Source organism: Pseudomonas laurylsulfativorans (assembly GCF_002906155.1).
In the GTDB taxonomy this organism is placed as follows: Bacteria; Pseudomonadota; Gammaproteobacteria; order Pseudomonadales; family Pseudomonadaceae; genus Aquipseudomonas; species Aquipseudomonas laurylsulfativorans.
Genome location: NZ_MUJK01000002.1, coordinates 629,914 through 685,787 on the forward strand (window position 1 = coordinate 629,914; position 55,874 = coordinate 685,787).

The following is a 55,874-nucleotide window of genomic DNA, read 5'->3' on the forward strand; positions in this document are numbered from 1 at the left end:
TGAAAAACGCCTGTTTAAGATTCCTAGTCATACCTTCTCAACCTCCGGACGGCCCAACAGGCCGGTTGGCCGGAACAACAGCACCAGAACCAGCAGACCGAACGCCACGACGTCCTTGTACTGGTCGCCGAAGATATCGGCACCAAAGGCTTCCGCCACACCCAGTACCAGCCCGCCGAGCATGGCGCCCGGAATACTGCCGATACCGCCCAGCACCGCTGCGGTGAAGGCCTTGAGGCCGACGAGGAAACCGGCGTTCGGGTTGATCACGCCGTACTGCATGCTCAGCAGGACGGCGGCAATGGCGGCCAGTGCGGCACCGATGACGAAGGTCAGGGCGATGATGTTGTTAGTGTTGATGCCCAGCAGGTTGGCCATCTTGATGTCTTCGGCACAGGCGCGGCAGGCGCGACCCAAGCGAGAGCGGGAGATGAACAGGGTCAGGCCGAGCATGGCGACCAGGGTCACCACGAACACCACGATTTGCATGTAGGAAATCAGCACTTCATGTGCGCCACCTGGGCCGAAGGCAAAGTTGCCCGGAATCAGGTTGGGAATGGATTTGTCCTTGGAGTCTTGCGCCAGCAGAACCGTGTTCTGCAGGAAGATCGACATGCCGATGGCGGAAATCAGCGGGATCAGACGGTTGCTGCCGCGCAAGGGGCGGTAGGCGATCCGTTCGATGCTGTAGCCATAGGCACTGGTGACGACGATGGTTGCCAGGAAAGCGGCGGTCATCAACAGCGGAACGCTGTCGAGTCCCAGCATGGCCAGCCCGGCGATGGCGATGAACGCCACGTAGGAGCCGATCATGTACACCTCGCCATGGGCGAAGTTGATCATTCCAATGATGCCGTAAACCATCGTATAGCCGATGGCGATCAGGGCATACGTGCTGCCAATGGTCAGGCCATTAACCAGCTGTTGGAAAAAGTGATAGATGTCAGGCATTACAGCGCTCCTAAAAACCTGATACGCATTTCACTGGTGGAGTCATTTTCCCGCCCGGGCCCCGTGGATCTGCATCCACTTCGAATCCGGGGTTTGCCAGCGAACCGCTGATGACGGTTTTGAGATTTTCAGGTGGGGAGACTGGCGGATCACGCCAGCGCGGCCCAGATACGTTCGTAAAACAAAGCCCACGGCACGCCGTGGGCTTTGTTGGCAGTCAGTCAGGCAACGCCTTACTGAGGCTTGGCTTCAGTTTTTGGTTTGCCGAAGTGCCACTCGTAAACCACGAATTTGAAGTCTTTCAGGTCGCCTTTCTCGTCGAAGCTCAGGTCGCCGGTAGGCGTCTTGAAGGTGCCTTTGTGGATGGCTTCAGCCACTTTGGCGGAGTCTTCGGACTTGGCAGCCTTGATGCCTTCGGCGATCACTTCCACAGCCGAATAGGCCGGGAACACGAACGGACCGCTCGGGTCTTCTTTCTTGGCCTTGAATGCGTCAGCCAGGGCAATGTTGGCAGGATCCTGGTCGAAGGATTTCGGCAGGGTCACCAGCAGGCCTTCGGAAGCGTCCTTGGCGATCTGCGAAATGGAGTCGTTACCCACGCCTTCCGGACCCATGAACTTGGCTTTCAGGCCTTTTTCCTGGGATTGACGCAAGATCAGGCCCAGCTCCGGGTGGTAGCCGCCGTAGTAGACGAAGTCGACGTTGGCTTGCTTGAGCTTGGCGATCATCGACGAGAAGTCCTTGTCGCCGGCGTTGACGCCTTCGAACACGGCAACCTTGACGCCTTTACCTTCCAGGGTTTTCTTCACGGCGGTGGCGATGCCTTCACCGTATTGCTGTTTGTCGTGCAGGACGGCAACGATTTTCGGTTTTACGAAGTCGGCGATGTAGTTACCGGCGGCAGGGCCCTGGGCGCTGTCCAGACCGATGGTGCGGAACACCATTTTGTAACCACGATTGGTGATGTCCGGGCTGGTGGCAGCCGGGGTGATCATGATCACGCCTTCGTCTTCGTAGATGTCCGAAGCCGGTTGAGTGGAGCTGGAGCACAGGTGACCGACCACGAACTTGACGCCGTCGTTGACGACTTTGTTTGCGACCGCAACAGCTTGTTTTGGATCACAGGCGTCATCGTATTCAACGGCTTCGAGTTTCTTGCCGTCTACGCCACCCTTGGCGTTGATCTGTTCGATGGCCATTTTTGCGCCACTGAACTGCATGTCGCCGTATTGGGCTACAGGGCCGGTTTTAGGGCCGGCGATGCCGATCTTGATGGTGTCAGCTGCGAACGAATGGCTGGCAACCCCGGCCAGAACCATAGCGGCAAACAGTTTGGAAATCTGCTTAGTAGCCTTAGTCATAGTGCTCCACTCTTACTGTTGTAGTTTTTATAGTCCTGGCGCCGAAAGCAGCAGAACCGGGTCAGATATCTGCGACATTCCCCGGAAAAGTCCCTCGGCAACTGTACCGGTACAGTGTAGAGCGCCGATTGTCAGCCTGGGAAGGCAGCGCTGGGGGACAAAACCTGCAGGTGTCGCTTTATTGAAAGTAAAAGACAGAATTGCGGCGGGGCGTTGAGGGGCTTATAGCCGGATTCTCTGCATTCCCTGGCTTTCCTGCGCTTTTCATTTCGGTCACTCAATTGCATCCGGGTTTTTCTGCCAGACCACCGACGTTATCATTCACGTCGATTTCTTTTCCGGACAGTCCCATGAATCAAGAACCTAGCACCCTCTATGCCAAGCTGCTTGGTGAAACCGCATCTATTACCTGGAAAGAACTGGAGCCGTTCTTCGCCAAGGGTGCCCTATTGTGGGTCGATCCCGGTCTGGATTTGATCGCCGCCGCCGAGGCCGTGGCGACCGATGAGGGCGAGAAAGTGGCTGCCTGGCTGGCTGACGACAAGGTCGCCAAGCTGTCTGAAACGCGGGCGCTGGATCTTTTTGAGCGTGATCCTCAGTTGTGGGCGGTGGTTGTTTCGCCGTGGATTCTTGTCCAGGAAAGGGCGCAAGCTTAAAAGCGCGCACCTTTTTGGTGCGCTCCCTGCAGGGGGAAAAGTGTGTAGCCGAGTAGCGTGATGGCATGTTGCCGTAGAGAAAGGCCACAGCTTCACGGTGACGTAAACGTAACGGGAACAGTTGGGAGGGCAACTGAACGGCTGCTCAATTGTTTCTGGATGTTGATGTGCAGTGAATTCGAGGTCGCCATCGCGAGCAAGCTCGCGATGGGCGCGACGCGGTTTCGCGCCTTAGCCTTGGTAAGCCGTCTTGCCCGTATGGTTATTCAGCGAAATAACCTTGGTCTTGCCGATACGGTGACGGTAGATCTCGCGCAGGTACTTGATCGACTTCTTCACGCAATCCCGGGACAGGCGGATGTCGTTGATCGAGACAAATTTTTCCTTGTCGTTGATCAGCTCACGGTACTTCTTCTCGTACATCGGCTTGATCGCGTACCAGTTGGTATCGAGGATCTTCGCCGGGTTCTCGAATTCGTTGAGCAACTCGTCGATCCGGTCTTCATCGAACTGTTCGTTAATGATGAAGTCCAGGATTGAGTTGTCCAGGGTCTCGTCGAAGCGGTACGGGGTTTTCGCGAAGCAGCGCTTGATGAAGGCCACGATCAGCGTCAGGAAGTCGTCCGACAGGCACGGGCTCTTGGCGATCAGGGTGGTCAGCGACAGGTTGGCCGAGGCGCCGATCACCAGCGCGTAGCGCTTGAGCGTGGTGTTGGGGAACAGGCTGTTGAGGTGAGTCTTCAACCGGTTCAGGTCCATGTAGGACAGCTTGTAGTCCTTAGGCAAGGAAACGATCGACACCACCGACGAGCAATTCTTGAAGAAGTGCAGGTCATGCAGGGCCGCCGCGTCGTAACCCGAGTTCTTGTACTGCTCCAGCGACGCGCGATAGCGCTTGGACTCGATTGGCAACAGGCTGATGCCTTCGATAGCCTGGGTGACCTTGTTGAAGTGCGGCAGGTCGATCGAGCGGAAGAACAGGTCGTCGATGTTCAGGCGCTGCGGCTCTTTCTCGAACACCTTGAATTTGTCACTGCTCGGCGGCGGGGTTTCCGGCACCACGGACTCGGCATAGGCAATTGCCACCGGGCCTGCCAGGCTCATGAACAGGTCGTTGGCGTCCAGGCGGATGGTTTCGCCGATGTCGATACCAGCGCGACGGAAATAGTTCTGGTCGTAGTCGGTGGTCACCGCCTGGGCCGTCAGAATGTTGAAGATCTGCTGCGAGATGTATTGGTTGGCATGCTTTTCCATGGCATTGACATCAATGTTCTGGATATTGCCGTCATCGTTTTCTTCGGCGTAACGCATGATGTCGTTGGAGATCAGCATCATTGCGTTCCATGGACGGATGCGGCCCATGACGCTGGCTTCGCTGCTGTCTTCGTTGGCGAAGTTGTAGGAGAAGTCCCACTCTTCCGACAGGTATTTGCACAGCAGGCGGCCAGCGTTGATGTGCAGCGCCTCGGACATTTCACTGCGGTGGTCGGAAATGTTCGGCAGTACACAGATGCCGCTGGTGAAGATCGGTTCGAAGACGAAGGAGTGACCGCTCTTGCTGTCGTGCTCGTCCATCGGTTTGGTGTCGAACGTCTTGTTCATGTACGAGTGCTGCTGGGCCAGGCCGAACTCCGAGGCCATGCCCGAGCCGGTACCGCCGCCAGCACTGAAGATCGAGAAATACAGGCGCGACTGGTTGGCCTTGATGCCGCAGCTGTCGATCAGGTACGAGTGAATCATTTTCCAGTCAGGGCTGGAGAAACGCTGGGTATCCTTGTTCAGAATGATCTTGGCCAGGTACTGACCGAGGATCGGCGCGTTACCGGCGCCACCGGCGTGGACTTCCGACAAATCCATGATTTTCATCTTGCTGTAGTCGCGCAGGAAACCGCTTTTTTCGCCCTTGCGCGAGAAGCGGATGCGTCCGGCGATGTCCTTGTCCAAGTCACCGAGCATCACCAGCGGCTCGACCAGAAACACCGGTTTGGTGTTCTTGCTCTGACCCAGGCGCAGGTTGTTGCGGATCCACTGGGCCGGGCTGTAGCCCTTTTCGGCAAAACGCTTGTCCGGTGACAGGCGATCTTCGTTGTTGAATTCGTTGAGGTAGAACTTGCGGGCGTTGTACACCAGCTCCGCCACGTCCAGCGCAATGTTCGAGCCGCAGCGGCCCAGGCCGATCAGGCACACCGATGGGAATTCCTGATCATTGTGCTGTTCGCTGTCGCCTTCCAGATGCGGTGCGCGCGGGAACACCATGTCGCGCAGGCCGTCGAGGTTATCGAGGATGCGGTCGGTGTTGGTTTCGGTGAAGTAGAGGTATTGCTGGGTCGCCAACGGGCGGGATTGAATCAATGGCTTCGGTGATGACGGGCTGTTGGCCGCGGGGCTCAACGTCAAATCGGTTACCGCAGTGGCCGGGTTGTTTTTAGAAGTCATTGTTTGCCATCTACCTGGGCTGATTGGTTGGCCGACTCGCTGTCGTCAAACCGTCACGGAATACAATCGCGTCTTTTTTCAGCGCGTACTTGGACCATGCCTTGGTCTTTTGCCTGAGCATTACTCGGAGTGAGTCCTTTCCTAAGTCATGATGGATCGGCCAATATTTGGCGATCTTTAATCAAAAGGAGGCTAAATGATGTCAATGCTACCTTCGCTGGGGTTTGCCGGGATCGGCCTGATGGGGTTGCCGATGTGCCAGCGCCTGCTGGCCGCGGGTTATCCGCTGGCGGTATGGAATCGCAACCCGGAAAAGTGCAAGCCCTTGGTGGAGGCAGGCGCACGCCAGGTCGCCAGCCCGGCCGAACTGTGCCAGCACGCTGACGTGGTGATGTTGTGCCTGGCGGATACGTCGGTCGTACGCGAGGTAGTGTTTGGTCCGGCAGGCATTGTCGAGGGGGCAAAAACAGGCCAGTTACTGGTGGACTTTTCCAGCCTGGAGCCCAACGCCACGCGGGAAATGGCCGCCGAGCTCGTGGGCAAGGCCGGCATGGGCTGGCTCGACACGCCGGTGTCCGGTGGTGTGGTTGGGGCGCAAGCCGGGAGCCTGGCGATCATGGTCGGTGGTGATGTGCAGGATCTGGAGCGGGTCCGGCCTGTGCTGTTGAACCTGGGTCAACGTGTGACGCACATGGGTGGCGTCGGGGCAGGGCAGGTGACCAAGGCGTGCAACCAGATGATCGTTGCCTGCAATGCTCTGGTGATTGCCGAAGTGGTCGCGCTGGCGGAACGTTCCGGGGTTGATGCCAGCCTGATTGCCGAAGCGCTGGCGGGCGGCTTTGCCGATTCGAAACCCTTGCAGATCCTCGCCCCACAGATGGCTGAAAACCGTTTCGAGCCGATCAAGTGGCACGTGCGCACGTTGCTCAAGGATCTGGATACAGCGGTGAAGTTTTCCCGTGAGCAAGGCTCGGCGACACCGATAAGCGGTCTGGCCGCGCAGTTGATGCGCCTGCATGGGAGTCAGGGTTTCCTTGAAAAGGACCCCTCTACATTAGTGCAGATGTACCGTGAGCCAGACTCAGCGTCGTGACGGTATAGGCATGCTTGCGCTGGTTGATTTCATTCAGCACCGGAAGCAACTCGGCCAGCGGCACCGGCCGACTGAGCAAATAGCCCTGAACGAAGTCACAGCCATGGTTTTCCAGGAACTGGTATTGCTCGAAGGTTTCGACCCCTTCGGTGACCACTTGCAGTTGCAGGGTATGGGCCATGACGATAATCGCCTGGACAATCTCCATGTCCTGGGTGGCCTTGGGGATGTCCTGGATGAACGAGCGGTCGATTTTCAGCGTGTTGAGCGGCAAGCGCTTGAGATAGGCCAGGGATGAATAACCGGTCCCGAAGTCATCGATCGACAACGACACGCCGAGGGCGCGAATCTGTCGCAGCAACACCAGTGTGTTGGCGATATTGCCCATCAGGGCGTTTTCCGTGACTTCCAGTTCCAGCCGATGGGGCGCCACACCGGCGGCCCGCAATGCGTACTCGATTTCATCGGCCAGCTCTTCGCGCGCCAGGTTCAGGGGTGAGCAATTCACGGCGATCTTGAGGTCTTCACAGCCTTGGCGCGACAACTCGCCCAGATCCTCGCAGGCCTTGCGCAGTACCCAGTTGTCCAGTTCGGCGATCAGGCCGTTGGCCTCGGCGATAGCGATGAAACGATCCGGTACGAGGAAACCGTGGACCGGGTGTTGCCAGCGGATCAAGGCCTCGAGCTTGCTGACCTGACCGGTCTTGAGGTCATAGATCGGCTGGTAATAGAGCATCAGGCCGGTGTCCTCACGCAGGGCGTGGCGCAACTCTTCTTCCAGTTGCAGCTCAAGTGTGGCGCGGGTTTTCAGGTTGGCACTGAAAAAGTTCAGGCCGTTGCGGCCGCTGCCCTTGGACTGATATAGCGCCAGGTCAGCATTCTTCAACAATTCCTCACACGTCTTGCCGTCTTCCGGAAACAGGCTGATGCCGATGCTGGTGGTCATGACCATGCGCCGGCCGGCCAGTTCGATGGGCTCTTTCATTTTCAGCATGATGCGTTGGGCCAACTGCCGTGCTTCGTCACGATCATGCAGGTCGATGAGCAGGCAGAACTCGTCGCCGCCGAAGCGTGCTACCACATCCTCGTGACTGCGAATCGAACTCTTGATGTGCCCGGCAAGCACTTTGAGCAGTTCATCACCGGCATCGTGGCCAAGGCTGTCATTGATCCGCTTGAAGTGGTCGATGTCCAGGAACAGGACCGCCAGCATCCCGCCTTCGTTGGTTTTCTCGATGAGTTTTTCGGCGAAGATCTGGTTGAACCCGCGGCGGTTGATCAGGTTGGTCAGCGGGTCGTAGTGCGCCACCTGCTGCAGCGACATGCGCGCCTGGTCCAGCTGGCTGAGCAGGGAGTTGACCCGTTGCAGGTCGTGGTCCTTGTGTTGCAGTTTTTTGTCCGCCAGTGCCGCGCTGATGCTGCTGCCGATGATCAGCAAGGTCATGACCGTCACGGTCAGCGCCAGTTGCAGGTGGCTATGCTCGCCGGTCTGCGCTGGCAGGCTGTCACTGGGTAGCACCAGGTTGAAGGCGGCCATGGCAGTGAGGTGCATGCTCAGGATGCCCGCGCCGAGCAACAGGCTGGCGCAGTATTTGAAGAGCTGATGCAGCATGCCGGCACCGTCGCGCAGATACCATGCCAGCAACAAGGCCGCCAGCGCGGCACCCATCGCGATCACGATGGAAAGGGCAAACAGTCCCGGGTGGTAATAGACCGAGGCATTGGAGTGCATGGCCGTCATGCCCACGTAATGCATGGTCGCGATACCCAGGCCGATCCCGATCGATGCCTTGAGACACTGTTTCAGGCTCAAATCCGGGAGGCTGAGGGTATGCATTGCCAACCACGCGGCGAGCAGCGCGATGGTCAGCGAGAACACCGTGACAGGCAGTTGATAGTGAAGATCGATAGGCGCCTGGAATGCCAGCATCCCGACGAAGTGCATGGCCCAGATCCCGCCAGCCAGGCATGCGCTACCCACCCAGCGCCAGCGCGTCTGGGAAGCGGAATTTTCCGCGTGAGCAACACGTTCGGCCATGTCCAGTGTCGCGAAACAGCCTACGCAGACGACCAGATAAGCCAGCAGCACCAGAAACGGGTCATGTGTGCAATTGAGTATGACCTGCTCACTCTCTGGTAGCTCGGTAATGAAATGCAGACCAAGCCACTCCATAGCATGCCCCATCTTTATCCCTCAGGCCGACGCAAGGAGCGCCAGCGAATGTCTTGGAGTATAGAGGGCATGGATGGAGCGCAAGCGGTAGTGGCACATTGGTGCCAATCATTTTTACATTAGCCTAATAGCGATTAGTGCTATTTATCAGGCGATTTGCTTCTGAGGCGTCTCGAACGCAGGTTGCAGTGCCGGCAAGCCGAAAGCTGCACGGGCCGCGTCGCAATCGGGATTGGCCAGGCCATCGACATAGGAAGCCTCGAACTCCCGACAGGTACTGGAGCGTTTTTCATAAATCGAGCACTGCACCGTACTGCCGACGTCTCCCACCAGGCTGTTGCAGCGCACGGGTTTGCAACCGGTGCCGATCATCGCGACCCGACTGGGGCTGATCTGCTCGACAAGCTCATCGGGTACCGTCCCCCCGGACGAGGCGCATTCACCCCAGAAAAATGACACGCGAAAATGAGAACAGCAGGCACCGCAATTCAGACACGGACTGGCTTCGGACATGGGCGATTATCGTAAGGAAGAGTGGAGAAACAGGGGGGAGCAAGGCCGCTATTCTAGGCTTCGCCAACGGCTTGGGAAGGGGGGGCGAGAGGTATTTTTCATCAACCGGACGGGCTGCGAAATACCCTGTGGGTGTGCGCCATGGGCAGGTATCAGCCTGGCGAATAATGAAAGACAGTCGTGCCTGGCCTGTCTAGATTGCAAAGTCCGGGGGCAGTGACGCCCCAAAAACAATAAAAGAGACGGATCCATGCAGAACTCGACCCAAGCGGCCAATGCCTGGCGCATCCTGTTCCTGTTGTTCCTGGCCAACCTGTTCAATTTTTTCGACCGCACCATCCCGGCCATCATCATCGAGCCCATTCGCATGGAATGGCACCTCAGTGATTTCCAGTTGGGGATCATCGGTACGGCATTCACCATCGTCTACGCCATTGCCGGCTTGCCGCTGGGGCGCATGGCCGATACCGGTTCGCGCAGCAAGCTGATGGGTTGGGGGCTGGCGGTGTGGAGCGGGCTTACGGCCGTCAACGGCATGGTGGGCAGTTTCTGGGCCTTCCTTGTCGTGCGCATGGGCATCGGCATCGGCGAGGCCAGTTATGCACCGGCGGCCAATTCGCTGATCGGCGACCTGTTTCCGGCGCACCGTCGGGCGCGGGCCATGGGTATCTTCATGCTCGGCTTGCCATTGGGGCTGCTGCTGGCGTTCTTCACCATCGGCGCGATGGTCAAGGCCTTCGATAGCTGGCGCGCGCCGTTCTTTATCGCGGCGGTACCTGGGCTGATCCTCGCGATTTTCATGTTTTTCATCAAGGAACCGAAACGCGGCGCCGCCGAGAGCGTCCAGGTGTCACAGGAGAAGATCGATCGGCCGATCCGCCGGGTGTTGGCTGTACCGACCTTCCTGTGGCTGGTGATGGCCGGGCTGTGTTTCAACTTCGCCACCTATGCCTGCAACTCGTTTCTGGTGCCGATGCTGCAGCGTTATTTCCTGATGCCATTGCAGGAAGCGGCGGTCGCTACCGGGGTTATCGTCGGCGTGACCGGGTTGGTCGGCCTGACCCTGGGCGGCTGGATCGCGGACAAGATTCACCAGCGAGTCGCCAACGGTCGACTGTTGTTTGCGGCGTTCAGCCTGGTGATTTCGACGGTGTGCACCGCGTGGGCACTGCATTCCGGTCGCATCGAAATCGGCGTTTTTGTTGCGGTGTTCAGTCTGGGTTGGCTGTTCGCCTACAACTTCTACACCTGCGTGTACACGGCGATTCAGGATGTGGTCGAGCCGCGGTTGCGGGCAACGGCGATGGCGCTGTTCTTTGCCGGGTTGTATCTGTTGGGCGGTGGTCTTGGACCGGTAGTGGTCGGCGCGTTGTCCGATCACTTCGCCCACACGGCGATGCTCGCGGCGGGTGCCGAGCAGATGACCGAGGCTTTCAAGGCGGTCGGCCTGCATGACGCGATGTACCTGATTCCGGTGGCGCTGATGTTCACCGTGGTGTTTCTGTTCCTGGCTTCGCGGTGTTTCGTGCGCGATGCCAAGCGGATGAAGGAAGGGTTGGTGGCGGTGGTTGAGCCAGAAAATACTGCAGTGACTGCTTAACCGCTATCGCGAGAAAGCTTGTTCCCACAGTCTCTGTGGTGTTCACAGATTCTTTGTACGACGCGGACACTGTGGGAGCGAGCTTGCTCGCGATGAGGCCATCAGCAGCACTACTGAAATTGAAGTAAACAAAAAGGCCCGCATCGCTGCGGGCCTTTTTATTTGCGGGTCGGGGAGGGGATTAACCCGCCACCAACACCCGAATCGCTTCCAGTCGCAGCGCCGCCTTGTCGAGCATGGCCAGGCCTTGCTCGCGTTGTTTGCGCAGGGCTACCAGTTCGCTGTCGCGCACGGTCGGGTTGACCGCTTGCAAGGCAGTCAGGCGCGCCAGTTCTTCATCGGTATCGGCAGCCAGGCGACGCTGCGCCTCGGCGACACGTTCATTGTGGCGAGGCAGGATCTTCGCTTCGCCGGCGTTGATCCGCGGCGTCAACTGGTCACGCTGGGCCTGGATGAACTTGTTGGCGCTGGCACGCGGCACGCTTTCGAGTTGATCGTTCAAGGTTTCGAACGCCACGCGAGCCGACAGGTCGTTGCCGTTGGTATCGAGCAGGCAACGCAGGGCGGCCGGCGGCAGGTAGCGGCCCAGTTGCAGCGAGCGCGGGGCAACCACTTCGCTTACATACAGCAGTTCCAGCAACACGGTGCCAGGCTTGAGCGCCTTGTTCTTGATCAGCGCCACGGCGGTGTTGCCCATGGAGCCGGACAGCACCAGATCCATGCCGCCTTGCACCATCGGGTGCTCCCAGGTGATGAACTGCATGTCCTCGCGGGACAACGCCTGGTTGCGATCGTAGGTAATGGTCACGCCTTCGTCGTCGCCCAGCGGGAAGCTGGCGTCGAGCATTTTTTCGCTCGGCTTGAGGATCAGGGCGTTTTCCGAATGGTCTTCGCTGTCGATGCCGAAGGCGTCGAACAGGGTTTCCATGTAGATCGGCAGCGCGAACTGGTCGTCTTGCTCAAGGATATCTTCCACCAGCGCATCGCCTTCGCCCGCGCCACCAGAGTTCAGCTCGAGCAAGCGGTCACGGCCGGTGTGCAACTCGGCTTCCAGGCGTTCACGCTCGGTGCGAGCTTCGTCGATCAGCGCTTGCCACTCGCCGTCGTCGGCTTCTTCGAGCAGCGGCAGCAGGCGCGGGCCGAACTGGTGCTGCAACGCGTTGCCGGTCGGGCAGGTGTTGAGGAAAGCGTTCAGTGCTTCGTGGTACCACTGGAACAGACGCTCTTGCGGGCTGGTTTCCAGGTACGGCACGTGCAGTTCGATGATGTGCTTCTGGCCAATCCGGTCCAGTCGACCAATACGTTGTTCGAGCAGGTCCGGGTGGGACGGCAGGTCGAACAGTACCAAGTGGTGGGAGAACTGGAAGTTTCGGCCTTCACTGCCGATTTCCGAGCAGATCAGCACCTGCGCGCCAAACTCTTCGTCGGCGAAGTAGGCGGCGGCGCGGTCACGCTCGAGGATGTTCATGCCTTCATGGAACACCGTGGCCGGGATGCCGGAGCGCACGCGCAGGGCGTCTTCCAGGTCCATGGCCGTTTCGGCGTGGGCGCAGATCACCAGTACTTTAGTGCGCTTGAGCATCTTCAGTTGGTCGATCAGCCATTCGACGCGCGGGTCGAATTTCCACCACCGTTCTTCTTCGCTGGCGTCCGGTTGGGCCTGGAAGCTGACTTCCGGGTACAGCTCGGCGTGATCGCCCAACGGCAGTTCGAGGTATTCGTCCGGGCATGGCAGCGGATACGGGTGCAGCTTGCGCTCCGGGAAACCCTGCACGGCGGCGCGGGTGTTGCGGAACAGCACGCGGCCGGTGCCGTGGCGGTCGAGCAGTTCGCGCACCAGGCGCGCCCCGGCTTCGGTGTCGCCATCGTTGACGGCGGCTAGCAGGGCTTCGCCTTCGTTACCGAGGAAACCGTGGATGGTCTTGTGGGCTTGCGGCGACAGGCGACCCTGGTCCAGCAACTCCTGAACGGCTTCGGCCACCGGGCGATAGTTTTCGCTCTCGGCGCGGAAGGCTTGCAGGTCATGGAAGCGGTTCGGGTCGAGCAGGCGCAGACGGGCGAAATGGCTGTCCTGGCCCAGTTGTTCCGGGGTGGCGGTCAGCAGCAGTACGCCGGGAATGGTTTCGGCGAGTTGCTCGACCAGCGAGTATTCAGGGCTGACCTGATCTTCGTGCCACACCAGGTGGTGAGCCTCGTCGACCACCAGCAAATCCCAGCCCGCCGCGAACAGCGCATCCTGGGCCTTTTCGTCGTCCACCAGCCACTCGAGCGCGACCAGCGCGAGTTGGGTGTCTTCGAACGGGTTGCTGGCATCGCTTTCGATGAAGCGCTCTTCGTCGAACAGCGCGACCTGCAGGTTGAAGCGGCGGCGCATTTCAACCAGCCACTGGTGCTGCAGGTTCTCCGGAACCAGGATCAGCACGCGGTTGGCGCGGCCCGAGAGCAATTGGCGATGGATCACCAGGCCGGCTTCGATGGTTTTACCCAGGCCCACTTCGTCGGCCAGGAGAACCCGCGGTGCGATACGGTCGGCGACTTCGCGGGCAATGTGCAACTGGTGCGCGATCGGTTGCGCACGCACGCCACCCAGCCCCCACAACGCGGACTGCAACTGGCGACTGGTGTGTTCCAGTGTGTGATAGCGCAGGGAGAACCAGGCCAGCGGGTCGATCTGGCCGGCGAACAAACGGTCGCTGGCCAGGCGGAACTGGATGAAGTTCGACAGTTGGGTTTCCGGCAGGGTGACCACTTCGTTCTGTGCGTTGAGGCCGTGGTAAACCAGCAGGCCATCAATGTCGTCGACTTCGCGGACGGTCAGTTTCCAGCCTTCGAAATGAGTGATGGAGTCACCCGGCGAAAACCGCACGCGGGTAAGGGGCGCATTCCGTAGCGCGTACTGGCGAGTGTCGCCAGTGGCCGGGTAGAGCACGGTCAACAAGCGGCCGTCCTGTGCCAGAACGGTGCCTAAACCCAGCTCGGCTTCGCTGTCACTGATCCAGCGTTGCCCCGGTTGATACTGCTGCGCCATGCTGCCTGACTCCCACCTTGAAAAAGCGGGCTATCTTAACGGAATGAGGGCTTCAGGGCCAAAGGACTCTCAGAAAAACTCACAGTCTTACGTTAGCCCACCTATTCATGAAGTGCCGCTCGGTGCATTAATGAGTGCCAATTGGGTCACAGTTTGCGACCGATGGCTCAAGTCGCCATCCCCGCAGCCGACAGCCTGCTGACAGGAGACCGAAAACCATGCTGCCACCGATGCTCCCCTTGAGTGCCGTGCCGATCACTTCACAAACCGATCCGATCCGCCAGCGTCCGGATATTCCACCGGTGGTGCCGGTGCAGGAAAGCTCGAGTGAAAGCACCATTGACCTGCAAAAACGCAATCCTGAAGAGGACGGCTTAGTGCTGCGCGAGGAACAGCGCCGCAGGCAGGAGCAGGAACGCCGTCGCCACGAAGCAGACAATGATCCCGAGGCGCACCTGGCGATTCCCGGCGATGAGCTCAATGCCGACAACACCGTGCCAGTGGCGCCGCTGATGGAAGATCAGCCACGGCAGGGGCTGTGGGTCGATATCGAGATTTGAGCGCAGGCTGGTCAGCGCGGCCGTCAGGACGCATTATTGGCGCAGGGTCGCCGAACGCTACGGCGGCTGAATTTCATTTCAAGCGATGCACTGACCGCCATGAGCCAAGACGACAAACTGATTGACCTCAACGCTGAACGCGCCAAGCGTGTTCATGACCTCAATGACAAACGGCTCAATGAAGTTCGCCAGGCGTTCGAGCAGGCCATGCCACTGGGCAAACCAAAGAAAAAGCCGAAAAACAAACCGAAAAAGCGCTGAAGTCCCCCCGCATACATTGATGCGGGTCAAACTTTCCCCTTCCTCTTGCCCAGTCTCGGGCGACATTGATCCCGGTCAATATTCTCTCCTGCCCATTTGGTTAACTTAGCCCTATCGCAACAGGCCAAGTGCAGGAGACGCGTCATGTTTTTCGACAACGTGGTGATTGCCGGAGTGCTGACTGTCAGCCTCATGTTTGTGTTTTTTGCAGGGTTCGGACTTTTTATCTGGAAGGATTCGCAGAAGCGGAAATAACCGTAGTTCTTTCTGGATGTAATGAGCACGCAAGGCATTTTGGGCAACTTCGGTTGCCCTTTTTTTTGCCTGTAGAACTCTATCGATACACTTAAACCCTGTGGGAGCGAGCTTGCTCGCGATGAGGCCATAACATTCAGCATCTATATTGGCTGTAAGGCCGCTATCGCGAGCAAGCTCGCTCCCACAATGAGTTGTGGTGTGGCGAATATTTTGGCGATAAAAAAGGCGCGGTCCTTGCGGAACGCGCCTTTTTCGTTTGGCTGCTTATCAGCTGCCAAGCGCCTTCGAAGCGAGCCAGAACAACCCGGCCGACAGGGCCACCGTGGCTGGCAGGGTCAGTACCCAGGCCAGCAGGATGGTTTTGACGGTGCCACCTTGCAGGCCGCTCTTGTTGGCGACCATGGTGCCCGCCACGCCAGAGGACAGCACGTGGGTGGTGGAAACCGGCAGGCTGAAGATGTTCGCCATGCCGATCAGACTGGCTGTGGTGATCTGCGCCGACATGCCTTGGGAGTAAGTCATGCCTTGCTTGCCGATCTTCTCGCCAATGGTCAGGACCACGCGTTTCCAGCCGACCATGGTGCCCAGGCCCAAGGCCAGTGCAACCGCCAGGATCACCCAGAACGGGGCGTACTCAGTGGTGGTGGTCAGGTCTTTGCGCAGCTTGTCCAGGTCAGCCTTTTCACGGGCTCCGAGGGTTGGCAGCTTGCTGACTTTCTTCGCGGTGTCGTCCAGGCAGAGCAGGTAGCGACGGACTTCGATGCGGCTTTCCGCCGACAGCGAGTGGTAGTCTGCTACACCTTTGAGGGTGCCGAGCAGGGCGCTGATGGTCGGTTCGGTCTGTTGCGGGTTGCAACGGAACTTCTCCGGCAGATCGCCTTCCACACTCTTGCCCAGGGCCAGGAACTCACCCAGGGTTTCGGAGTTGCGCTGATAGAACTGGCTCAGGTGCAGCGTGGCGTCGCGGGTGCGCTCGATCTGATAGGTCGTGCTGTTCAGGTCGAGGACGAACTGCGCCGGCACGATACCGATCAGGACCAGCATGATCAGGCCGATACCTTTCTGGCCATCGTTGGAGCCGTGCACGAAACTCACGGCCATGGCCGAGATCACCAGTACCAGGCGATTCCAGAACGGCGGGTGTTTCTTGTCGTCGATCTTGCGGCGCTGTTCCGGCGTCTTGTGCATCTTCGACAGCGGACGCCACCATTTAAGACCGATCAGGATCAGCGCGGCGATCAGGAAACCGGCCATTGGCGAGAACACAAGCGACATGCCGATATCGATCGCCTTCTGCCAGTTCACGCCATCGGCCAACGGAATTTCGTTGATCAAGGCGTTTGCCAGGCCCACGCCGAGGATCGAACCGATCAGCGTATGGGAGCTGGAGGCGGGGATACCGAAGTACCAGGTGCCCAAGTTCCAGGTGATGGCTGCGGCGAGCAATGAGAACACCATCGCCAGACCATGGCCGGTGTTCACATTGATCAGCAGCTCTACCGGCAGCAGGTGGACAATGGCATAGGCCACGCCGACCCCGCCCAGCAGCACGCCGAGGAAGTTGAACACACCTGAGAAGAACACCGCCAGGTGAGGCGGCATGGCTTTGGTGTAGATAACGGTGGCCACCGCGTTAGCGGTGTCATGAAAGCCGTTGATGAACTCGAAGGCGAGGACAAAGGCCAGGGCGAGCAAGAGGCTCACAAGCACCCAAGCATCCAGTCCGCTGAATAAATCGATCATGAAGGTTTTCTGACCCGGTCATAAGGGGGCGCGATTATGCCAGAAAAGAGTGTCAATCAATGCACTAGCTGCTCGTCGGTAACATTCTTCAATGATTTTTTTGGCCGCAACGCCCAAAACCCAAGGGTTTTGCTGTGTTTTTTAAGTCATTGATTTTATTTGAAAAGATTGCCGTCGCAGGAGATTCGCGCCCCAGGGGGATGGGCTTGAAAGCTTGTGCGAAAAATCTGAGAAATAGGTCAGATATCGAAAATCTGCCTGATTCGATGACGTTGATGGCCGCTGCCCGCTGGTAGCGGGCGCGCAAGGCAAGATCGATACATCCCGCTTTTAACGGGTGCAGAGGCAGGCCTATATAAGGAACAGACCGAAGCAGTCACGGCTCTTCGGCTTTGAGTTCCTTTTCCATTTTTTGAAGTTCCTGCTGGAAAACCTGATCCTGAACGGTGGCGCGTTTACGCCAGGGTTTGCGTTCCGGTTCGGGTTGAGCGGCGTAAGTGGTGACTTCTCCGCCGTAAACTTCCTTGTAACGTTGTTCCTGGCGCTCTAGTTCCGCGCGCAGTTCGTCTTTCGTCACAGTGCTACCTGATTGAGTTGAGATAAATTCTGGTGAAAACGCGCTGCATCAAATCGATTGATCACGTTTGTCGAATGGGCAATGCCCGTCAAGGCATCGTTGTGCCAACGACGTGATCAATACTTCCATGTTACAGGCGGCCACGGCACCAGAGATAAATAGCTGACGTAGCTTCAGTTTCCTGTTTCAGCAAGCGCACTGGCAAGGCTGTGCAATGCGGATGTGGCGCTTGTGAAGGGCAACGCAGATGGGACATCGCATCGCCGGGCAGCGGGTCCGGAAAGTAAAAAACCGAAGCGCTACTGAATTGTATTATAGCGGCCGATTTGAAGAACACTATCTCCAAAGAGTTAAAAGTGGGTCTTGGGTGTGACAGTGTTGTTGCCCGAAACTTTACGATCAACTAGAACGTCGACTGATACCTCATTGGTGCGATGCCTTTCTGGCGCCATTAAGTCGAACAAGTTACGGTATTTAGAATGCCCCATTAAGTCCTGCGTCGAGTCGATGTAATCATGAGTGCGTGAGTCAGTGAAAAAACGGATATCAGCGGATCGGGTGATTGACACGATGGATTGCGATTATCGGTCGAGCGTTCGATAATCGCCCGGTGTTGGCGGGTTGGGCTTGAGCGTCAGGCGCTAGCCCTTTGTAATAGTCGCTGATCCGAGTGGGTAAAAGGACCTTGTATGAACGATCAAATGCGCAATTCCTTCGCGTCAGTGGCTCCACCCATCGTTGCCTCACCGGCCAAACGGATCCAGGCACTGACCGGTGACCCGGATTTCATGACGTCCCTGGCCCGTGGCCTGGCCGTGGTGCAAGCGTTTCAGGAGCGCAAACGGCACCTGACCATCGCCCAGATCAGCCACCGCACGGAAATTCCCCGCGCCGCTGTGCGCCGTTGCCTGCATACCCTGATCAAACTCGGCTACGCCACTACCGACGGCCGCACCTATTCGTTGCTGCCCAAGGTGCTGACCCTCGGCCATGCCTATGTGTCATCAACGCCGCTGGCGGTTTCCGCCCAGCCTTATCTGGACCGCATGAGCGAACAACTGCACGAGGCTTGCAACATGGCCACGCTGGAAGGAGATGACATTCTGTACATCGCCCGCTCCGCGACCACGCAGCGCCTGATTTCGGTGGACCTGTCGGTAGGCGGGCGCTTGCCGGCCTATTGCACGTCTATGGGGCGGATTCTGCTGGCCGCGCTGGATGACACGTCACTGGGCGAATACCTCGATCACGCCGAATTGCAGGCCAAGACCAGTCGTACGATTCACACCCCCGAGGCATTGCTTGAATGCCTGCAAGAAGTACGACTGCAAGGCTGGTGCATCGTCGACCAGGAACTCGAGCAAGGGCTGCGTTCGATTGCGGTCCCGGTGTACGACGCTTCCGGGCAGGTAGTGGCGGCCCTCAACGTCAGCACCCATGCGGGGCGGGTCAGCCGCAATGAACTTGAACAGCGTTTCCTGCCCGGTTTGTTGAGCGCCAGCCGCGACCTCAGTGCCCAACTGTTTGCCTAAGCTGTTCGATAAACGCACAGAGTTGCGTTTATCGAATTGACGCTGTTTCCTCCGGATCATTACTGTCGCGGCTTCATCAGCGTCTGCTGACACCGTTCGACTGCGATCCGTGGAATAAAAATAATGAACCAGCCTCAGTCTGCTGTAGGTAACTGCCTCGACGTGCAGTCCTTCATCAATGCCCAACCCATTTCGCGCTACCAGTGGCGGGTGGTGATCCTGTGTTTCCTGATTGTCTTCCTCGATGGCCTCGATACCGCGGCCATGGGGTTCATCGCTCCGGCCCTGTCCCAGGACTGGGGTATCGACCGTGCCAGTCTCGGCCCGGTAATGAGCGCGGCTCTGATCGGCATGGTCTTCGGCGCGCTCGGATCGGGGCCCTTGGCTGACCGTTTCGGACGCAAAGTCGTACTGGTCGGGGCCGTGCTTTTGTTCGGCGCCTTCAGCCTGGCCTCGGCCTACAGCAGCAATGTGGACCAGCTACTGGTATTGCGCTTCCTGACCGGCCTGGGTTTGGGTGCCGGCATGCCGAATGCCACGACCCTGCTGTCGGAATACACTCCCGAGCGCAAAAAGTCCCTGCTGGTGACCAGCATGTTCTGCGGTTTCAACCTCGGCATGGCCGGTGGCGGGTTTATTTCGGCCAAGCTCATTCCGGCCTTTGGCTGGCACAGCCTGTTGCTGATCGGCGGGATTCTGCCGCTGATCCTCGCCGTCGTCTTGTTGCTCTGGCTGCCGGAGTCGGCGCGTTACCTGGTGGTACGCAACCGTGGCACGGACAAAGTGCGCAAGGCACTGGCGCCGATTGACCCGACGGTGGTGGCCCAGGCGTCCAGCTTCAGCGTACCGGAACAGAAAACCGTGAAGGCGCGCAATGTGTTCGCGGTGATCTTCTCCGGCACCTACAGCACCGGCACCTTGCTGTTGTGGCTGACCTACTTCATGGGCCTGGTGATCGTTTACCTGCTGACCAGCTGGCTGCCGACGCTGATGCGTGACAGTGGCGCGAGCATGGAGCAGGCCGCCTTCATCGGCGCGCTATTCCAGTTCGGCGGCGTGTTGAGTGCGGTGGGCGTGGGTTGGGCGATGGACCGGTTCAATCCGCACAAGGTCATCGGCACTTTCTACCTGCTGGCCGGGGTGTTTGCCTACGCGGTAGGCCAGAGCCTGGGCAACATCGCGCTGCTGGCGACGCTGGTGCTGGTGGCCGGTATGTGTGTCAACGGTGCGCAATCGGCGATGCCGTCGCTGGCGGCGCGTTTTTATCCGACTCAGGGGCGGGCCACCGGGGTGTCGTGGATGCTCGGGATCGGCCGCTTCGGCGCCATCCTCGGGGCGTGGATGGGCGCGACGCTGCTGGGGCTGGGCTGGAACTTCGAGCAAGTGCTGACGGCGTTGGTGATTCCGGCGGCGCTGGCAACCGCGGCCGTGGTGATCAAGGGCATGGTCAGTCATGCGGATGCGACCTGAGGCTGATTCCCGGATTTTGTAGTGAGTTTTCGGGCCTCATCGCGGGCTTGCCCGCGAAGCTTTTGGGGATCGGTAGCAGAGCAACAATATGTTCGATAATCGAACGCTTAGTCGATTATCGGATTGTTTGACGTTTTGCACAGGCTTAATCTTCAGTCATTCCGGCGCTGCGCATCGGCGCCTTCTTCCACTGTCGGTTAACAATAAACGGGAGCCTGCCCCATGGCTGAAATCCTTTCGCTGCACGACGCGGTGAAGCAATTCGTAAACGACGGCGATACGGTCGCGCTCGAAGGCTTTACCCATCTGATCCCGACGGCGGCGGGTCACGAAATCATTCGTCAGGGCAAAAAAGATCTGACCCTGGTACGGATGACCCCTGACCTGATCTACGACCAGTTGATCGGAGCCGGTTGTGCCCGCAAGCTGATTTTTTCCTGGGGCGGCAACCCGGGTGTCGGCTCCCTGCATCGTCTGCGTGACGCCGTAGAGAAGCAGTGGCCCCACGCGCTGGAAATCGAAGAACACAGCCACGCCGACCTGGCCAATGCCTATGTCGCCGGTGCTTCGGGCCTGCCGTTCGCGGTGCTGCGTGCCTACGCAGGTTCCGACTTGCCGAAGGTCAACCCGCTGATCAAATCCGTCACCTGTCCATTCACCGGCGAAGTGCTGGCGGCCGTGCCTTCGGTGCGCCCGGACATTACCGTGATCCACGCGCAGAAAGCCGATCGCAAGGGCAACGTGCTGCTCTGGGGCATCCTCGGCGTGCAGAAAGAAGCCGCATTGGCCGCCAAGCGCTGCATCGTCACCGTTGAAGAGATCGTCGACGACCTCAATGCACCGATGAATTCCTGTGTACTGCCAACCTGGGCCTTGAGCGCGGTTTGCCACGTGCCTGGCGGTGCGCATCCGTCCTACGCCCACGGCTACAACGAACGCGACAACCGCTTCTACCAGGCCTGGGACCCGATTGCCCGCGACCGTGAAACCTTCACCGCGTGGATCAACGAATACATTCATGGCAGCGCTGACTTCAGCGAGTTCCAGGCCAAACTGGCCGCCGCTTCGGAGGCGAAGTAATGACTTACACCACCAATGAAATGATGACCGTCGCCGCTGCCCGTCGCTTGAAGAACGGTTCGGTGTGCTTCGTCGGTATCGGCCTGCCTTCGAAAGCGGCCAACCTGGCACGCCTCACTTCCTCTCCGGACGTGGTCCTGATCTACGAATCGGGTCCGATCGGTGCCAAGCCGAGCGTACTGCCACTGTCGATCGGTGACGGTGAGTTGGCGGAAACCGCTGACACCGTGGTGCCGACCGGCGAGATTTTCCGCTACTGGCTGCAGGGCGGGCGTATTGACGTCGGCTTCCTTGGCGCGGCGCAAGTCGACCGTTTCGGCAACATCAACACCACCGTGGTCGGCGATTACCACGCGCCGAAAGTACGCCTGCCAGGCGCCGGCGGCGCGCCGGAAATTGCCGGTTCCGCCAAGAGCGTGCTGATCATCCTCAAACAGTCGGCGCGCTCTTTCGTCGACAAACTGGACTTCATCACTTCGGTCGGCCATGGCGAGGGCGGCGATTCGCGCAAGCGTCTCGGCCTGCCGGGCGCCGGCCCGGTCGGGATCATCACCGACCTGTGCATCATGGAACCGGAGGAGGGTACTCACGAATTCGTGGTCACCGCACTGCACCCGGGCGTAACCCGCGAGCAAGTGGTTGCTGCCACTGGCTGGGCGATTCGCTTTGCTGACCATGTAGAGCAAACTGCTGAGCCGACTGAAGTCGAACTGACCGCGCTGCGCGACCTCGAAGCCCGTACCGCTGCCGCACACGGCCAAGCCCCCGGAGAAGCGTGATGCGTGACGTTTATATCTGCGACGCAATTCGCACCCCCATCGGCCGTTTCGGCGGTGGCCTGTCGACGGTGCGTGCCGATGACCTGGCTGCCGTGCCGATCAAAGCCTTGATGGAGCGCAACCCGTCGGTGGACTGGAGTTCCGTGGACGAGGTGTTCCTCGGCTGCGCCAACCAGGCCGGCGAAGACAACCGCAACGTCGCGCGCATGGCTCTGCTGCTGGCCGGCCTGCCGGAAACCATTCCCGGCGTGACCCTCAATCGTCTTTGCGCTTCGGGTATGGATGCCATCGGCACCGCGTTCCGCGCGATCGCCAGCGGCGAGATGGAGCTGGCAATTGCCGGTGGCGTCGAATCGATGTCCCGTGCGCCGTTCGTGATGGGCAAGGCCGATGCCGCGTTTTCGCGCAACATGAAGCTCGAAGACACCACCATCGGCTGGCGCTTCATCAACCCGCTGATGAAAGCCCAGTACGGCGTGGACGCGATGCCGCAGACCGCCGACAACGTGGCTGACGATTACAAGGTCTCCCGCGAAGATCAGGACGCCTTTGCCTTGCGCAGTCAGCTGCGCACCGCCGCCGCGCAAGCCGCCGGGTTCTTCGCCGAAGAAATTGTCGAAGTGCGGATCGCCCACAAGAAGGGTGAAACCGTGGTCAGTCAGGACGAGCATCCTCGCGCCGACACCACCCTGGAAGCCCTGACCAAACTCAAACCGGTCAACGGCCCCGACAAGACCGTCACCGCTGGCAATGCCTCGGGTGTGAACGACGGCGCCGCCGCGTTGATCCTGGCTTCGGCCGAAGCAGTGAAGAAACACGGACTGACCGCTCGCGCCAAAGTGCTGGGCATGGCCAGCGCCGCAGTTGCCCCTCGGGTGATGGGCATCGGCCCGGTGCCGGCAGTGCGCAAACTGATCGAGCGCCTCGGCGTGGCGGTCAGCGATTTCGACGTGATCGAACTCAATGAGGCATTTGCCAGCCAGGGTTTGGCGGTGCTGCGTGAACTGGGGATCGCAGACGACGCGGCCCAGGTCAATCCGAACGGTGGCGCGATTGCCTTGGGCCATCCGTTGGGCATGAGCGGTGCGCGATTGGTGTTGACCGCGTTGCATCAGTTGGAAAAAACCGGTGGCAAGAAAGGTCTGGCGACCATGTGCGTCGGTGTCGGTCAAGGTCTGGCCCTGGCGATCGAGCGCGTCTGACGCGCTCTGAAGACTTATAAGAACTGAGGAATGCTTCATGACTGACAAGCCTGGTTACCGTCGCCCGCAGGCGGGCACTCAGCCGGAGTACCTGCACCCGACCTATCAATCCACCAATCTGCGCTCGCCGTCCAAGCCGTTGGTGTTTTTGCCCCATTCGTTGTCGGAAATTACCGGCCCGACCGTAGGTGCCGAGCGCATCAACGAGAAGGACAACGACCTGACCGCCCAGCACGAGGGGCAGCCACAGGGTGAGCGCATCATCATTCACGGCCGCGTGCTCGATGAAAACGGTCTGCCGGTGCCGGGGATTCTGGTGGAGATCTGGCAGGCCAACGCCGCCGGTCGCTACGCCCATGCCCGCGACCTGCACGACGCGCCGCTGGACCCGAACTTCACTGGCACAGGCCGCACAGTGACCGACGCCGATGGCTGGTATCAGTTCCAGACCATCAAGCCCGGCGCCTATCCGTGGGGCAACCACCACAACGCGTGGCGCCCGGCGCATATTCACTTCTCGTTGTTCGGGCCGAGCATCCTGACGCGCCTGGTGACGCAGATGTATTTCCCGGGCGACCCGCTGCTGGCGTACGACCCGATTTACAACTGCGTGCCCGATACCCGCGCCAAAGAGCGCCTGATCGCCACGTTCGACCTGGAAAAAACCATCCCTTCCTATGCCCTCGGTTATCGCTGGGACATCGTATTGCGCGGCCGTGATGCCACGCCGATGGAGAAATAAGATGACGCTGACTGCGACCACGTCCCACACCGTCGGGCCGTACTACCACATCGGCCTGACCTGGCTGAACCGCGAAAACCTGACCGTCGAGCAAACCCTGGGCGAGCGCGTGGCGATCACCGGGCAAGTGGTCGACGGCAATGGCGACATCGTCAACGACGCGATGCTGGAAGTCTGGCAGGCCAACGCCGCCGGCAAGTATGACCACCCGGAGGACGACCAGGACAAACCCCTGGACCCGAACTTCGAAGGTTTTGGCCGGGTACCGGTGGATGCCGAAGGGCGCTTCCGTTTCACCACCATCAAGCCGGGCACGGTCGAGGGACTCAAAGGCACGACCCAGGCACCGCACCTTGTGGTACTGGTGTTTGCCCGGGGCCTGGTGAAGCACTTGCTGACGCGGATTTACTTTGATGGCGAGGCGGCCAACATCGATGACCCGCTGCTGGAGTGCGTGCCGGCCGAGCGTCGCGGTACTTTGCTGGCGAAAAAGGATGCGTCGGGTGTGTACCAGTGGAATGTGATTCTGCAGGGTACCGATGCCGAGACGGTGTTCTTCGACTATTAAGTGAACACGGCAAATCCCTGTAGGAGCGGGCTTGCTGGCGATTACGGTGTGTCAGTGTCATCAATGTTTAATGACACACCGCAATCGCCAGCAAGCCGGCTCCTACAGAGGGAACTGCGTAGGCTAATGCATCTGCGGAACGGGACTGTTGCAAAGTGTGTCTAGACTCTCACTGTCCCCACAGAGTGAAAAAACAATGGCAACCCCTATAGCTACTACAGCGCTATACACCGGTGAGGAGCGCAGCAAGCGGATCTTCGCGATTGTCGGTGCTTCGTCCGGCAACCTGGTTGAATGGTTCGACTTCTACGTCTACGCCTTCTGTGCGATCTATTTCGCCCCGGCCTTTTTTCCGTCCGATAACCCCACGGTGCAGCTGGTCAATACCGCTGGCGTGTTCGCTGCCGGGTTCCTGATGCGGCCGATTGGCGGCTGGATTTTCGGGCGGTTGGCGGACAAGCACGGTCGCAAGAACTCGATGCTGATCTCGATTCTGATGATGTGCTTCGGCTCGTTGCTGATCGCCTGTCTGCCGACCTACAACAGCATCGGGGTCTGGGCGCCGATCCTGTTGCTGTTCGCCCGTTTGCTGCAAGGTTTGTCGGTGGGCGGAGAGTACGGCACGACCGCGACCTACATGAGTGAAGTGGCGCTCAAGGGCCAGCGCGGATTCTTCGCATCGTTCCAGTACGTGACCCTGATTGGCGGTCAGTTGCTGGCAGTGTCGCTGGTGGTAATCCTGCAGCAGTTCCTCACCGAAGATGACTTGCGCGCCTACGGCTGGCGGATTCCGTTTGTGGTCGGTGCCATGGCGGCGTTGGTTTCGCTGTATTTGCGTCGTTCTCTGAAAGAAACCTCCAGCAAGGAAATGCGCGAAAACAAGGACGCCGGCAGCATCAGCGCGCTGTTTCGTGACCATAAAGCCGCATTCATCACCGTGCTTGGCTACACCGCCGGCGGCTCGCTGATTTTCTACACCTTTACCACGTACATGCAGAAGTACCTGGTGAACACCGCCGGCATGCCGGCCAAGACCGCCAGTTACATCATGACCGGCGCGTTGTTCCTCTATATGTGCATGCAGCCGATCTTCGGCATGCTCGCCGACAAGATTGGCCGACGTAGCTCGATGCTCTGGTTCGGCGCCCTTGGTACGCTGTGCACCGTGCCGATCCTGCTCAGCCTGAAAAGCGTCAGCAGTCCGTTCCTCGCCTTTGTGTTGATTACCCTGGCCCTGGCGATCGTCAGTTTCTACACCTCGATCAGCGGTCTGGTGAAAGCCGAAATGTTCCCGCCCGAGGTGCGTGCACTGGGCGTTGGCCTGGCGTATGCGGTGGCGAATGCGATCTTCGGTGGTTCAGCGGAGTATGTGGCCTTGAGCCTGAAGGCCGTGGGCATGGAAAACTCCTTCTACTGGTACGTGACGGTGATGATGGCGATAGCGTTCCTGTTCAGCCTGCGTCTGCCGAAACAGGCGAAGTACCTGCATCACGATCTTTGATCTTCACGCGCGGACCGCAGGCCCGCGCCTTCAGGAATTGTTTATGAACCAGCGACCGGGCAATCAATTGTTCGATGCCTATTTCACTGCCCGCGATATGCGTGAAGTGTTCTGCGATCAGGGCCGGGTCCAGGCCATGCTTGATTTCGAAGCGGCATTGGCCCGGGCCGAAGCGCAGGTCGGGTTGATTCCGTCGAGTGCTGTCGCGCCGATTGAAGCCGCTTGCAGCGCCGGACTTTATGACTTCGCCGCGTTGGGCGAGGCGATTGCCACCGCGGGTAACTCGGCGATTCCGCTGGTCAAGGCACTGGGCAAACAGATTGCTTCGCAGAATGCCGAGGCTGAGCGTTACGTGCATCTGGGCGCGACCAGTCAGGATGTGATGGACAGCGGCCTGGTGCTGCAACTGCGCCGCGCACTGGAACTGATCGAAAGCGATCTGGCGCAACTGGGCCAAACCCTTGCGATGCAGGCCCAACGTTATGCGGCGACGCCGCTGGCCGGGCGCACCTGGTTGCAGCATGCAACGCCGGTCACCCTCGGCATGAAAATCGCTGGCTGGCTGGGGGCGGTGACGCGCAGTCGCCGGCGCTTGGCCGAGCTCAAGCCGCGGCTGCTGGTGCTGCAATTTGGCGGTGCATCCGGAACCCTGGCGGCCCTGGGAGAACAGGCCATGCCGATTGCCCGTGCGCTGGCCGAAGAGCTGCAACTGGCCTTGCCCGAACAGCCGTGGCACACCCAGCGCGATCGCGTGGTGGAGTTCGGTGCCGCACTCGGCCTGATCGCCGGCAGTCTCGGCAAATTGGGTCGCGACATCAGCCTGTTGATGCAAACCGAGGCCGCCGAAGTGTTCGAACCCTCGGCGCCGGGCAAGGGCGGCTCTTCGACCATGCCGCATAAGCGCAATCCAGTGGGCGCGGCGGTGCTGATTGGCGCGGCGACGCGTGTACCCGGTCTGCTCTCGACGCTGTTCAGCGCCATGCCCCAGGAGCACGAACGCAGCCTCGGCCTGTGGCATGCCGAGTGGGAAACCCTGCCGGAGATTTGCTGCCTGGTGTCGGGCAGCCTGCAGCAAGCGTTGTTGATTGCGCAGGGGCTGGAAGTGGATGCCGCGCGCATGACCCGCAACCTCGATTTGACCCAAGGCCTGGTGCTCGCCGAAGCGGTGAGCATCGTCCTCGCCCAACGGGTCGGCCGCGATACCGCGCATCATCTGCTCGAACACTGCTGCAAGCGCGCCGTGGCCGAACAGCGTCACCTGCGTGCAGTCCTCGGCGACGAACCGCAAGTGACCGCCGAACTGTCGGCGGCTGAACTCGATCATCTGCTGGACCCCGCCCATTACCTCGGCCAGGCGAAAAACTGGGTCGAGCGTGCGGTGGCTGAACATTCTGCATTGACTGCCTGAAGGAGACTTGCTGTGGCTTTTGTACAACTCGCCGAGGGCGAACTGCATTACCAACTCGATGGGCCGGTCGATGCGCCGGTGCTGGTGCTGTCCAACTCCCTGGGCACTGACCTGCACATGTGGGACGCGCAGATCCCAGCGTTTACCGAGCATTTTCGCGTGTTGCGTTTTGACACCCGTGGTCACGGCCAATCGCTGGTGACGCCGGGCCCGTACAGCATCGAGCAACTGGGCCACGACGTGCTCGCCTTGCTGGATGCCTTGCACATCGAACGCGCGCATTTCTGCGGATTGTCCATGGGCGGGCTGATCGGCCAGTGGCTGGGAATCAATGCCGGTTTACGCCTGAACAAGCTGATCGTGTGCAACACCGCAGCGAAAATCGGCGATACGTCGGTGTGGGACCCGCGCATTGAAATGGTGCTGCGCGATGGTCAGGCGGCCATGGTTGCCCTGCGCGATGCGTCGATTGCCCGCTGGTTCACCGCGGATTTTTCCGAGGCCAATCCGGCAGCTGCCAAGCAAATCACCGACATGCTCGCAGCCACTTCGCCCGAAGGTTACGCGGCCAACTGCGCGGCGGTGCGCGATGCCGATTTCCGCGAGCAGTTGTCCTCGATCAAGGCGCCGCTGCTGGTGATCGCAGGCGCTCTGGATGCGGTGACGCCGCCGTCCGGCGGGCACTTCATTCAGGAACATGTGCCGGGCGCCGAGTACGCCGAGTTCTATGCGGCACACTTGTCCAACGTCCAGGCAGGCAACGCGTTCAGCGAGCGCGTGCTGGCGTTTCTGTCGGCTGATTGAGGGTTTTCCTGTGGATGAGAAACAACGTTACGACGAGGGGATGGAAGTCCGTCGCGCGGTACTGGGCGACGCCCACGTCGACCGAAGCCTGACAACCCTGACCGAGTTCAACTCGGAGTTCCAGGAGATGATCACCCGTCACGCCTGGGGCGACATCTGGACCCGCCCGGGCCTGCCGCGCCACACCCGCAGCCTGATCACCATCGCCATGCTGATCGGCATGAACCGCGAGGGCGAACTCAAACTGCACCTGCGCGCCGCTGCCAACAACGGCGTGAGCCGTGGCGAGATCAAGGAAGTGATCATGCAGAGTGCGATCTACTGCGGGATTCCGGCGGCCAATGCGACCTTCCACCTGGCGGAGTCGGTGTGGGATGAGTTGGGGGTTGAGTCGCGGGAATAGAATGATCGCATGACACCTGTAGGAGCCGGCTTGCCGGCGAAGGGGCCTCTGGATGATGCGTTGTTTTCGAGGACGCCTTCGCTGGCAAGCCAGCTCCTACAGGGTTTAGAGCAGGCTGATCGGATAGCTGATGATCAGGCGGTTTTCATCGAACTCGTTGTTGCTGTAGTCGCGACGCATGGTCGAGTTGCGCCATTTCAGGTTCAGGTCTTTCAGCGCACCACTCTGCACGGTGTAGCCCAGCTCCGATTCACGTCCCCATTCCTTGCCGTCAGTGATGCTGCCGGTGTGCACGTTGTCGCCACTGATGTAGCGGTTCATCAGGGTCAGACCCGGCACGCCGAGGGCGGCGAAGTTGTAGTCGTGGCGTACTTGCCATGAGCGTTCCTGGGCGTTGTCGTAGCTGGAGTTGTAGCTGTCGTTGGCCAGGGTGCCGCCGCTGGTGCCGTTGACCCGCATCCAGGCGTTGTCGCCGGTGAGTTTTTGCAGGCCCACGTAGAAGGTGTTACCGCCGTATTTGGCCGAAAACAAGCCGTACAGGGTTTTGTTGTCCAGCTCGCCGGCCCGGGCGCTGCCGTCATCCTTGCCATAGAAGAAGCCCAGGTTGGCGCCCAGAGTCCAGTCGCCAAGCGGTTGGCTGTGAATCAAATTGACGAATTGCTGGCTGTAGATGTCCTTCAGTTCGGCGTTCCACAGGCCGATCTGGGTACGTTTGTCGTTGAACATGTACTCGCCGCCCTGGAAGTTGAAACGGTCGGAGGTGAACGCGGCTTTGCCGGTCATCGACATGTCGTCCATGCTGCTGTCGTCGCGCGGGCTGTTCTGACGGAACTGGCCGCCGTAGAGCGTCAGGCCATTGATTTCCTTCGAGGTGATCTGGCCGCCACGGAAGGTTTGCGGCAGCGAACGGCCATCGTCCGAGCGCAGGATCGGCAATACTGGCATCCACTCGCCGACCTTGATTTCGGTCTGCGACAGCTTGGCCTTGAACGCCACGTTGGTGCGGCCGAAGTTATCTGCCGGGCGACCGTCGTGATCCAGCGGCAGCAGTTGCGTGCCGCCGGTGCCTTTGCCGCCGTCGAGCTTCACCGAATACAAACCGAGCACATCCATGCCGAATCCGACAGTGCCCTGGGTGAACCCGGACTTGGCGTCGAGGATGAAACTCTGCGTCCACTCCTCAGCCTTGCCTTGGGCCTTGGTCGGGTTGGTGAAGTTGCGGTTGATGTAGAAGTTGCGCAGGTTCAGGTTGACCTTGGCGCCTTCGACAAAACCCGATTCTTCGGCGCTGGCGGGCAGGGCAGCGCTGGCCAGGGTCATGGCGATCAGGCTGGGAACGAAGTACTGCGCGGAAGAAGGCGTCATGGGCTCGGGTCTCTCTAATTCTTTGGGATGAAGCGGGGTGATGCCGCAACCCTGGGTTGCAGACGAATATTCGAAATCAGCACAAACGAAGCGGATCAGCCGGAGAGGGCGGGGCGCGGGGGCATGGCGTCGAACCTGTTGTTATTGGTTTTGTGGTTCGGATGGTGCGTGGAATGTACTGAATGGTTCAATTGTTGAAAACGGATTTTGGGCGATTATCGAACGAAGATTGCCGCTGACTTTGTATTGATAGTGCGGGCCCCATCGCGGGCAAGCCCGCTCCCACAGTTGCCCGGTATGGACGCAAATTCTGTGTTCATAAAAGAACCCTGTGGGAGCGGGCTTGCCCGCGATGGGGTCGGATTTAACAATGCACCTTTTCCCGCAGGCAACAAAAAGCCCACCATTCGGTGGGCTTCGTGTTTTCACAGCGCTATCAGAAGTACTTCATCTTCGGCGCTTCTTCTTTCAACGGCTCGTTCTTTGCCGTCTGTTCGTTCCAGCCACCGCCCAGGGCCTTGTACAGGTTTACCTGGCTGACCAGTTGCGCCAGGCGGTCGGTGATCAGTACCTGTTGCGCACTGAACAGCTGACGCTGGGCATCGAGGAAGGTCAGGTTGCTGTCGACACCGATGCGGTAACGACGCTCGGCCAGCCGGTAGTAGTCCTGGTTGGCACTGACGAAATCTTTCTGTGCCTGCAACTGCTGGACGTAGGTCTGGCGGGCGGCCAGGCCGTCGGCGACTTCCTGGAAGGCCGTTTGAATGGACTTCTCGTAGTTCGCCACGCCGATGTCTTTCTGGATTTTCGAGTAATCCAGGCTGGCGCTCAGGGCGCCGGCGTTGAAGATCGGCAGGTTGATCTGCGGCTGGAACAGCCAGGTACCCGAACCGCCCTTGAACAGACCGGACAGGTCCGGGCTCAGGGTGCCGGCATTGGCTGTCAGGCTGATGCTCGGGAAGAACGCAGCCCGCGCCGCGCCGATGTTGGCGTTGGCGGCCTTGAGGTTGTACTCGGCCTGAAGGATGTCCGGACGACGATGCAACAGGTCCGACGGCAGGCCGGGCGGAACGTCGCTCAGCAAGTTGTCGTCAAGCGGTTTGGCCGCTTGCAGGTTGGCCGGGATACCGGTGCCGAGCAGCAGCACCAGGCTGTTCTCGTCCTGCGCGACCTGACGGGTGTACTTGGCCAGTTGTGCACGGGCGTTTTCCACCGAGGTGCGCGACTGAGCCAGGTCCAGGGCCGAGGCGACGCCGACTTCGTTGCTGCGGGCGGTGAGCTTGTAGCTCTCCTCGAAGGCGGCCAGGGTGTCCTGGGTCAGCTTGTACAGCTCCTTGTCGGCCTGCCAGGTCAGGTAGGCATTGGCCACGCTGGCCACCAGGCTGATCTGTGTGCTGCGACGGCCTTCTTCAGTGGCGAAGTACTTCTGCAGGGCTTCTTCGTTCAGGCTGCGAACCCGACCGAACAGGTCGAGTTCATAGGCGCTGACGCCAACAGTTGCCGAGTAGGAACTGGTGATGCCGGCTTCGCCGGTCTGCGAAGCGTTAGCCGGAACCCGCTGCCGGCTGCCAGTGCCGTTGGCCGAGACGGCCGGGAACAAATCGGCGCGGGAGATGCGGTACTGCGCGGCAAACGCATCGATGTTCAGGGCCGCGACACGCAGGTCACGGTTGTTTTCCAGGGCCACCTGGATCAGCTGTTGCAGCGCCGGGTCATGGAAAAACTGCTTCCAGCCCTGCTCGGCAGCCGCTTGCGCCGGTGCCTGGGCCGGCGAGTACGCCAGGCCCTGCGGGTACTGGCCCGCCACCGGTGCTTCGGGCTGCTGATAATCAGGTATCAGCGAGCAGCCACCGAGCACGAAGGCGGCGACTGCCAGGGAGAGTAGCGACTTGCTCATTAGCCAGCCTCTTTAGGAGTTTCAGTAGCGTCATCCTGGTCGACCTTTTTACGTTGGCCAATGGACGACACGGTGACGAAAAACAGCGGGACCCAGAAGATCGCCAGCACAGTGGCGGTGATCATACCGCCGATCACGCCGGTACCGATTGCATGTTGGCTACCGGAACCTGCGCCCGTGGATATCGCCAGTGGTACCACACCGAGGACGAAGGCGAGCGAGGTCATGATGATCGGTCGCAGACGCATGCGGCAGGCTTCGATCGCCGCGTCGCGCAGGCTACGCCCTTGTTCATGCAGTTCCTTTGCAAATTCGACAATCAGAATGGCGTTTTTCGCCGCCAGACCGATAGTCGTCAACAAACCTACCTGGAAGTACACGTCATTGGACAAACCGCGCAGGCTGGTGGCCATCAGTGCACCGATGATCCCCAGCGGTACCACCAACATGACCGCGATCGGAATCGACCAGCTTTCATACAACGCCGCCAGACACAGGAACACCATCAGCAGCGACAGGGCGTACAGCGCTGGCGCTTGCGAACCGGACAGACGTTCTTCGTACGACAGGCCGGTCCAGGAAATACCGACACCCGCCGGCAGTTTCTTGGCAATGGCTTCGACTTCGAGCATGGCTTCACCGGTGGAATAGCCTGGCGCCGGGGCACCGAGGATTTCCATCGCTTCCACACCGTTGTAGCGGGCCAGTTTCGGCGAACCGTAGATCCACTCGCCCTTGGCGAACGCCGAGAACGGAACCATGGTGCCGGCGCTGTTGCGCACGTACCACTTCTGCAGGTCTTCAGGGCCCATTCGAGAGCCTGGCTTGCCTTGCACGTAAACCTTCTTCACCCGACCACGGTCGATGAAGTCGTTGACGTAGCTACTGCCCAGGGCAATCGACAGGGTGTTGTTGATGTCGGCGATGGTAATGCCCAGGGCACTGGCCTTCTCGTCATCGATTTCCAGCTGGTATTGCGGTTCGTCGTTCAGGCCGTTCGGACGCACCTGAGTCAGAATCTTGCTTTGCGCGGCCATACCAAGGAACTGGTTACGCGCTTCCATCAGTTTTTCGTGACCGATACCGGCGCGGTCCTGCAGGAACACGTCGAAACCGGTGGCGTTACCCAGTTCCAGTACCGCCGGTGGCGCGAAGGCGAACACCATGGCATCGCGGAAGGTGAAGAAGTGCTGCTGGGCACGGGCCGCCACCTTGAACACGTTGTTGTCGGCGTTACGTTCGTCCCAAGGACGCAGCATGATGAACGCCATACCCGAGCTCTGGCCACGGCCGGCGAAGTTGAAGCCGGTCACGGTAAACACCGAGTTCACCGCATCGCCTTCGCCGCCATCCTTGCCAGGGCGCAGGAGGAATTCACGCATTTCATCGACGACCACTTGGGTACGCTGGGCGGTGGAACCGGCCGGGGTTTGCACCTGGGCGAACAGTACACCCTGGTCTTCTTCCGGCAGGAACGCCGTTGGAATGCGGGTGAACAGCCAGATCATGCCAACCACGATCAGCAGGTACGCCAGCAGGTACGGGATCTTGCGCTGCAGGATATTGCCGACACCACGTTCGTAGCCACGAACGCCGCGGTCGAAATTGCGGTTGAACCAGCCAAAGAAACCGCGTTTCGGGGTGCCGTGTTCGCCTTTCGGGATCGGCTTGAGCATGGTTGCGCAAAGCGCCGGGGTGAAGATCAGTGCAACCAGTACCGACAGGGCCATGGCCGAGACGATGGTGATCGAGAACTGCTTGTAGATCACACCGGTGGAACCGCTGAAGAACGCCATCGGCAGCAAAACCGCCGACAGCACCAGGGCGATACCGACCAGTGCGCCCTGGATCTGGCCCATGGACTTCTTGGTGGCTTCCTTGGGTGACAGGCCTTCCTCGCTCATCACCCGTTCGACGTTTTCCACCACGACGATGGCGTCGTCCACCAGCAAGCCGATGGCCAGCACCATGCCGAACATGGTCAGGGTGTTGATGCTGAACCCGGCGGCCGCGAGGATGCCGAACGTACCGAGCAATACCACCGGTACGGTCATGGTGGTGATCACCGTGGCGCGGAAGTTTTGCAGGAACAGGAACATCACCAGGAACACCAGCGCGATCGCTTCGACCAGGGTGTGAACCACGCCCTTGATCGATTCCGTTACGACCGGGGTGGTGTCATACGGGAACACCACTTCCATCCCTTGCGGGAAGAACGGCTTGAGGCTGTCGATGGTTGTGCGCAGGGCCTTGGCGGTATCCAGAGCGTTGGCGCCAGTGGCCAGTTTCACCGCCAGACCGGAAGCCGGGGCACCGTTGAACTGGGCGTTGATGCTGTAGTTCTCACCACCCAGACCGACTTCGGCAACGTCTTTCAAGCGAACCTGGGAACCGTCCTTGTTGACCTTGAGCAGAATCTTGTCGAATTGCTCCGCGGTCTGCAGACGGGTCTTGCCAATGATCGTCGCGTTCAACTGGGTGCCGGGCAGGGCAGGCAGGCCGCCGAGCTGGCCGGACGACACCTGGACGTTCTGCGCGGCGATGGCGGTTTTGACGTCGATCGGGGTCAGGTTGTAGTTGTTCAACTTGGCCGGGTCCAGCCAGATACGCATGGCGTACTGCGAACCGAACACCTGGAAGTCGCCGACACCGGCGGTCCGGGAGATCGGGTCCTGCATGTTCGACACGATGTAGTTGGACAGGTCGTCCTTGGTCATGCTGCCGTCACGCGACACCACGCCGATCACCAACAGGAAGTTCTTCACCGCCTTGGTGACGCGGATACCCTGCTGTTGCACTTCTTGCGGCAGCAACGGGGTGGCCAGGTTCAGCTTGTTCTGCACCTGAACCTGTGCGGTGTCGGAGTTGGTGCCTTGCTCGAAGGTCGCGGTAATGGTCATGGTGCCGTCGGAGTTACTTTCCGACGAGACATAACGCAGGTTGTCGATACCGTTGAGCTGTTGCTCGATCACCTGAACCACGGTGTCCTGTACCGTTTGTGCCGAAGCACCCGGGTAGGTCACGGAGATGGCGATCGCTGGAGGCGCAATGCTCGGGTACTGGTTGATCGGCAACCGGAGGATCGATAGTGCCCCGACCAACATGATCACCAGGGCAATTACCCAGGCGAAAATCGGACGGTCGATAAAAAATTTCGACATGGTTTACTCCCCTTTGCCGCCGGAGGCTTTATCAGCTGCCTGGGCGGGGGCCGGGTTCTTTGCGGCTACGTTGGTCGCTTCACTGGCCTTGACTTCGATGCCAGGTTTGACGAATTGCAGACCTTCGGTGATCAGGCGATCGCCGGCTTTCAGGCCATCTTCGATCAGCCACTGGTTACCGACGGTGCGGTTGGCCTTGAGTTGACGCAGTTCGACCTTGTTGTCCGGGCCGACAACCAGTGCGGTCGGTGTACCTTTGAGGTCGCGGGTCACGCCTTGCTGCGGGGCCAGGATCGCCGCGCTGTTCACACCGGCCAGCAACTTGGCGTGCACGAACATGCCAGGCAGAAGCGTGTGGTCAGGGTTCGGGAAAATGGCGCGCAGGGTGACGGAACCGGTGGTCTGGTCAACCGAGATTTCGGAGAACTCCAGCTTGCCGTCCAGCTTGTAGTCGCTGCCGTCTTCGAGGGTCAGCTTGACCGAGGCCGCGTTATCGCCGGCTTTTTGCAGGCGACCGCTTTCCAGCTCACGGCGCAATTGCAATAACTCGACCGAGGACTGCGTCACGTCGACGTAGATCGGGTCGATTTGCTGAATCACCGCCATCGCATCGACCTGGGCATTGCTGACCAGTGCGCCTTCGGTCACCGAGGAGCGGCCGATACGGCCGGTCAACGGGGCATAGACCTTGGTGTAGCGCACGTTGATCTGAGCGGTTTGCAGCGCGGCTTCCGATTGCAGGCGGTTGGCCACGGCGGTGTCGTATTCCTGACGGCTTACGGCTTGTTCGTCGACCAGTTGCTTGTAGCGATCGGAAACCGACTTGGTCGAACGCAGGTTGGCTTCGGCGCTGGCGAGCGTAGCTTCATAGATCGAAGGGTCGATCTGATAGAGCTGCTGGCCGGCCTTGACGTCGCTGCCTTCCTTGAACAGGCGCTTGAGAATGATGCCGTTGACCTGAGGACGGACTTCGGCAATGCGGAACGCACTGGTACGGCCGGGCAGATCGGATGTCAGGGTGAAAGCTTGCGGTTGCAGAGTCACGACGCCGACCTGAGGCGGTGGGGCGGCCGGTGCTGCCTCTTCCTTTTTGCATCCGCTGAGTAGCGATGCCAAGGCGACGGCGGCGACCAGGGCGGTAACGGCTGGCTTGAATTGCATGAAAATCCTCGGGTCAGGCGCGCAACGTGCGCACTAGAAAGGTGGAAGGTTGAAAAGTGTTTGCCGAGTGGATAAGTAGCTTGCTAAGGAATATACTTACGTACATGGCTGTTTGTAAATACCCAGGCTGCGTATCAACGTCCTTACACAAGCCGTTACACAAGCCGTTGAAAGGTTGGAATTGTAGGCCGGGGACGAACCCCTAGAACGTTCGCCCCACTTTTATTCAGCTGATATTCAGACATCGCTGAAGCACCCTGATTGAGGTTGTACTGCCATGGTCCGTCGTACCAAAGAGGAAGCTCAGGAAACCCGCGCGCAAATTCTCGTGGCGGCCGAAAAGGCCTTTTTCGAGCGAGGCGTGGCGCGCACGACCCTGGCGGACATCGCGACCCTGGCCGGCGTCACTCGCGGGGCTATTTACTGGCATTTCAGCAACAAGGCGGATCTGGTGCAGGCCATGCTCGATACCTTGCATGAGCCGCTGGAAGAAATGGCCAAGGCCAGCGAGAGCGAAGACGAACTCGATCCCCTGGGCTGCATGCGCAAGCTGCTGATTCATTTGTTTCATCAAATTGCGCTGGACCCGAAAACCCGACGCATTAATGAGATTCTGTTTCATAAGTGCGAATTCACCGATGAAATGTGCGACCTGCGCCAACAGCGCGTGGCAGCCAGCCTCGAATGCAATGTGCGAATCGGCCTGGCCCTGAGTAATGCCGTGAATCGCGGCCAGTTGCCGGAAAACCTCGACACTGCCCGCGCCGCCATCAGCCTGCATGCTTATATTGACGGCATTCTGTACCAGTGGTTGCTGGCCCCCGACAGCTTTGAATTGCACACCGAAGCCGAGCGTTGGGTCGATACAGGGCTGGACATGCTGCGCTTGAGCCCGAGCCTGCGCAAATAAAGCAAAATGCGTAATCGGCGTCTTGTGTGTCAACCGTTGAAGCCGAAGATGAACAGTTCTTCACGCGCCCTTCGACAATGGGGTGCTTTTATATACTTACAGTCGGCAGGTTGACAGGTAGCAAGCTCAGTAATTTGTAGGGATTTTGTGTCGAGTCTGTGAGCATCTGCCGATGATCGCGGCCCCTGTGGGAGCAAGCTCGCTCCCACAGTGGATAGTGTCAAACCGTCAGATATTAAAAAGCCCCGGCTCTTTCGAGTCGGGGCTTTTGCGTTTCAATGGCTGCCGATTACAGCGTCGGGTAGTCGATGTAGCCAACCGGGCCCTTGGCGTAGAACAGTTCCGGACGCGCTTCGTTCAGCGGCGCGTCAGCCTGCAGACGTGCCGGCAGGTCAGGGTTGGCAATGAAAGGTACGCCGAAGGCGACTGCATCGGCCTTGCCGCTGGCGAGCAACGCGTTGGCGCTGTCCTTGGTGAAGCGCTCATTGGCGATGTAAGGGCCACCGAAGGCTTCCTTGAGTTGTGGGCCGAGGCTGTCGGCACCTTCTTTCTCCCGTGAGCAAATGAAGGCAATGCCACGCTTGCCCAGTTCGCGAGCGACGTAGGTGAAGGTCTCGGCCAGGTTGTCGTCGCCCATGTCATGCAGGTCGGCGCGTGGCGACAGGTGCACGCCCACACGGCCGGCCCCCCAGATTTCGATCGCCGCGTCAGTCACTTCCAGCAGCAGGCGGGCACGGTTTTCCAGGGAGCCGCCGTAGTTGTCGGTGCGCTGGTTGGTGCTGCTTTGCAGGAACTGGTCGAGCAGGTAACCGTTGGCGGCATGAATTTCCACACCGTCGAAGCCGGCGGCCTTGGCGTTCTCGGCACCGACGCGGTAAGCATCGACGATGTCGGCGATTTCAGCGGTTTCCAGGGCGCGCGGCACAGGGAAGTCGGCCAACGGACGCACCAGGCTGACGTGGCCCTTTGGCTGGATGGCGCTCGGCGCGACCGGGGCTTCATCGTTCAGGTACAAACCATGGGAAATACGACCCACGTGCCACAGTTGCAGGAAGATCTTGCCGCCAGCGCCATGGATAGCCTTGGTCACGTTTGACCAGCCACGCACCTGATCGTTGGACCAGATGCCGGGGGTGTCCGGGTAGCCGACGCCCATCGGGGTGACCGAGGTCGCTTCGCTGAGGATCAGGCCGGCCGAAGCACGCTGCACGTAGTATTCAGCCATCAGCGCGTTGGGCACGCGGCCTTCGTCGGCGCGGCAGCGGGTCAGTGGCGCCATGATGATGCGGTTGGCCAACTCGAGGTCGCCCAGTTTGATCGGATCGAAAATAGTGGTCATTCAGCATCTCTCTTTTGAAGATCAATTAGCAGGTGCCAGCTCGGGATTGCCGCTCTGACGGAAAGTAATCAGGGTCACCAGCAGGGCGAGTACCGCCAGTACGGCTGCCGCGAGCGGCACGCTGGTCAGGCCGAAGCCGTGGGCGATCACGCTGCCGCCGACCCAGGCACCGAGTGCGTTGCCGACGTTGAAAGCGCCGATGTTCAAGGTCGACACCAGGTTCGGTGCGGCCTTGCCGAAGGTCACTACGTTCACTTGCAGCGCCGGTACGGCGGCAAAACACGCGGTGGCCCAGAGGAACAGGGTGATTTCGGTCGGAATCAGCGCGACGCTGGTCCAGGTCAGCACGGTGGACACCACCGCCATGGTGATGAATACGCCGATCAGCGTCGCGGCCATGCCTTTGTCGGCCAGCTTGCCGCCGATGATGTTGCCGACCGTCAGGCCCAGACCGATGAGCATCAGGGTCCAGGTCACGCCGCGGGGCGAAACACCGGTGACTTCGCCAAGCAGCGGCGCGACGTAGGTGAACAGGGTGAACACCGAGGCGGCGAACAGTGCGGTCATGCTCAGGGACAGCCAGATGCCGCCGCCCTTGAGTGCGGCCAGTTCGGCACGCATGTCGAGTTTTTCTTCATCACGCTTGGCCGGCAGGAAACGGATCAAACCGATCAGCGCAATCACGCCGATCACGGTCACGGCCCAGAAGGTCGAACGCCAGCCGGCTTCCTGACCAAGGGCGGTGCCCAGCGGTACACCGAGGACGTTGGCCAGGGTCAGGCCGGTGAACATCAGGGCTACGGCCGAGGCGCGTTTGTTCGCCGGCACCAGGCCGGCGGCTACCACTGAACCGATACCGAAGAAGGCGCCGTGGCACAGGGCGGTGACCACACGAGCGAACATCAGCACGTTGTAGTCACCGGCCACTGCGCAGAGCAGGTTGCCGATAATGAAGATGCCCATCAACGCCACCAGGGCTGCCTTGCGCGGCAGTTTGGCGGTGACCAGCGCCATGAACGGCGCGCCGATGGCCACGCCCAGGGCGTAACCGGTCACCAGCCAGCCGGCACCGGGAATCGACACGCCGAGGTCAGCCGCCACGTTGGGCAGCAGGCCCATGATGACGAACTCGGTAGTGCCGATGGCGAAGGCGCTCAAGGCGAGGATGAGTAGCGAGAGGGGCATTGTTTAATTCCTTGTCGGCTGGCTGACGTGGGGGGCGTTCTTAATTGGCTTTCCCTGCGCTGCGTGAAAACCAATTGAGAACGCCCCCACAGGGTCAGAGCTCTTTACTGAAGGTTTTGAGGAACTCCTGAATGGTTTCCTCATTGCGTTTGAAGAAATGCCACTGGCCGACTTTTCGGCTGCTGATCAGGCCGGCGCGTTGCAGGGTCGCCAGGTGTGCGGACACCGTGGACTGCGACAGGCCGCAACGTTGATCGATCTGCCCGGCGCAAACGCCGTGCTCGTTGCTGTGGGACTGGTCGGGAAATTCGACGGTCGGGTCCTTGAGCCAGTGCAGGATTTCTCGCCGTACTGGGTGCGCCAGGGCTTTTATTATTTCGTCGAGATTGATGGTCATGATGTGGGCTCGTGATGTGTAAAACGCTATATCGCGATGAGGCGAACTTTAAATCGGTATTTCGCGATATACAAATATGATTTGGCTCTGACCAACTCACATTTCGGTATATCGAGTTATAACGATATGTTGAGTGTAACAAGACAAGGGGGCAGTGCTAAGCTGCGCCCATGAACTATCTCGCACATCTTCACCTCGGTGGCCAGCGTCCCGGCCAATTGCTCGGCAGTCTGTATGGCGATTTCGTCAAGGGGCGGCTGCAAGGGCAGTTCGCTCCGGAAATCGAAGGGGCCATCCAGTTGCATCGCAGCATCGACGTGTTCACCGATCGCCATCCGCTGGTGGACGTCGCGTTGTCACGCTTCTCCCTGACCCGTCGTCGCTACGCGGGGATCGTCCTCGACGTGTTTTTCGACCATTGCCTGGCCCGGGACTGGGCGCTGTATGCCGACCGGCCGCTGGAGCTGTTCACTTCAGACGTGTACCGCGTGCTGTCCAGCGAACGACAATTGCCGGAGCGGCTGGCGAAGATTGCGCCGCACATGGTGGCCAATGACTGGTTGGGTTCGTATCAGGAATTCGAAGTGTTGGAGCAGGTGTTGCGCGGGATCTCGCGACGCCTGACCCGGCCGGAGGAGCTGGCGGCGGCGATGCAAGAGTTGCGGCGGTTGTATGAACCGTTGAGCGATGACTTCAGGTTGTTCTATCCACAGCTGCAGGATTTTGCCCGGAACTACCCAACGACATAACCCCCCTGTAGGAGCCTGCTCGCGAAGGCGATCGATCATTCAACATCTTCGTTGAATGTTAATCCGCATTCGCGAGCAGGCTCGCTCCCACAGGGTATTTCGGTGAATCAAGGATTGTGTCAGGCCGCAATAGCCGGGCGCATCGGTGCTCGTTGCGGTTCGACAATTTCACCAAACAACACCTTCTGCACTGCCTGCTGCGCCTCGAACGCCAGGGCCGCGCGTTCCCGGCCCTGGCACTCGATGGGCTTGAGCAGATGAATCTCCACGCCGCCACGGTCATTGGCGAACAGACGCATCAAGTGCGAGAGCAGATCATCATCGCCAATGAACGGCGCCAGTGCGCAAGGCTCGCCGTTACGCACATAACGAATCGCTACCGGCTGCATCGCCACTTCGGAATCGATGGCAGCGGACAGCAGGCGACCATGGAAGGTACGCAGCGAACGGCCATCCGTGGTGGTGCCTTCCGGGAACATCAGCAGTGGGTGTGCTTGTTCCAGGTGGCGGGTCATCTGCTTGCGGATCAACTGGCTGTCACCCGAGCCACGGCGGATAAACAGGCTGCCGGCCTTGGCCGCCAACCAGCCGGCCACCGGCCAGGTGCGCACTTCGGCCTTGGACAGGAACGATAGCGGTGTGAGCATGCCCAGCAGCGGGATATCGGTCCAGGACACGTGGTTGCTGACCCAGAGCATCGGTGCCTTCGGCAGCTCGCCGTGGACGGTCACGTCAAAGGGCAGGGCATTGCTCAGGCGCGCCATGAAAAACCGCGACCAGCGCTGCCGGCGCGTCATCGAATGGGCCAGGCCCAAGCGCTCGAACACCCCGAACACACTGGCCATGCCCAGGCCCAGCGTCACCACCATCAGCACTCGCGCGATTCGCGCGTACACCCGCAACCGGCTCATTACACAGCCGCCTTGAAGTGTTTTGCATAGCGCGGGCAGAGTTCATCGCGCTTGAGCAGGATGAACACGTCGGCGACCTGGAAGTCTTCGTCCCAGCATGGCTCGCCGCAGATCTTCGCGCCCAGGCGCATGTAGGCCTTGAGCAGCGGTGGCATTTCGGCGATCACGTTCGATGGGATGTCCAGGCTCGGCAGCGGTTTTTTCGGCTCGGCGCGCAGGTGTTCGGTGCACAGGTAACGTTCGCGCAGACGCTGCATGATCGCGTGGGCCTGCACGCCGCCATCCTGCATCGGAATGCTCGCGCAACCCATCAGGTAGCTGTAGCCGCCCTGGTTCAGGACTTCGGCCAGTTCGCCCCAGAGTACGGCGATGGTGCCGCCATTGCGGTAGGCCGGGTCGACGCAGGTACGGCCGATTTCCAGGATCGGGCCTTGCAGGTGCACCAGGCCGTGGAGACTGAATTCTTCTTCACTGTAAAACCTGCCCAGGCTGCTGGCAGCCGTGTGGTCGAGCAAACGGGTGGTCGCCACCAAGCGCCCGGTATTCAAGTCGCGCACGCCGATGTGGGCGCAGTGAACGTCGTAGTCATCCATGTCCAGACCCAGCTCGGCACCCTTGAGCTTGGCGTTGAATTCGCCGCTGAACACGTTGAAGCGCAAGGCCTGGGCCTCCTGCAACGCCTCGGCGCCCACCAGGCGTTCGGCTTGCAGGCGGCGTTCGTTGCCGGTGTCGCTGATGCGGGCGATCTGAGTCATGGCGAATCTCCGTGCGGGCTGCTCACCCGTCTTTGGGCTACAGCGAATCGACTTTCTTTGTCTGGCAAAGTCAGGCTATGTAGCCCCGGTGTCATCGCCATTAAGCTTTGGTGATGCTTATATGACAGCCCACAAGGAGCCTCTTATGCCCTGGCAAACCCTGTTGAATCGCCGTGATCGCTTGCCCGCCAACCCGGATCTGGCCGAAGGTTTCGCGACCTTGTTGCAGCAGTTGGGGCCGGTCACACCGTTTGAATTGGCTGTGCTTGGCGGGCGGTTGATGGCGACGCCGGGGCTGGCGTTTCTGGTGGGGTATCAGGCGGCCTTGCGCATGCTCTGGCCGAGCGCGCCACTGAGCCTGGGCGCGCTGTGCGCCACCGAACAGCGCAGCCTGCGCCCGGCCGACATGCAAACCCGCCTGAGCGGTTTGCGCCTGAGCGGACGCAAGGATTTCGTCACCGCCGGCGATGCCGCCGACTGGCTGCTGGTGGCGGCGCGCAGCGAAGAGCCCGGTGCCGATCCGCGCTTGAGCCTGGCGGTGATCTATCGCGATGAGCCGGGTGTGCGCGTTGAAAAACTGGCGCCGATCCCGTTGATGCCGGACATCAGCCATGGCCGGTTGTTTCTGGAAAATGCCTTGTGCGAATTGCTCGCGGGGGATGGCTGGGATGCGTACGTCAAACCGTTCCGCACGCTTGAGGACATCTATGTACTGAGCGCCATGACGGCGTGGTTGTACGGTATCGGTCATGACTGTGCCTGGCCGCAATCCTTGCAATTGCGTTTGCTGGGGTTGCTGGCCGGGTGCGCGGAAGCCAGCCGCCAGCCACCGACCAGTCTGGCCGGGCATGTGGTGCTAGGCGGGTTGTTTGCGCAGTTTGACGGGCTCAAGACTGAGGTGAACGCAGCGTTGGTCGCAGGGCCTGCGGAGTGGGCGGCGATGTGGCAGCGGGATCAGGCGGTGATGGATCTGGCGGCGGCCGCGCGGGGGAAGCGGTTGGCCAAGGCGTTGGCGGCGTATTGACGGGTCTCATCGCTGGCAAGCCAGCTCCTACAGATGATCATCGCCTTTTGTAGGAGCTGGCTTGCCAGCGATGGCGCCCTCACCGGCAGCACAAATTCCAGAACTGTCATCAACCTCGACTAGGCTCAGCAGGTTCAACCTCCGAGCTCCCGCCATGCCCAAAGGCTTGTCCCTGATTTTCCTGCTGCTGCTCAGCTTCATGGTCCGGGCCGAATCCTGGCCCACCGAGCAATGGCCGACCGCCCCGACACCCGCCGGCCCGGTACTTCAAGCCCTGGAGGCCTACGCCTTCCCATCCCGCGATAACGCCACTCGCCAGGGTATTCGCACCGATGCCTTGCTGGTGATCCGCGACGGCCAGTTGATCTACGAACGCTACGCCGGCCCGACGACGGCCGAGACCCCGCACCTGACCTGGTCGATCAGCAAAAGCCTGATGGCGACGGTCCTCGGTGTGGCCTATGGCGAAGGGTTGTTCAAACTCACTGACCCCGTGGCGAAGTACTATCCACCCCTGCAAAAATACCCCGACATGACCATGGCCGACCTGCTGCACTGGGCCTCGGGCCTGGATTGGCAAGAAGACTACGAATACGCACCGCTGAAATCTTCGGTGGTGGCCATGCTCTATACCCGCGGTCGCCACGACATGGCCGCATTCACTGCGGCACATGAGGCGCACGCCGCGTCGGGCCAGGCGTTTCGCTACTCCAGCGGTGACAGCAACCTGTTGTCCGCCGCATTGAAAGCCATGGTCGGCCCCGGCCGTTATCCCGACTATCCGTGGGCAGCGCTGTTCGAGCCGCTGGGCATTCGTCATGCCGTGTGGGAAACCGATGCCACCGGCATTTTCGTTGCGTCGTCCTATGCCTACCTCACGGCACGGGATCTGGCCCGGATCGGTCTATTGATGGCCCGCGAGGGTCGCTGGGGCGACAGGCAGCTACTGCCCAAGGATTGGGTGGCGTTCAACCGCGAGCCGTTCGCTCACTATCACGCGCACGAAGACGATGCCGTCCCCGGTGGCCATTGGTGGCTCAATCGGGCCGTTGAGGGCGCGGCACGGCCTTGGCCCGATGCCCCCGCCGACACCTTCGCCGCTCTGGGTCATTGGGGGCAGGCGATGTATGTGATTCCCAGTGAACGGTTGGTGATCGTGCGCTACGGCGATGACCGCGACGGCAGCTACCGGCATAACGAATTGCTCAAGCTCGCGCTCAAGGCCTTTGCCGGGAGGGTGCAGCCATGACCGGTTTCCTTCGCCGCCGACCGGTCAGTTCCCTGTTGCTGATCCTGCTGATCGCCTTGCTCGGCTGGATCTGGCACGAGCGGGTGGCGCTGTGGGCGTTTCCCGACATCATCAGCGCCTACACCGCCAAGGAATATTGTTCATGCCGCTACGTGATGAACAACGACGCCGAGTACTGCCACGGCTATGTGAAACAGTGGCTGCCCGCCAGCGGCTTTACCGATGATCCGGCCGGCAAGCGAGTCACGGTCAGCGGCATGGGCCGTAGCAACAGCGCGGTGTGGATCGGCGAGCGCCAGGGGTGTCGCTTGCAGCCTTGAGCGGGGAATGTGCTTTGGGTGGTGGTGAGTTTTTGTGGCGAGGGGGCTTGCCCCCTCGCCACAAAAGCTCCCTCGCCCTATGGAATGTGTTCAAGGAGCAACAGAAAGTTTGCAACCTGCGACAGGCCAGTTAAGGTTCAGCACAGGTTTATCTGCCCCACGAGTCTCTATGTTCAAGCGCTCCACCCTTCAAACCCTCGCTTTCCTGCTGTTGGCCGGTGCCGCATTGTCGGCTCGTGCCGACTGGTACCTGGATGGCGAGTCATCGCGTCTGTCATTCGTCAGCACCAAAAACGCCAATGTTTCCGAAGTGCAGCGCTTTCTGGTGTTGCACGGCAAGGTCGATCCCGAGGGGTTGGCGCAGGTGGAAGTCGAGCTGGAGTCGATCAACAGCGGCATTCCGTTGCGCGATGAGCGCATGCGTAAGGAACTGTTCCAGGTCGACCAGTTTTCCGACGCCTTGATCACTACGAAAATCGATCTGCGCCCGATCAACGACCTCGCTCCCGGCGCGCAACAGGAATTGCGCCTGCCGCTGACCGTCGACCTGCACGGCAAGCAACACACCTACAACGCCGAACTGCTGGCGACCCGTCTCGATGACCGTCGCTTCCAGGTGGTGACCTTAGAACCACTCGTGATCAACGCCGAGGATTTCGATTTGGCTACCGGCCTGGAAGCGTTGCGCAAAATGGCCGGTCTGTCGGCGATCAGTCTGTCGGTACCGGTGAGTGCGGTACTGATTTTCACGGCGCGCTGACATGGCCGGAGCGATTTTTCCCTGGCGTGAAGGCAACCACTTCGAACTGCTGGTCGATGGTCCGCAGTTCTTCCCGCGCATGCTGGTGGCGATTGCGCGGGCCGAAGAACAGGTCGAGCTGGAGCTGTATCTGGTGGAGGCGGGCGCCTGTGCCGAAGCCATGGTCCAGGCATTGGTGCAGGCCGCCGAGCGCGGTGTGCGGGTGCGCTGCCTGTTCGATGATTACGGCAGCCTCGCCTTCACCCTGGCCTTGCGTCAGCGGCTGACGGCGGCCGGCGTGGAGCTGCGTTTTTACAATCGCCTGAGCTGGCGACGCTGGGTCGGCAACTTCTACCGTGATCACCGTAAACTGTTACTGGTGGACCAGAACCTGGCAGTGGTTGGTGGCACAGGCGTCACTGATGAATTCTGGACACCGGGTGAAGACGTCAGCGAATGGCACGAGGTGATGGTGGAAATCACCGGGCCGCTGGTGCTCGACTGGCAGTTTCTGTTCGATCGCCAGTGGATCGCCAACCGCCATCGTCGCGCTTGGCGGCCCGCCTCGCATTTCGGCTTGCCGCGCCTGCCACGAGTGCCATCCATGGGCGAGGGTATGGGGCGGGTGGCCTATGCCGACGCCCGCCAGCACCGGGACATTCTGCAATCGCTGGTGCGTGCCCTGAATAGCGGTCAGCGACGGATCTGGCTGGCCACGCCGTACTTTTTGCCGACCTGGAAAGTCCGCCGTTCCCTGCGTCGGGCGGCTGCCCGGGGCGTTGATGTGCGGTTGCTGCTGACCGGCCCCCGTACCGATCACCCGTCCGTGCGCTACGCCGGGCATCGTTACTATCCGCGACTGCTCAAGGCCGGGGTGAAGATCTTCGAGTACCAGCCGTGTTTCCTGCACCTGAAAATGGTCTTGATCGATGACTGGGTGAGCATCGGCTCGTGCAATTTCGATCACTGGAATTTGCGCTTCAACCTGGAAGCCAACCTGGAAGCCCTGGACCCCGGGTTGACCCGAGCGGTGGCGGCGAGTTTCGAACGGGACTTCGGGTTGAGTGAGCAAGTCAGCCTGGAAGAATGGCAACGCCGGCCGTTATGGCGGCGGGTCAAGCAGCGGGTGTGGGGATGGGTGGATCGGGTGGTGGTGAATCTGCTGGATCGGCGGGGCTAACCCCTATCTTCCAAACACCATATACCACTGTGGGAGCGAGCTTGCTCGCGATGAGGCCACAACATTCAACATCTCTGTCGACTGTCAGACCGCCATCGCGAGCAAGCTCGCTCCCACAGGTTTTTTGCAGTGTTTGAACGGTTACAACAATTCAAAACTCTGCTGCGTCACGTCCTCTGAATCCAGACCGATCTGCACATTGAACTTGCCTGGTTCCGCCGCGTATTTGAGCTGGGTGTTGTAGAACTTCAGGTCGTCCTCGGTGAGGGTGAAGTGCACGACTTTCTGCTCGCCGGCCTTGATCATCACTTTCTGGAAGTTCTTCAGTTCCTTGATCGGGCGGATCATCGAACCGGCCACGTCCTGGATGTACAACTGCACCACGGTTTCGCCGTCACGCTTGCCGGTGTTCTTCACCGTGACGCTGGCGTCGAGCTTGCCGGTCTTGTTCAGTGTGGTCGACGACAGGGCCATGTCGCTCAGGCTGAAGTCGGTGTAGCTCAGGCCGTAACCGAACGGGTACAGGGGGCCGGTGGTGTCATCGAAATACTGCGAGGTGTAGTTGCCCGGTTTGCCCGGGGTGAACGGCCGGCCAATAGTCAGGTGGTTGTAGTAGGTCGGAATCTGGCCCACCGAGCGCGGGATGCTGATCGGCAGTTTGCCCGACGGGTTGTAGTCGCCGAACAGCACGTCGGCGATGGCGTTGCCGCCTTCGGTGCCGGTGAACCAGGTTTCCAGGATTGCGTCAGCCTGTTCTTTCTCTTCGAGGATCGTCAGCGGGCGGCCGTTCATCAACACCAGCACCAGCGGTTTGCCAGTGGCTTTCAGGGCGCGGATCAGCTCGCGCTGGTTTTCTGGGATGTTCAGGTCGGTGCGGCTCGACGATTCGTGGGACATGCCACGGGATTCGCCGACGGCGGCCACGACGACATCAGCCTCCTTGGCCGCTTTCACCGCTTCTTCGATCAGCACGTTCGCCGGGCGCGGGTCATCCACCACTTCCGGGGCATCGAAGTTGAGGAAGTTCAGGTAGCCGAGGATTTTTGGGTCGCTGGTGATGTTGGCGCCTCGGGCGTAGATCAGTGTCGACTTATCACTCAGGGCGTTGGTCATGCCGTCGAACAGGGTCACCGATTGCGTCGGCTTACCGGCTGCGGCCCAGCTGCCCATCATGTCGATCGGCGCCTTGGCCAGCGGACCGACCAGAGCGATTTTCGCGGTTTTCTTCAGCGGCAGGGTTTCGTTCTGGTTCTTCAACAGTACCTGGCTGCGGCGCGCCACATCACGGGCCTCGGCGCGGTGCAGGCGGCTGTCGGCGTAGGTGTCGACCGGGTCATCCTCGGCCTTGCCGATGCGCAGGTACGGGTCCTTGAACAGGCCCATGTCGTACTTGGCGTCCAGCACCGCACGCACGGCGTTGTCGATATCGCTCTGCTGGATCTCGCCGGACTTCAGCAGCCCTGGCAGCTCTTTGCCGTACAGGGTGTCGTTCATGCTCATGTGGATGCCGGCCTTGATCGCCAGCTTCGCCGCTTCGCGACCGTCGGCGGCAACGCCGTGCTTGATCAGCTCGAAAATCGCTCCGTGGTCGCTGACGGCCAGGCCCTTGAAGCCCCACTCCTTGCGCAACAGGTCGTTCATCAGCCAGGTGTTGGCCGTGGCCGGCACGCCGTTGATCGAGTTCAGCGCGACCATCACGCCGCCCGCGCCGGCATCGATGGCGGCGCGGTACGGCGGCAGGTAGTCCTGGTACATCTTGACCGGGCTCATGTCGACCACGTTGTAGTCACGGCCACCCTCGACCGCGCCGTACAGGGCGAAGTGCTTGACGCTGGCCATGATGCTGTCGGCGGCGTTGGCGCCGGTGCCCTGGAACGCCTTGACCATTACGCCGGCAATGCGCGACACCAGGTAGGTGTCTTCGCCGAAGCCTTCGGAGGTACGTCCCCAGCGTGGGTCGCGAGAGATGTCGACCATCGGCGCGAAGGTGATGTCGAGGCTGTCAGCCGCGGCTTCCTTGGCGGCGATGCGCCCGGACAGGCCAATGGCGTCCATGTCCCAGCTCGAAGCCAGGGCCAGCGGAATCGGGAAAATGGTGCGGTGACCGTGGATCACGTCGTAGGCGAAGAACATCGGGATCTTCAGGCGGCTGCGCATGGCCGCGTCCTGCATCGGGCGGTTTTCCGGGCGGGTGATCGAGTTGAACGTACCGCCGATGTTGCCCGCCGCGATTTCCTTGCGGATCATTTCGCGAGGCATTTCCGGGCCGATGCTGATCAGGCGCAACTGACCGATTTTTTCATCGAGGGTCATTTGCTTCATCAGGTTGCTGACGAAGGCTTCCTTGTTCTCCAGGGGTGCGGGCGTCGTGGCGGCCAATACGTTATGACTGGCCAGGCTGACGAACAGGCCCAGCAAACACAGCTTCTTCATGAATAGTTTTCTCAAGGGCCCAAACGGCGATGTACACGCCGGCCAGCCAAAATTTAGGGAGCGTCTATTGTTGTTCGGGTGCCGGCTCAAAAAACCAGTGCCAAAAAACGACAGCCAGGTGGCGGATGCGTTTTCGTGCAGGGCCTCTTTTTAGCCCATCGGCCCGTTGCAATCCAGAGGCGCGGGCGATTATGCCCCAAGAGCCGGCTCAGAAGGTTTCACGGTCGGTTTTTTCATGAAATGTACAAGGGAGCATCATCCTGATGAATGTAAGTCCAACCTACCGCTCGCGTTTGCAGGTCGTCACGCTGTTGATGCTGGCCACGTTGCTGACCGCCTGCGGCATCAACAACATCCCGACCCTCGATGAACAGGCCAAGGCCGCCTGGGGCCAGGTGCAGAACCAGTATCAGCGGCGCGCCGACCTGATTCCCAACCTGGTGGAAACCGTCAAGGGCTATGCCAAACATGAAGAAGAGACGCTGACGGCGGTCATCGAGGCCCGGGCCAAGGCTACGTCGATCCAGGTGGATGCCTCGACGCTCGACAACCCGGAAAAACTCAAGCAGTACCAACAGGCCCAGGATCAGCTCAGCGGCGCCTTGAGCCGTTTGATGGTGGTCTCCGAACGCTATCCGGACCTGAAGGCCAACCAGAACTTCCTCGCCCTGCAGTCGCAGCTCGAAGGCACCGAGAACCGCATCAGCGTGGCCCGGCGTGACTTCATCCTCGCCGTGCAGAAATACAACACCGAGATCCGCACGTTCCCCGGCCGTTTGTGGCATACCGTGATGTACAGCGACCTGCCGATGCGCGCGACCTTCGAAGCCACACCAGGCTCGGAAAAGGCCCCCGAGGTCAAATTCTGAAAAGCGCTGATCGGCGTCACTACGCAAGAGGTTGCCAATGCGCGTGTTGAAAGCGGGCCTGATGCTGTTGTTGTGGGCGGTAGTGATCACCGCCCGGGCCGAACTGAGTTTTCCGGCGCTGACCGGGCGGGTGGTCGACAACGCACAGATGATCGAACCATCGGTGCGCCAGCAGCTCACCCAACAACTTCAGGCCCATGAACAAGCCACCGGCGAGCAGCTTGTGGTAGTGACTTTGCCGGATTTGCAAGGCACTGACATCGCCGACTTCGGTTACCAGCTTGGCCGGCACTGGGGAATCGGGCAGAAGGACAAGAACAACGGTGCCTTGCTGATCGTGGCCAAGGAGGAGCGCCGGCTGCGTATCGAAGTCGGCTATGGCCTGGAGGATCGCCTGACCGATGCCCAGAGTTCGGTGATCATCAACCAGGTCATCACCCCGGCGTTCAAGACCGGCAACTTCAGTAAAGGCATCAGTGACGGCGTGGCGGCGATGCTGGTGGTGCTGGGGGGCAACCCCCTGGACGAACCCTCCACGGCGTATGAATCCAGAGGTGATCCGGGGGACGATTTCGTCTCGCGCCATCCCGGGTTGTTCGTGTTTTTGGTGATGTTGTTCATCCTGACTGTTTTTGTGTGCCAGATGCTCGGTATTCTTCCCGCCGGCCGGGGCGGCACCGGGGGATCAGGGGGCGGTTTTGGCGGTGGTGGCTTTGGCGGCGGCGGTGGAGGTGGAGGCTTCAGCGGCGGCGGGGGCAGCTTCGGCGGTGGCGGTTCGTCCGGCGGCTGGTGATCATAAAAATGAGCAGGCAATTCACGACATGGCATTACTGACTGAACACGAGCAACGCAAAGTGGCCGAGGCAATCGCCCGGGTCGAGCGCGACACCGACGCTGAACTGGTGACCGTACTCGCGGCCCGCGCCGACGACTATGCGTACATCCCGTTGCTGTGGGCCAGCCTGCTGGCGCTGCTGGTGCCGGGCATCGTGCATTACCTCACCGGTTGGCTGACCATGCACAGTCTGCTGCTGGTGCAATGGGCCATCTTCATCGTGCTGTGCCTGGTGTTCCGCTTGCCAAAGGTCACTACTCATCTCATCCCGCGCTCGGTGCGCCACTGGCGCGCCTCGAACCTGGCGCGCCGGCAATTCCTGGAGCAGAACCTGCATCACACCGAAGGCAGCACCGGCGTGCTGATTTTCGTCTCCGAGGCCGAGCGTTATGTGGAGATCCTGGTGGATGAAGGGATTTCCAGTCGCCTGGACAACAAGAACTGGGACGCCATCGTCGCCACGTTCACCCAGCAAGTGAAGCAGGGGCAGACGCTGCAAGGGTTTGTCAGCTGCGTCGAAGCCTGTGGCGAGTTGCTCAAGGTGCATGTGCCTGTGACCCATGTGCGCAATGAGTTGCCGAACCGGTTGGTCGTGCTCGGCTAAGTCTTGCCGTGGCGTTGTGTAGCGCTCGCGGTTACAACTCCCGCCAATTGTCCGGGTTTGGCTGTGTCGTCAGTATTTCTCTCTAACAGTGGACGCCCAGCGACGGGTGTCCCCGCGAAGAGGGATTCTTATGGCAACCCAACAATCGATTGACTCTTTGGCACGGGCAGTTCGTGGCGCAGAGGGTCGTACACCCAAGGCGAAGCTGACGGCGAAAGAAACACAAATCCTGATGTGGTGTTTCAAAGGCAAAACCTCCTGGGAAATCGCCAGGATCGAGAATTGCACGGAATCTACCGTCAATTTTCACTTTGCCAATATTCGCCGAAAGTTCGACGTCAGCTCCCGCACTTGCGCATTGCTCAAAGCGATCGAGACGGGCGCAATCATCGTGGACTCGGTCGTTGCGCGAGGTGCACATGAGCCTGACTGACTCGGCCTACAACGGTATCAATGGGCTCATGTTGGGGATGGGGATTGCGACACTGCCAGTCATTAATGGCGAGGTACTGTTCGGTGCAATGCTCGGCGCGTGGCTGGTCACCACCACTCGCACTAACTTCAAGACCTGGCAGCGCATCGGTTCCTGGTTGCTGTCTGCGGGTGTTGGTTACCTGTTCACGCCTGCCGCACATCCGCTGGCGTCATTTCTGACGGAAGGTGTAACGGCCTTTCTTTGCGCCCTGATCGTTATTCCTATCAGTATCAAACTCATGCGGTGGATCGATGGTGCCGGTCTCGGCGAAATCATTCGCCACCTGAGAGGGCGAAGGTGATGGTCCGTGAAAAGGCTGCTTTGGTGTGGGGAGCGAGCGTGGCTCACTTGGTCAGTGCGTTAGGTTTGTCGTGTTTTCAGCGCACTTCTGCCTGTTGTCCGTAGCACTTCTTGAAGCAATGAAACTTTGGATGACATAGGTCATCAAGTTTCATTCACAGGTTTAAGTGTTGCCAGAATAGCGGCCATTTCGGAGAGCCTGAGTTCCATATCACGCAATCGTTGCTTTTCCTCAAGTGCGTTTTGTATGGCGCAGCGATCATTTTCGTCGAGCAACCGCCAGAGCGCGAGAATGGTGTTTTCCCGTGTTGTGCTTTCCTGGTTGGCCTCTGAAGAATCAGTAACTGTTTGTCTCAAAATCGGACCTTCGCCCAGCAGCAGCCAGTCAAGGGAGATTCCCCGGGTTTGAGCGATTTCTACGCATAATGAGTATGGTGTGCTGTCGCGGCCTTTCCAGCTGCTAAGGGTTTGCGGGCTGATCTGTAGCGCTGAAGATAAAGAAGCATCGGTTTTTGTGCCGGTAACTTGCTTTAGGCGAGCCAGAACAGCTTGTGATTTTTTGCTACGCAATTTGAGCCTCTTCCTTTTGACATATGCTTTTTGAGTGCCTAATTTATGCGTAATGAGTACTTTTTTTCTTGTAAGTAATCAATCATCAAAGATGAGTCAGAAGAATACGATGTCGAAACTTCCTAATGGTATCAGGGTGATTTCCTACGAGCATGGCTCGTCCCCATTACGCGTCTGCCCGATGCACTTCCTTATGTCTGGCAGACACTGTTCGCAAGTCCGGAGTGCCACGATGAAGGGCTCAAGCAGTATTGCGTTTGATCAGGTTGATTGCCACCCGATGACCGCCGGAATTCAAGCATGAGTACTTATAAAATGGTGTGCCCGCACTGCTTGAGCCGGATGCGCATCCGCACCAGCGAAGGCCGGCATATTTTCCTGCGGGTGGCGTATCTGCAATGCACGTCGGAGGCTTGCGGTTGGTCCGTACGTGCCGAATTTGAAATGACCCATGAACTTTCGCCCAGCGGTATGCCCAACCCCGCCGTACGCCTGCCTTGCGCTGGACCTGATTTGCGCCGTGCCGCCCGGCCCGTGGCAGTCAGTCCTGCCATGGCAGACGTGCAGCAGGAGACGTGAACATGATGCTTATCGATGAAAATGCAGAGATGAATGACGAGCTTTTGGCCATAGCCCAAGCGTTTCTGGGGCGTCATGAAAGTGAAGGGGGGATCGATGATCAAGTCCTGTTTTGTCGCGCGGTGAAGCATTTGCAGAACATGGATGTGCCGATGCACTTGGCGGAAAGGCTGGTTAGCCGTGCCTATGGGGTACTCAAGTCATACAACGACCGCCGCCGCCTGGACATCGATGCCAGTTCCGACAGGGTCGCCGTGGTGACTGACCCGGCCAATGGCCTGACCTGGGCGGTACCAGTGGGGCTGATCGTCAAACACATCATCAACTCACCGAACAGCCGCAGGCTTCGCGTGGTGGAGCCCTGAGGTTTCAACGATTGTGTTGAGGTCCTGGGCTGCATGACTGGGACCTGCCACAAAATAACCCCGTGCCCAAAGTCCTCGTCCCCCTTAAAATACCGGCATTCTTCGATTTGCATCGCCTGAGGCCGTTTTTCCATGTCTGTCACCGCCACTCCCGCCAGCCTCGCGCCGGATCATCACGCCCAGTTCATCGACTTGCTGCAAACCAGCCTCGAGCACAATGCGTTCATTAAACTGGTGCTGGCCAAGTACGTGGGCGATGAAACGGACCTGCAGCGGATCATCATCAAACCGGTGACGGTCAAGACGCAGCCTTGCCTGTCTTTTGTTTACCGCTACAAGACTCGCGATATCACCAAGAACCTGCCGCTGGCCGAAGGCGTGACCAGCATTGCCGAGTTGCTGCCCGCATCGTTCAAGAATGCGCATTTGTTGTCGCTGACCGACGAAGCCCAGCTCGAATACAGCAAAAAGGGCAAGTCATCGCTGTTCAAGAGCAAACCTCAGCAATTGCGCGAAGTGCCATCGGCCGAGCACAACCGTGAGAAAAACCGTTTTCTTGACCTTAGCCGGCCATTTCTCGCCGACCTGGGTGTGACCAACAAGCAGCATGAGCTGATCCCGGCGATGTCGCGCAAGTGGAAGCAGATCAACAAGTTCATCGAAGTGTTCAGCCATGCGCTGACTTCGTCACCCCTGGCGCTGGACAAACCGGTGCGTGTGGCGGACTTCGGGTCGGGCAAGGGTTACCTGACCTTCGCCATCCACGACTATCTGCGCAACACCTTGAAGGCCGAAGGCGAAGTGACCGGCGTCGAGCTGCGGGAAGACATGGTCACCCTGTGCAACGCAGCGGCGGCAAAGCTGGAGCATCCGGGGCTGGTGTTCAAGTGCGGTGACGTACGCAGCGTGGCGCCGAGCGAGCTGGATGTGATGATCGCCCTGCATGCCTGCGATATCGCCACCGACTATGCTATCCACACCGGTATTCGCTCCGGCGCGGCGATCATCATGTGCTCGCCTTGCTGCCACAAACAGATCCGCCTGCAAATCCAGAGCCCGGCGCTGCTCAAGCCGATGCTGCAATACGGCTTGCACCTGGGCCAGCAGGCCGAGATGGTCACTGATAGTTTGCGCGCGTTGTTCCTTGAGGCCTGCGGCTACGAGACCAAGGTGTTCGAGTTCATCTCACTGGACCACACCAACAAGAACAAGATGATCCTGGCGGTCAAGCGCGCCGAACCGGTGGACTCGACCCAGTTGCTGGCGAAGATTCAGGAATTGAAGGATTTCTACCACATCACCGAGCATTGCCTGGAAACCCTACTGCGAGCGGACGGCTACCTCTGACTCCCTGTAGGAGCCGGCTTGCTGGCGATGGCGTCCTCAAAATCGTCATCGCCAGCAAGCCGGCTCCTACAGGGTTCATGTGGTGGCAATGCGCGCGGGGCTGACTGCCGTCTTGCGCCCCAGCATCACAGTGACGATCACCCCACCAGCAAACAGCCAGGTGATCGGCTCCACATGCTCCCCGAAGAACAACGCTGAAAAGGCGATGGTGAAGAAGATCTGCAGCAACTGGATCTGACTGACCCGGGCAATGCCGCCCATGGCCAGCCCGGCGTACCAGGCGAAAAAGCCGATGAACTGTGAAAACAGCGAGACATAACCGAAGGCCCACCAGGTCTTGGTGGAGATCTCGCCCTGATGCTGCAGTGCCAGGTACACCACCGGGCCGATCAGTAGCGGGGTTGACAGCACCAGCGCCCAACAGATCACCTGCCAGCCGCCCATCTCCCTGGCCAG

At 59.9% G+C, this 55,874-nt stretch carries 53 protein-coding genes (2 of these 53 only partly in view); 32 read left to right on the forward strand and 21 right to left on the reverse strand.

Translation table 11 applies throughout. From position 1 onward, the window contains the following. From B0D71_RS09240 to B0D71_RS09250, 3 genes are all read right to left on the reverse strand, one after another. On the reverse strand, nucleotides 1–31 hold the 5' end (the start) of the coding sequence (locus B0D71_RS09240; protein ID WP_103394495.1) for a high-affinity branched-chain amino acid ABC transporter permease LivM. The gene continues 1,226 nt to the left of window position 1, outside the view; only the first 31 of its 1,257 coding nucleotides appear in the window; it begins with the start codon at nucleotides 29–31; its stop codon lies beyond the left edge, outside the window. Further along, on the reverse strand, nucleotides 28–951 hold the full coding sequence (livH, locus tag B0D71_RS09245) for a high-affinity branched-chain amino acid ABC transporter permease LivH (protein WP_007947264.1): 924 nt from the start codon (nucleotides 949–951) through the stop codon (nucleotides 28–30). The genes B0D71_RS09240 and livH overlap by 4 nt, the downstream gene beginning before the upstream one ends. 233 nt (nucleotides 952–1,184) lie before the next feature. Next, the gene (locus B0D71_RS09250) at nucleotides 1,185–2,312 is read right to left on the reverse strand and encodes a branched-chain amino acid ABC transporter substrate-binding protein (RefSeq protein WP_103394496.1); all 1,128 of its coding nucleotides are present in this window, start codon (nucleotides 2,310–2,312) and stop codon (nucleotides 1,185–1,187) included. A 350-nt stretch (nucleotides 2,313–2,662) separates the two neighbouring features. Here B0D71_RS09250 and B0D71_RS09255 point away from each other — a divergent pair, with 350 nt between their 5' ends. After that, the gene (locus tag B0D71_RS09255; RefSeq protein WP_103394497.1) at nucleotides 2,663–2,968 is read left to right on the forward strand and encodes a DUF2288 domain-containing protein; all 306 of its coding nucleotides are present in this window, start codon (nucleotides 2,663–2,665) and stop codon (nucleotides 2,966–2,968) included. Between the two features lie 231 nt (nucleotides 2,969–3,199). On the opposite strand, the gene B0D71_RS09260 is transcribed toward B0D71_RS09255, so the two are convergent. Further along, entirely contained in the window at nucleotides 3,200–5,404 is a 2,205-nt protein-coding gene (locus B0D71_RS09260) for a hypothetical protein (RefSeq protein ID WP_103394498.1), read from the reverse strand. A gap of 196 nt (nucleotides 5,405–5,600) precedes the next feature. On the opposite strand from B0D71_RS09260, the gene B0D71_RS09265 reads away from it, so the two are divergent. After that, nucleotides 5,601–6,497: an NAD(P)-dependent oxidoreductase gene (locus B0D71_RS09265; RefSeq protein ID WP_103394499.1), complete on the forward strand. Its 897-nt coding sequence runs from the start codon at nucleotides 5,601–5,603 to the stop codon at nucleotides 6,495–6,497. On the opposite strand, the gene B0D71_RS09270 is transcribed toward B0D71_RS09265, so the two are convergent. Beyond that, on the reverse strand, nucleotides 6,454–8,670 hold the full coding sequence (locus tag B0D71_RS09270; RefSeq protein WP_276310339.1) for a putative bifunctional diguanylate cyclase/phosphodiesterase: 2,217 nt from the start codon (nucleotides 8,668–8,670) through the stop codon (nucleotides 6,454–6,456). The two genes, B0D71_RS09265 and B0D71_RS09270, sit on opposite strands and share 44 nt — an antisense overlap. 147 nt (nucleotides 8,671–8,817) lie before the next feature. Further along, complete coding sequence (locus tag B0D71_RS09275; protein ID WP_103394501.1) at nucleotides 8,818–9,183, reverse strand: YkgJ family cysteine cluster protein; 366 nt, start codon at nucleotides 9,181–9,183, stop codon at nucleotides 8,818–8,820. A gap of 250 nt (nucleotides 9,184–9,433) precedes the next feature. Here B0D71_RS09275 and B0D71_RS09280 point away from each other — a divergent pair, with 250 nt between their 5' ends. Next, on the forward strand, nucleotides 9,434–10,783 hold the full coding sequence (locus B0D71_RS09280) for a spinster family MFS transporter (protein WP_103394502.1): 1,350 nt from the start codon (nucleotides 9,434–9,436) through the stop codon (nucleotides 10,781–10,783). Between the two features lie 181 nt (nucleotides 10,784–10,964). Here the strand turns inward: B0D71_RS09280 and rapA are convergent, their stop codons facing one another. Then, on the reverse strand, nucleotides 10,965–13,811 hold the full coding sequence (rapA, locus tag B0D71_RS09285; protein WP_103394503.1) for an RNA polymerase-associated protein RapA: 2,847 nt from the start codon (nucleotides 13,809–13,811) through the stop codon (nucleotides 10,965–10,967). A gap of 218 nt (nucleotides 13,812–14,029) precedes the next feature. On the opposite strand from rapA, the gene B0D71_RS09290 reads away from it, so the two are divergent. The 3 genes from B0D71_RS09290 (at nucleotide 14,030) to ccoM (ending at nucleotide 14,887) form a co-directional block, all read left to right on the forward strand. After that, entirely contained in the window at nucleotides 14,030–14,371 is a 342-nt protein-coding gene (locus B0D71_RS09290; protein ID WP_008054180.1) for a hypothetical protein, read from the forward strand. 99 nt (nucleotides 14,372–14,470) lie between these two features. Beyond that, complete coding sequence (locus B0D71_RS31420; protein ID WP_092267318.1) at nucleotides 14,471–14,632, forward strand: hypothetical protein; 162 nt, start codon at nucleotides 14,471–14,473, stop codon at nucleotides 14,630–14,632. A gap of 144 nt (nucleotides 14,633–14,776) precedes the next feature. Further along, a complete protein-coding gene (gene ccoM, locus B0D71_RS32070) occupies nucleotides 14,777–14,887 on the forward strand; it encodes a cytochrome c oxidase subunit CcoM (protein WP_007998356.1) in 111 nt (36 codons plus the stop codon). A gap of 270 nt (nucleotides 14,888–15,157) precedes the next feature. On the opposite strand, the gene B0D71_RS09300 is transcribed toward ccoM, so the two are convergent. Together B0D71_RS09300 and B0D71_RS09310 are read right to left on the reverse strand one after the other, a co-directional pair. Next, nucleotides 15,158–16,633: an inorganic phosphate transporter gene (locus B0D71_RS09300; RefSeq protein ID WP_103394505.1), complete on the reverse strand. Its 1,476-nt coding sequence runs from the start codon at nucleotides 16,631–16,633 to the stop codon at nucleotides 15,158–15,160. A gap of 376 nt (nucleotides 16,634–17,009) precedes the next feature. Continuing rightward, entirely contained in the window at nucleotides 17,010–17,210 is a 201-nt protein-coding gene (locus B0D71_RS09310; protein WP_007986337.1) for a hypothetical protein, read from the reverse strand. A gap of 689 nt (nucleotides 17,211–17,899) precedes the next feature. Here B0D71_RS09310 and pcaR point away from each other — a divergent pair. The 11 genes from pcaR to pcaC all read left to right on the forward strand — a co-directional run bounded on the left by pcaR (nucleotide 17,900) and on the right by pcaC (nucleotide 28,699). Beyond that, nucleotides 17,900–18,742 (forward strand): pca regulon transcriptional regulator PcaR, encoded by an 843-nt coding sequence (gene pcaR, locus B0D71_RS09315; protein WP_008054175.1) that lies wholly within the window; start codon nucleotides 17,900–17,902, stop codon nucleotides 18,740–18,742. 123 nt (nucleotides 18,743–18,865) lie between these two features. After that, complete coding sequence (gene pcaK / locus B0D71_RS09320; RefSeq protein WP_103394507.1) at nucleotides 18,866–20,212, forward strand: 4-hydroxybenzoate transporter PcaK; 1,347 nt, start codon at nucleotides 18,866–18,868, stop codon at nucleotides 20,210–20,212. A 222-nt stretch (nucleotides 20,213–20,434) separates the two neighbouring features. Then, nucleotides 20,435–21,292, forward strand: a complete 858-nt coding sequence (locus B0D71_RS09325; protein WP_008054173.1) for a CoA transferase subunit A — start codon at nucleotides 20,435–20,437, stop codon at nucleotides 21,290–21,292. Continuing rightward, entirely contained in the window at nucleotides 21,292–22,071 is a 780-nt protein-coding gene (locus B0D71_RS09330; RefSeq protein WP_103394508.1) for a CoA-transferase subunit beta, read from the forward strand. Before B0D71_RS09325 ends, B0D71_RS09330 begins: the two co-directional genes overlap by 1 nt. Beyond that, nucleotides 22,068–23,273, forward strand: a complete 1,206-nt coding sequence (pcaF, locus tag B0D71_RS09335; protein ID WP_205885987.1) for a 3-oxoadipyl-CoA thiolase — start codon at nucleotides 22,068–22,070, stop codon at nucleotides 23,271–23,273. The genes B0D71_RS09330 and pcaF overlap by 4 nt, the downstream gene beginning before the upstream one ends. A 37-nt stretch (nucleotides 23,274–23,310) precedes the next feature. Then, nucleotides 23,311–24,015, forward strand: coding sequence for a protocatechuate 3,4-dioxygenase subunit beta (gene pcaH / locus B0D71_RS09340; protein ID WP_103394510.1), 705 nt, complete (start codon nucleotides 23,311–23,313; stop codon nucleotides 24,013–24,015). Between the two features lies 1 nt (nucleotide 24,016). Continuing rightward, nucleotides 24,017–24,583: a protocatechuate 3,4-dioxygenase subunit alpha gene (pcaG, locus tag B0D71_RS09345; protein ID WP_103394511.1), complete on the forward strand. Its 567-nt coding sequence runs from the start codon at nucleotides 24,017–24,019 to the stop codon at nucleotides 24,581–24,583. Nucleotides 24,584–24,779: 196 nt separating this feature from the next. Further along, nucleotides 24,780–26,084: an MFS family transporter gene (locus B0D71_RS09350; protein WP_103394512.1), complete on the forward strand. Its 1,305-nt coding sequence runs from the start codon at nucleotides 24,780–24,782 to the stop codon at nucleotides 26,082–26,084. Nucleotides 26,085–26,127: 43 nt separating this feature from the next. Continuing rightward, nucleotides 26,128–27,492: a 3-carboxy-cis,cis-muconate cycloisomerase gene (locus tag B0D71_RS09355; RefSeq protein WP_103394513.1), complete on the forward strand. Its 1,365-nt coding sequence runs from the start codon at nucleotides 26,128–26,130 to the stop codon at nucleotides 27,490–27,492. Between the two features lie 12 nt (nucleotides 27,493–27,504). Next, nucleotides 27,505–28,296, forward strand: coding sequence for a 3-oxoadipate enol-lactonase (pcaD, locus tag B0D71_RS09360; RefSeq protein WP_103394514.1), 792 nt, complete (start codon nucleotides 27,505–27,507; stop codon nucleotides 28,294–28,296). Nucleotides 28,297–28,306: 10 nt separating this feature from the next. Continuing rightward, nucleotides 28,307–28,699, forward strand: coding sequence for a 4-carboxymuconolactone decarboxylase (gene pcaC / locus B0D71_RS09365; RefSeq protein ID WP_008054163.1), 393 nt, complete (start codon nucleotides 28,307–28,309; stop codon nucleotides 28,697–28,699). A gap of 105 nt (nucleotides 28,700–28,804) precedes the next feature. On the opposite strand, the gene B0D71_RS09375 is transcribed toward pcaC, so the two are convergent. From B0D71_RS09375 to B0D71_RS09395, 4 genes are all read right to left on the reverse strand, one after another. Further along, a complete protein-coding gene (locus B0D71_RS09375; protein WP_103394515.1) occupies nucleotides 28,805–30,064 on the reverse strand; it encodes an OprD family porin in 1,260 nt (419 codons plus the stop codon). A gap of 436 nt (nucleotides 30,065–30,500) precedes the next feature. Then, a complete protein-coding gene (emhC, locus tag B0D71_RS09385) occupies nucleotides 30,501–31,961 on the reverse strand; it encodes an efflux RND transporter outer membrane subunit EmhC (RefSeq protein ID WP_103394517.1) in 1,461 nt (486 codons plus the stop codon). Then, nucleotides 31,961–35,122, reverse strand: coding sequence for an efflux RND transporter permease subunit EmhB (emhB, locus tag B0D71_RS09390; RefSeq protein WP_103394518.1), 3,162 nt, complete (start codon nucleotides 35,120–35,122; stop codon nucleotides 31,961–31,963). Before emhB ends, emhC begins: the two co-directional genes overlap by 1 nt. 3 nt (nucleotides 35,123–35,125) lie before the next feature. Continuing rightward, on the reverse strand, nucleotides 35,126–36,283 hold the full coding sequence (locus B0D71_RS09395) for an efflux RND transporter periplasmic adaptor subunit (protein WP_103394519.1): 1,158 nt from the start codon (nucleotides 36,281–36,283) through the stop codon (nucleotides 35,126–35,128). Between the two features lie 277 nt (nucleotides 36,284–36,560). On the opposite strand from B0D71_RS09395, the gene emhR reads away from it, so the two are divergent. Further along, nucleotides 36,561–37,193: an efflux system transcriptional repressor EmhR gene (emhR, locus tag B0D71_RS09400; protein ID WP_103394520.1), complete on the forward strand. Its 633-nt coding sequence runs from the start codon at nucleotides 36,561–36,563 to the stop codon at nucleotides 37,191–37,193. Nucleotides 37,194–37,482: 289 nt separating this feature from the next. On the opposite strand, the gene B0D71_RS09405 is transcribed toward emhR, so the two are convergent. The 3 genes from B0D71_RS09405 to B0D71_RS09415 form a co-directional block, all read right to left on the reverse strand. Continuing rightward, nucleotides 37,483–38,532: an alkene reductase gene (locus B0D71_RS09405; protein WP_015093859.1), complete on the reverse strand. Its 1,050-nt coding sequence runs from the start codon at nucleotides 38,530–38,532 to the stop codon at nucleotides 37,483–37,485. A 21-nt stretch (nucleotides 38,533–38,553) separates the two neighbouring features. Further along, nucleotides 38,554–39,717 (reverse strand): MFS transporter, encoded by a 1,164-nt coding sequence (locus B0D71_RS09410; protein WP_103394521.1) that lies wholly within the window; start codon nucleotides 39,715–39,717, stop codon nucleotides 38,554–38,556. A gap of 94 nt (nucleotides 39,718–39,811) precedes the next feature. Continuing rightward, on the reverse strand, nucleotides 39,812–40,114 hold the full coding sequence (locus B0D71_RS09415; RefSeq protein ID WP_007983055.1) for an ArsR/SmtB family transcription factor: 303 nt from the start codon (nucleotides 40,112–40,114) through the stop codon (nucleotides 39,812–39,814). Nucleotides 40,115–40,284: 170 nt separating this feature from the next. Between B0D71_RS09415 and B0D71_RS09420 the strand changes: the two genes are divergently transcribed. After that, nucleotides 40,285–40,863, forward strand: coding sequence for an acyl carrier protein phosphodiesterase (locus B0D71_RS09420; protein ID WP_103394522.1), 579 nt, complete (start codon nucleotides 40,285–40,287; stop codon nucleotides 40,861–40,863). A gap of 119 nt (nucleotides 40,864–40,982) precedes the next feature. Here the strand turns inward: B0D71_RS09420 and B0D71_RS09425 are convergent, their stop codons facing one another. Next, complete coding sequence (locus B0D71_RS09425) at nucleotides 40,983–41,774, reverse strand: lysophospholipid acyltransferase family protein (protein ID WP_103394523.1); 792 nt, start codon at nucleotides 41,772–41,774, stop codon at nucleotides 40,983–40,985. Then, nucleotides 41,774–42,529: an L-ornithine N(alpha)-acyltransferase gene (gene olsB, locus B0D71_RS09430; protein ID WP_103394524.1), complete on the reverse strand. Its 756-nt coding sequence runs from the start codon at nucleotides 42,527–42,529 to the stop codon at nucleotides 41,774–41,776. The genes B0D71_RS09425 and olsB overlap by 1 nt, the downstream gene beginning before the upstream one ends. Before the next feature lie 145 nt (nucleotides 42,530–42,674). Between olsB and B0D71_RS09435 the strand changes: the two genes are divergently transcribed. The 5 genes from B0D71_RS09435 to B0D71_RS09455 all read left to right on the forward strand — a co-directional run bounded on the left by B0D71_RS09435 (nucleotide 42,675) and on the right by B0D71_RS09455 (nucleotide 47,041). Then, a complete protein-coding gene (locus tag B0D71_RS09435) occupies nucleotides 42,675–43,553 on the forward strand; it encodes an acyl-CoA dehydrogenase middle domain-containing protein (RefSeq protein WP_103394525.1) in 879 nt (292 codons plus the stop codon). Between the two features lie 154 nt (nucleotides 43,554–43,707). Further along, a complete protein-coding gene (locus B0D71_RS09440) occupies nucleotides 43,708–44,802 on the forward strand; it encodes a serine hydrolase domain-containing protein (RefSeq protein WP_103394526.1) in 1,095 nt (364 codons plus the stop codon). After that, on the forward strand, nucleotides 44,799–45,122 hold the full coding sequence (locus B0D71_RS09445) for an amidase (RefSeq protein ID WP_103394527.1): 324 nt from the start codon (nucleotides 44,799–44,801) through the stop codon (nucleotides 45,120–45,122). The genes B0D71_RS09440 and B0D71_RS09445 overlap by 4 nt, the downstream gene beginning before the upstream one ends. A 169-nt stretch (nucleotides 45,123–45,291) precedes the next feature. After that, complete coding sequence (locus B0D71_RS09450; protein WP_103394528.1) at nucleotides 45,292–45,882, forward strand: YceI family protein; 591 nt, start codon at nucleotides 45,292–45,294, stop codon at nucleotides 45,880–45,882. Between the two features lies 1 nt (nucleotide 45,883). Next, nucleotides 45,884–47,041 carry a phospholipase D-like domain-containing protein gene (locus B0D71_RS09455; RefSeq protein WP_103394529.1) on the forward strand — a complete coding sequence of 386 codons (1,158 nt, stop codon included), beginning with the start codon at nucleotides 45,884–45,886 and terminating at the stop codon, nucleotides 47,039–47,041. Nucleotides 47,042–47,182: 141 nt separating this feature from the next. Here the strand turns inward: B0D71_RS09455 and bglX are convergent, their stop codons facing one another. Beyond that, on the reverse strand, nucleotides 47,183–49,474 hold the full coding sequence (bglX, locus tag B0D71_RS09465) for a beta-glucosidase BglX (RefSeq protein ID WP_103394530.1): 2,292 nt from the start codon (nucleotides 49,472–49,474) through the stop codon (nucleotides 47,183–47,185). A 263-nt stretch (nucleotides 49,475–49,737) separates the two neighbouring features. Between bglX and B0D71_RS09470 the strand changes: the two genes are divergently transcribed. The 5 genes from B0D71_RS09470 (at nucleotide 49,738) to B0D71_RS09490 (ending at nucleotide 52,558) form a co-directional block, all read left to right on the forward strand. Beyond that, on the forward strand, nucleotides 49,738–50,343 hold the full coding sequence (locus B0D71_RS09470) for a LemA family protein (RefSeq protein WP_103394531.1): 606 nt from the start codon (nucleotides 49,738–49,740) through the stop codon (nucleotides 50,341–50,343). Between the two features lie 37 nt (nucleotides 50,344–50,380). Next, nucleotides 50,381–51,136 (forward strand): TPM domain-containing protein, encoded by a 756-nt coding sequence (locus B0D71_RS09475; RefSeq protein WP_103394532.1) that lies wholly within the window; start codon nucleotides 50,381–50,383, stop codon nucleotides 51,134–51,136. A gap of 28 nt (nucleotides 51,137–51,164) precedes the next feature. Then, a complete protein-coding gene (locus B0D71_RS09480) occupies nucleotides 51,165–51,782 on the forward strand; it encodes a TPM domain-containing protein (protein WP_103394533.1) in 618 nt (205 codons plus the stop codon). A 130-nt stretch (nucleotides 51,783–51,912) separates the two neighbouring features. After that, complete coding sequence (locus B0D71_RS09485; RefSeq protein ID WP_103394534.1) at nucleotides 51,913–52,215, forward strand: helix-turn-helix domain-containing protein; 303 nt, start codon at nucleotides 51,913–51,915, stop codon at nucleotides 52,213–52,215. After that, the gene (locus B0D71_RS09490; protein WP_103394535.1) at nucleotides 52,202–52,558 is read left to right on the forward strand and encodes a putative holin; all 357 of its coding nucleotides are present in this window, start codon (nucleotides 52,202–52,204) and stop codon (nucleotides 52,556–52,558) included. Before B0D71_RS09485 ends, B0D71_RS09490 begins: the two co-directional genes overlap by 14 nt. 143 nt (nucleotides 52,559–52,701) lie before the next feature. Here the strand turns inward: B0D71_RS09490 and B0D71_RS09495 are convergent, their stop codons facing one another. Continuing rightward, nucleotides 52,702–53,127, reverse strand: coding sequence for a helix-turn-helix domain-containing protein (locus B0D71_RS09495; protein ID WP_205885988.1), 426 nt, complete (start codon nucleotides 53,125–53,127; stop codon nucleotides 52,702–52,704). A 300-nt stretch (nucleotides 53,128–53,427) separates the two neighbouring features. Between B0D71_RS09495 and B0D71_RS09500 the strand changes: the two genes are divergently transcribed. The 3 genes from B0D71_RS09500 to B0D71_RS09510 all read left to right on the forward strand — a co-directional run bounded on the left by B0D71_RS09500 (nucleotide 53,428) and on the right by B0D71_RS09510 (nucleotide 55,418). Further along, entirely contained in the window at nucleotides 53,428–53,706 is a 279-nt protein-coding gene (locus B0D71_RS09500) for an Ogr/Delta-like zinc finger protein (protein WP_103394536.1), read from the forward strand. A gap of 2 nt (nucleotides 53,707–53,708) precedes the next feature. Further along, nucleotides 53,709–54,071, forward strand: coding sequence for a hypothetical protein (locus B0D71_RS09505; protein WP_103394537.1), 363 nt, complete (start codon nucleotides 53,709–53,711; stop codon nucleotides 54,069–54,071). Nucleotides 54,072–54,203: 132 nt separating this feature from the next. Then, a complete protein-coding gene (locus B0D71_RS09510; RefSeq protein ID WP_103394538.1) occupies nucleotides 54,204–55,418 on the forward strand; it encodes a class I SAM-dependent methyltransferase in 1,215 nt (404 codons plus the stop codon). 75 nt (nucleotides 55,419–55,493) lie between these two features. On the opposite strand, the gene B0D71_RS09515 is transcribed toward B0D71_RS09510, so the two are convergent. Beyond that, nucleotides 55,494–55,874 carry the 3' portion of a DMT family transporter gene (locus B0D71_RS09515; protein ID WP_103394539.1) on the reverse strand. 510 nt of this gene lie beyond the right edge of the window, so only the last 381 of its 891 coding nucleotides appear in the window; its start codon lies off the right edge, out of view; the stop codon is at nucleotides 55,494–55,496.

What these genes read in the sequence shown, in the direction of transcription:
- livH (WP_007947264.1), bottom strand. Translation starts at nt 951, where the DNA reads ATGCCTGACATCTATCACTTTTTCCAACAGCTGGTTAATGGCCTGACC.
- B0D71_RS09250 (WP_103394496.1), bottom strand. Translation starts at nt 2,312, where the DNA reads ATGACTAAGGCTACTAAGCAGATTTCCAAACTGTTTGCCGCTATGGTT.
- B0D71_RS09255 (WP_103394497.1), top strand. Translation starts at nt 2,663, where the DNA reads ATGAATCAAGAACCTAGCACCCTCTATGCCAAGCTGCTTGGTGAAACC.
- B0D71_RS09260 (WP_103394498.1), bottom strand. Translation starts at nt 5,404, where the DNA reads ATGACTTCTAAAAACAACCCGGCCACTGCGGTAACCGATTTGACGTTG.
- B0D71_RS09265 (WP_103394499.1), top strand. Translation starts at nt 5,601, where the DNA reads ATGATGTCAATGCTACCTTCGCTGGGGTTTGCCGGGATCGGCCTGATG.
- B0D71_RS09270 (WP_276310339.1), bottom strand. Translation starts at nt 8,670, where the DNA reads ATGGAGTGGCTTGGTCTGCATTTCATTACCGAGCTACCAGAGAGTGAG.
- B0D71_RS09275 (WP_103394501.1), bottom strand. Translation starts at nt 9,183, where the DNA reads ATGTCCGAAGCCAGTCCGTGTCTGAATTGCGGTGCCTGCTGTTCTCAT.
- B0D71_RS09280 (WP_103394502.1), top strand. Translation starts at nt 9,434, where the DNA reads ATGCAGAACTCGACCCAAGCGGCCAATGCCTGGCGCATCCTGTTCCTG.
- rapA (WP_103394503.1), bottom strand. Translation starts at nt 13,811, where the DNA reads ATGGCGCAGCAGTATCAACCGGGGCAACGCTGGATCAGTGACAGCGAA.
- B0D71_RS09290 (WP_008054180.1), top strand. Translation starts at nt 14,030, where the DNA reads ATGCTGCCACCGATGCTCCCCTTGAGTGCCGTGCCGATCACTTCACAA.
- B0D71_RS31420 (WP_092267318.1), top strand. Translation starts at nt 14,471, where the DNA reads ATGAGCCAAGACGACAAACTGATTGACCTCAACGCTGAACGCGCCAAG.
- ccoM (WP_007998356.1), top strand. Translation starts at nt 14,777, where the DNA reads ATGTTTTTCGACAACGTGGTGATTGCCGGAGTGCTGACTGTCAGCCTC.
- B0D71_RS09300 (WP_103394505.1), bottom strand. Translation starts at nt 16,633, where the DNA reads ATGATCGATTTATTCAGCGGACTGGATGCTTGGGTGCTTGTGAGCCTC.
- pcaR (WP_008054175.1), top strand. Translation starts at nt 17,900, where the DNA reads ATGAACGATCAAATGCGCAATTCCTTCGCGTCAGTGGCTCCACCCATC.
- pcaK (WP_103394507.1), top strand. Translation starts at nt 18,866, where the DNA reads ATGAACCAGCCTCAGTCTGCTGTAGGTAACTGCCTCGACGTGCAGTCC.
- B0D71_RS09325 (WP_008054173.1), top strand. Translation starts at nt 20,435, where the DNA reads ATGGCTGAAATCCTTTCGCTGCACGACGCGGTGAAGCAATTCGTAAAC.
- B0D71_RS09330 (WP_103394508.1), top strand. Translation starts at nt 21,292, where the DNA reads ATGACTTACACCACCAATGAAATGATGACCGTCGCCGCTGCCCGTCGC.
- pcaH (WP_103394510.1), top strand. Translation starts at nt 23,311, where the DNA reads ATGACTGACAAGCCTGGTTACCGTCGCCCGCAGGCGGGCACTCAGCCG.
- pcaG (WP_103394511.1), top strand. Translation starts at nt 24,017, where the DNA reads ATGACGCTGACTGCGACCACGTCCCACACCGTCGGGCCGTACTACCAC.
- B0D71_RS09350 (WP_103394512.1), top strand. Translation starts at nt 24,780, where the DNA reads ATGGCAACCCCTATAGCTACTACAGCGCTATACACCGGTGAGGAGCGC.
- B0D71_RS09355 (WP_103394513.1), top strand. Translation starts at nt 26,128, where the DNA reads ATGAACCAGCGACCGGGCAATCAATTGTTCGATGCCTATTTCACTGCC.
- B0D71_RS09375 (WP_103394515.1), bottom strand. Translation starts at nt 30,064, where the DNA reads ATGACGCCTTCTTCCGCGCAGTACTTCGTTCCCAGCCTGATCGCCATG.
- emhC (WP_103394517.1), bottom strand. Translation starts at nt 31,961, where the DNA reads ATGAGCAAGTCGCTACTCTCCCTGGCAGTCGCCGCCTTCGTGCTCGGT.
- emhB (WP_103394518.1), bottom strand. Translation starts at nt 35,122, where the DNA reads ATGTCGAAATTTTTTATCGACCGTCCGATTTTCGCCTGGGTAATTGCC.
- B0D71_RS09395 (WP_103394519.1), bottom strand. Translation starts at nt 36,283, where the DNA reads ATGCAATTCAAGCCAGCCGTTACCGCCCTGGTCGCCGCCGTCGCCTTG.
- emhR (WP_103394520.1), top strand. Translation starts at nt 36,561, where the DNA reads ATGGTCCGTCGTACCAAAGAGGAAGCTCAGGAAACCCGCGCGCAAATT.
- B0D71_RS09405 (WP_015093859.1), bottom strand. Translation starts at nt 38,532, where the DNA reads ATGACCACTATTTTCGATCCGATCAAACTGGGCGACCTCGAGTTGGCC.
- B0D71_RS09410 (WP_103394521.1), bottom strand. Translation starts at nt 39,717, where the DNA reads ATGCCCCTCTCGCTACTCATCCTCGCCTTGAGCGCCTTCGCCATCGGC.
- B0D71_RS09415 (WP_007983055.1), bottom strand. Translation starts at nt 40,114, where the DNA reads ATGACCATCAATCTCGACGAAATAATAAAAGCCCTGGCGCACCCAGTA.
- B0D71_RS09420 (WP_103394522.1), top strand. Translation starts at nt 40,285, where the DNA reads ATGAACTATCTCGCACATCTTCACCTCGGTGGCCAGCGTCCCGGCCAA.
- B0D71_RS09425 (WP_103394523.1), bottom strand. Translation starts at nt 41,774, where the DNA reads ATGAGCCGGTTGCGGGTGTACGCGCGAATCGCGCGAGTGCTGATGGTG.
- olsB (WP_103394524.1), bottom strand. Translation starts at nt 42,529, where the DNA reads ATGACTCAGATCGCCCGCATCAGCGACACCGGCAACGAACGCCGCCTG.
- B0D71_RS09435 (WP_103394525.1), top strand. Translation starts at nt 42,675, where the DNA reads ATGCCCTGGCAAACCCTGTTGAATCGCCGTGATCGCTTGCCCGCCAAC.
- B0D71_RS09440 (WP_103394526.1), top strand. Translation starts at nt 43,708, where the DNA reads ATGCCCAAAGGCTTGTCCCTGATTTTCCTGCTGCTGCTCAGCTTCATG.
- B0D71_RS09445 (WP_103394527.1), top strand. Translation starts at nt 44,799, where the DNA reads ATGACCGGTTTCCTTCGCCGCCGACCGGTCAGTTCCCTGTTGCTGATC.
- B0D71_RS09450 (WP_103394528.1), top strand. Translation starts at nt 45,292, where the DNA reads ATGTTCAAGCGCTCCACCCTTCAAACCCTCGCTTTCCTGCTGTTGGCC.
- B0D71_RS09455 (WP_103394529.1), top strand. Translation starts at nt 45,884, where the DNA reads ATGGCCGGAGCGATTTTTCCCTGGCGTGAAGGCAACCACTTCGAACTG.
- bglX (WP_103394530.1), bottom strand. Translation starts at nt 49,474, where the DNA reads ATGAAGAAGCTGTGTTTGCTGGGCCTGTTCGTCAGCCTGGCCAGTCAT.
- B0D71_RS09470 (WP_103394531.1), top strand. Translation starts at nt 49,738, where the DNA reads ATGAATGTAAGTCCAACCTACCGCTCGCGTTTGCAGGTCGTCACGCTG.
- B0D71_RS09475 (WP_103394532.1), top strand. Translation starts at nt 50,381, where the DNA reads ATGCGCGTGTTGAAAGCGGGCCTGATGCTGTTGTTGTGGGCGGTAGTG.
- B0D71_RS09480 (WP_103394533.1), top strand. Translation starts at nt 51,165, where the DNA reads ATGGCATTACTGACTGAACACGAGCAACGCAAAGTGGCCGAGGCAATC.
- B0D71_RS09485 (WP_103394534.1), top strand. Translation starts at nt 51,913, where the DNA reads ATGGCAACCCAACAATCGATTGACTCTTTGGCACGGGCAGTTCGTGGC.
- B0D71_RS09490 (WP_103394535.1), top strand. Translation starts at nt 52,202, where the DNA reads ATGAGCCTGACTGACTCGGCCTACAACGGTATCAATGGGCTCATGTTG.
- B0D71_RS09500 (WP_103394536.1), top strand. Translation starts at nt 53,428, where the DNA reads ATGAGTACTTATAAAATGGTGTGCCCGCACTGCTTGAGCCGGATGCGC.
- B0D71_RS09505 (WP_103394537.1), top strand. Translation starts at nt 53,709, where the DNA reads ATGATGCTTATCGATGAAAATGCAGAGATGAATGACGAGCTTTTGGCC.
- B0D71_RS09510 (WP_103394538.1), top strand. Translation starts at nt 54,204, where the DNA reads ATGTCTGTCACCGCCACTCCCGCCAGCCTCGCGCCGGATCATCACGCC.